Annotated in this window: 48 protein-coding genes and 1 other annotated feature (2 of these 49 only partly in view); of the genes, 5 read left to right on the forward strand and 43 right to left on the reverse strand. The window is 45.8% G+C overall.

What is annotated here, in order from left to right:
• The 19 genes from minD to K3F53_RS14810 all read right to left on the reverse strand — a co-directional run.
• Positions 1–223: the start of a septum site-determining protein MinD gene (gene minD / locus K3F53_RS14720; protein ID WP_057897895.1), read on the reverse strand. It extends 575 nt beyond the left edge of the window; 223 of the gene's 798 nt are visible here — the first part of the coding sequence; its start codon is at positions 221–223; its stop codon lies beyond the left edge, outside the window.
• A gap of 11 nt (positions 224–234) precedes the next feature.
• Positions 235–909: a septum site-determining protein MinC gene (gene minC / locus K3F53_RS14725; protein WP_057897894.1), complete on the reverse strand. Its 675-nt coding sequence runs from the start codon at positions 907–909 to the stop codon at positions 235–237.
• A 63-nt stretch (positions 910–972) separates the two neighbouring features.
• The gene (gene mreD / locus K3F53_RS14730) at positions 973–1,488 is read right to left on the reverse strand and encodes a rod shape-determining protein MreD (RefSeq protein WP_057897893.1); all 516 of its coding nucleotides are present in this window, start codon (positions 1,486–1,488) and stop codon (positions 973–975) included.
• 30 nt (positions 1,489–1,518) lie between these two features.
• Positions 1,519–2,424: a rod shape-determining protein MreC gene (gene mreC, locus K3F53_RS14735; RefSeq protein WP_057897892.1), complete on the reverse strand. Its 906-nt coding sequence runs from the start codon at positions 2,422–2,424 to the stop codon at positions 1,519–1,521.
• 14 nt (positions 2,425–2,438) lie between these two features.
• On the reverse strand, positions 2,439–3,476 hold the full coding sequence (locus K3F53_RS14740; protein ID WP_057897891.1) for a rod shape-determining protein: 1,038 nt from the start codon (positions 3,474–3,476) through the stop codon (positions 2,439–2,441).
• A gap of 104 nt (positions 3,477–3,580) precedes the next feature.
• A complete protein-coding gene (gene radC, locus K3F53_RS14745; RefSeq protein WP_091260401.1) occupies positions 3,581–4,294 on the reverse strand; it encodes a RadC family protein in 714 nt (237 codons plus the stop codon).
• A gap of 90 nt (positions 4,295–4,384) precedes the next feature.
• A complete protein-coding gene (locus K3F53_RS14750; protein ID WP_220559077.1) occupies positions 4,385–4,990 on the reverse strand; it encodes a Maf family protein in 606 nt (201 codons plus the stop codon).
• Between the two features lie 167 nt (positions 4,991–5,157).
• The gene (locus tag K3F53_RS14755) at positions 5,158–6,357 is read right to left on the reverse strand and encodes a hypothetical protein (RefSeq protein WP_220559078.1); all 1,200 of its coding nucleotides are present in this window, start codon (positions 6,355–6,357) and stop codon (positions 5,158–5,160) included.
• A 63-nt stretch (positions 6,358–6,420) separates the two neighbouring features.
• Positions 6,421–7,191 carry a type 4a pilus biogenesis protein PilO gene (gene pilO / locus K3F53_RS14760; RefSeq protein ID WP_220559079.1) on the reverse strand — a complete coding sequence of 257 codons (771 nt, stop codon included), beginning with the start codon at positions 7,189–7,191 and terminating at the stop codon, positions 6,421–6,423.
• A 3-nt stretch (positions 7,192–7,194) separates the two neighbouring features.
• Positions 7,195–7,857, reverse strand: a complete 663-nt coding sequence (locus K3F53_RS14765; RefSeq protein WP_057897887.1) for a PilN domain-containing protein — start codon at positions 7,855–7,857, stop codon at positions 7,195–7,197.
• A 5-nt stretch (positions 7,858–7,862) separates the two neighbouring features.
• Positions 7,863–8,930 carry a type IV pilus biogenesis protein PilM gene (gene pilM / locus K3F53_RS14770; protein WP_091260402.1) on the reverse strand — a complete coding sequence of 356 codons (1,068 nt, stop codon included), beginning with the start codon at positions 8,928–8,930 and terminating at the stop codon, positions 7,863–7,865.
• Positions 8,931–8,964: 34 nt separating this feature from the next.
• Complete coding sequence (locus K3F53_RS14775) at positions 8,965–9,723, reverse strand: prepilin peptidase (protein WP_057897885.1); 759 nt, start codon at positions 9,721–9,723, stop codon at positions 8,965–8,967.
• 92 nt (positions 9,724–9,815) lie between these two features.
• Entirely contained in the window at positions 9,816–10,262 is a 447-nt protein-coding gene (locus K3F53_RS14780; protein WP_057897884.1) for a type II secretion system protein, read from the reverse strand.
• 24 nt (positions 10,263–10,286) lie between these two features.
• A complete protein-coding gene (locus K3F53_RS14785; RefSeq protein WP_091260408.1) occupies positions 10,287–11,495 on the reverse strand; it encodes a type II secretion system F family protein in 1,209 nt (402 codons plus the stop codon).
• Positions 11,496–12,539 (reverse strand): type IV pilus twitching motility protein PilT, encoded by a 1,044-nt coding sequence (locus K3F53_RS14790; protein ID WP_057897882.1) that lies wholly within the window; start codon positions 12,537–12,539, stop codon positions 11,496–11,498. It lies immediately after the preceding gene.
• A gap of 25 nt (positions 12,540–12,564) precedes the next feature.
• Positions 12,565–14,187 (reverse strand): type II secretion system ATPase GspE, encoded by a 1,623-nt coding sequence (gspE, locus tag K3F53_RS14795; RefSeq protein WP_057900237.1) that lies wholly within the window; start codon positions 14,185–14,187, stop codon positions 12,565–12,567.
• 53 nt (positions 14,188–14,240) lie between these two features.
• The gene (locus K3F53_RS14800) at positions 14,241–15,764 is read right to left on the reverse strand and encodes a VanW family protein (RefSeq protein ID WP_139184946.1); all 1,524 of its coding nucleotides are present in this window, start codon (positions 15,762–15,764) and stop codon (positions 14,241–14,243) included.
• 37 nt (positions 15,765–15,801) lie between these two features.
• A complete protein-coding gene (locus K3F53_RS14805; protein ID WP_057897880.1) occupies positions 15,802–16,665 on the reverse strand; it encodes a PRC-barrel domain-containing protein in 864 nt (287 codons plus the stop codon).
• A gap of 71 nt (positions 16,666–16,736) precedes the next feature.
• The gene (locus tag K3F53_RS14810; protein WP_220559080.1) at positions 16,737–17,900 is read right to left on the reverse strand and encodes a Yip1 family protein; all 1,164 of its coding nucleotides are present in this window, start codon (positions 17,898–17,900) and stop codon (positions 16,737–16,739) included.
• A 197-nt stretch (positions 17,901–18,097) separates the two neighbouring features.
• On the opposite strand from K3F53_RS14810, the gene K3F53_RS14815 reads away from it, so the two are divergent.
• Genes K3F53_RS14815 through K3F53_RS14825 form a run of 3 tightly spaced genes read left to right on the forward strand, consistent with a single transcriptional unit; the run spans position 18,098 to position 21,350 of the window.
• Positions 18,098–18,565, forward strand: a complete 468-nt coding sequence (locus K3F53_RS14815; protein ID WP_057897878.1) for a type IV pilus modification PilV family protein — start codon at positions 18,098–18,100, stop codon at positions 18,563–18,565.
• A 3-nt stretch (positions 18,566–18,568) separates the two neighbouring features.
• The gene (locus K3F53_RS14820) at positions 18,569–19,354 is read left to right on the forward strand and encodes a PilW family protein (protein WP_091260412.1); all 786 of its coding nucleotides are present in this window, start codon (positions 18,569–18,571) and stop codon (positions 19,352–19,354) included.
• A gap of 7 nt (positions 19,355–19,361) precedes the next feature.
• Positions 19,362–21,350 (forward strand): hypothetical protein, encoded by a 1,989-nt coding sequence (locus K3F53_RS14825; protein ID WP_057897876.1) that lies wholly within the window; start codon positions 19,362–19,364, stop codon positions 21,348–21,350.
• 10 nt (positions 21,351–21,360) lie between these two features.
• Here K3F53_RS14825 and K3F53_RS14830 read toward each other — a convergent pair whose 3' ends face one another.
• The 10 genes from K3F53_RS14830 to K3F53_RS14875 all read right to left on the reverse strand — a co-directional run bounded on the left by K3F53_RS14830 (position 21,361) and on the right by K3F53_RS14875 (position 37,008).
• Positions 21,361–24,255, reverse strand: coding sequence for an Ig-like domain-containing protein (locus K3F53_RS14830; RefSeq protein WP_057897875.1), 2,895 nt, complete (start codon positions 24,253–24,255; stop codon positions 21,361–21,363).
• 202 nt (positions 24,256–24,457) lie between these two features.
• Positions 24,458–26,410, reverse strand: a complete 1,953-nt coding sequence (locus K3F53_RS14835) for a methyl-accepting chemotaxis protein (RefSeq protein ID WP_220559081.1) — start codon at positions 26,408–26,410, stop codon at positions 24,458–24,460.
• Positions 26,411–26,586: 176 nt separating this feature from the next.
• On the reverse strand, positions 26,587–28,002 hold the full coding sequence (gene murC / locus K3F53_RS14840; RefSeq protein ID WP_236781961.1) for a UDP-N-acetylmuramate--L-alanine ligase: 1,416 nt from the start codon (positions 28,000–28,002) through the stop codon (positions 26,587–26,589).
• A complete protein-coding gene (locus tag K3F53_RS14845) occupies positions 27,995–29,323 on the reverse strand; it encodes a bifunctional folylpolyglutamate synthase/dihydrofolate synthase (protein WP_082705883.1) in 1,329 nt (442 codons plus the stop codon). Before K3F53_RS14845 ends, murC begins: the two co-directional genes overlap by 8 nt.
• Positions 29,324–29,330: 7 nt before the next feature.
• The gene (locus tag K3F53_RS14850) at positions 29,331–31,991 is read right to left on the reverse strand and encodes a valine--tRNA ligase (RefSeq protein ID WP_057897872.1); all 2,661 of its coding nucleotides are present in this window, start codon (positions 31,989–31,991) and stop codon (positions 29,331–29,333) included.
• 89 nt (positions 31,992–32,080) lie between these two features.
• Positions 32,081–32,310 (reverse strand) — a binding site (T-box leader).
• A 155-nt stretch (positions 32,311–32,465) separates the two neighbouring features.
• The gene (locus K3F53_RS14855; protein ID WP_057897871.1) at positions 32,466–33,137 is read right to left on the reverse strand and encodes an ABC transporter ATP-binding protein; all 672 of its coding nucleotides are present in this window, start codon (positions 33,135–33,137) and stop codon (positions 32,466–32,468) included.
• Complete coding sequence (locus K3F53_RS14860) at positions 33,137–34,345, reverse strand: ABC transporter permease (protein WP_057897870.1); 1,209 nt, start codon at positions 34,343–34,345, stop codon at positions 33,137–33,139. The genes K3F53_RS14855 and K3F53_RS14860 overlap by 1 nt, the downstream gene beginning before the upstream one ends.
• Before the next feature lie 320 nt (positions 34,346–34,665).
• Complete coding sequence (locus K3F53_RS14865; RefSeq protein WP_057897868.1) at positions 34,666–35,088, reverse strand: c-type cytochrome; 423 nt, start codon at positions 35,086–35,088, stop codon at positions 34,666–34,668.
• A gap of 22 nt (positions 35,089–35,110) precedes the next feature.
• On the reverse strand, positions 35,111–35,605 hold the full coding sequence (locus tag K3F53_RS14870) for a cbb3-type cytochrome c oxidase subunit II (RefSeq protein ID WP_057897867.1): 495 nt from the start codon (positions 35,603–35,605) through the stop codon (positions 35,111–35,113).
• A gap of 20 nt (positions 35,606–35,625) precedes the next feature.
• Entirely contained in the window at positions 35,626–37,008 is a 1,383-nt protein-coding gene (locus K3F53_RS14875) for a cbb3-type cytochrome c oxidase subunit I (RefSeq protein WP_057897866.1), read from the reverse strand.
• 420 nt (positions 37,009–37,428) lie between these two features.
• On the opposite strand from K3F53_RS14875, the gene K3F53_RS14880 reads away from it, so the two are divergent.
• A complete protein-coding gene (locus K3F53_RS14880; RefSeq protein ID WP_057897865.1) occupies positions 37,429–37,611 on the forward strand; it encodes a hypothetical protein in 183 nt (60 codons plus the stop codon).
• Positions 37,612–37,636: 25 nt separating this feature from the next.
• On the opposite strand, the gene K3F53_RS14885 is transcribed toward K3F53_RS14880, so the two are convergent.
• From K3F53_RS14885 to ppx, 11 genes are all read right to left on the reverse strand, one after another.
• Entirely contained in the window at positions 37,637–38,644 is a 1,008-nt protein-coding gene (locus K3F53_RS14885) for a phosphotransferase (protein ID WP_057897864.1), read from the reverse strand.
• A complete protein-coding gene (locus K3F53_RS14890) occupies positions 38,644–39,630 on the reverse strand; it encodes a hypothetical protein (protein WP_057897863.1) in 987 nt (328 codons plus the stop codon). Before K3F53_RS14890 ends, K3F53_RS14885 begins: the two co-directional genes overlap by 1 nt.
• Before the next feature lie 18 nt (positions 39,631–39,648).
• Positions 39,649–41,355 (reverse strand): LysM peptidoglycan-binding domain-containing protein, encoded by a 1,707-nt coding sequence (locus K3F53_RS14895; RefSeq protein WP_220559082.1) that lies wholly within the window; start codon positions 41,353–41,355, stop codon positions 39,649–39,651.
• Between the two features lie 196 nt (positions 41,356–41,551).
• Positions 41,552–42,841: a glutamate-1-semialdehyde 2,1-aminomutase gene (gene hemL, locus K3F53_RS14900; protein WP_057897861.1), complete on the reverse strand. Its 1,290-nt coding sequence runs from the start codon at positions 42,839–42,841 to the stop codon at positions 41,552–41,554.
• Positions 42,842–42,859: 18 nt separating this feature from the next.
• Positions 42,860–43,843: a porphobilinogen synthase gene (hemB, locus tag K3F53_RS14905; protein ID WP_220561054.1), complete on the reverse strand. Its 984-nt coding sequence runs from the start codon at positions 43,841–43,843 to the stop codon at positions 42,860–42,862.
• A gap of 19 nt (positions 43,844–43,862) precedes the next feature.
• Positions 43,863–44,645 carry a uroporphyrinogen-III synthase gene (locus tag K3F53_RS14910; protein WP_057897859.1) on the reverse strand — a complete coding sequence of 261 codons (783 nt, stop codon included), beginning with the start codon at positions 44,643–44,645 and terminating at the stop codon, positions 43,863–43,865.
• Positions 44,642–45,568, reverse strand: a complete 927-nt coding sequence (gene hemC / locus K3F53_RS14915) for a hydroxymethylbilane synthase (protein WP_057897858.1) — start codon at positions 45,566–45,568, stop codon at positions 44,642–44,644. The genes K3F53_RS14910 and hemC overlap by 4 nt, the downstream gene beginning before the upstream one ends.
• A 17-nt stretch (positions 45,569–45,585) precedes the next feature.
• Positions 45,586–46,407 (reverse strand): cytochrome C assembly family protein, encoded by an 822-nt coding sequence (locus K3F53_RS14920; RefSeq protein ID WP_057897857.1) that lies wholly within the window; start codon positions 46,405–46,407, stop codon positions 45,586–45,588.
• A 30-nt stretch (positions 46,408–46,437) separates the two neighbouring features.
• A complete protein-coding gene (gene hemA, locus K3F53_RS14925; protein WP_057897856.1) occupies positions 46,438–47,787 on the reverse strand; it encodes a glutamyl-tRNA reductase in 1,350 nt (449 codons plus the stop codon).
• 261 nt (positions 47,788–48,048) lie between these two features.
• The gene (locus K3F53_RS14930; protein WP_220559083.1) at positions 48,049–50,223 is read right to left on the reverse strand and encodes an RNA degradosome polyphosphate kinase; all 2,175 of its coding nucleotides are present in this window, start codon (positions 50,221–50,223) and stop codon (positions 48,049–48,051) included.
• 34 nt (positions 50,224–50,257) lie between these two features.
• On the reverse strand, positions 50,258–51,787 hold the full coding sequence (gene ppx / locus K3F53_RS14935) for an exopolyphosphatase (protein WP_220559084.1): 1,530 nt from the start codon (positions 51,785–51,787) through the stop codon (positions 50,258–50,260).
• A 237-nt stretch (positions 51,788–52,024) separates the two neighbouring features.
• Between ppx and K3F53_RS14940 the strand changes: the two genes are divergently transcribed.
• Positions 52,025–52,945, forward strand: a complete 921-nt coding sequence (locus K3F53_RS14940) for a DMT family transporter (RefSeq protein WP_057900235.1) — start codon at positions 52,025–52,027, stop codon at positions 52,943–52,945.
• Positions 52,946–52,991: 46 nt separating this feature from the next.
• Here K3F53_RS14940 and yihA read toward each other — a convergent pair whose 3' ends face one another.
• The 3 genes from yihA to lonB all read right to left on the reverse strand — a co-directional run.
• The gene (gene yihA, locus K3F53_RS14945) at positions 52,992–53,606 is read right to left on the reverse strand and encodes a ribosome biogenesis GTP-binding protein YihA/YsxC (RefSeq protein ID WP_220559085.1); all 615 of its coding nucleotides are present in this window, start codon (positions 53,604–53,606) and stop codon (positions 52,992–52,994) included.
• Complete coding sequence (lon, locus tag K3F53_RS14950; RefSeq protein ID WP_057897852.1) at positions 53,603–55,933, reverse strand: endopeptidase La; 2,331 nt, start codon at positions 55,931–55,933, stop codon at positions 53,603–53,605. The genes yihA and lon overlap by 4 nt, the downstream gene beginning before the upstream one ends.
• A gap of 120 nt (positions 55,934–56,053) precedes the next feature.
• Positions 56,054–57,671, reverse strand: the 3' portion of a protein-coding gene (gene lonB / locus K3F53_RS14955; RefSeq protein WP_057897851.1) for an ATP-dependent protease LonB. It continues 77 nt past the right edge of the window; only the last 1,618 of its 1,695 coding nucleotides appear in the window; the start codon falls outside the window, past its right edge; its stop codon occupies positions 56,054–56,056.

Below are 57,671 nucleotides of genomic sequence, written 5' to 3' on the forward strand. Positions count from 1 at the left end.
TCATCGCCTGATGAAGCTTACAATTTCCTTCCACAACATCCACCAGATCAAAAATGATACGGTTCTCCAGTCCCATCACAAGATCAAGGTTACGCAATCCGATATCAGTATCCACCAGACAAACGCGTTTGCCCAGCTGCGCCAAAGCCGTGCCAATATTGGCCGTTGTCGTCGTTTTGCCGACCCCGCCTTTTCCCGATGTAATCACAATGGCTTCACCCATAAGGATCCCCCCTATATGACAAACCGACCCAATTCAGGCCGGATTTTATGCAATTGATTCATTTTTTCGATCACCAGACGCTCCTCGGCAACATACGCAAATTCCATCCAAGTCAGCTCTTCAGGCTCCCTTCCATCCGAATTACGGTTCACGATCCCGGCGATACGGATTTGTGCGGGAAACATTTCAAACGCGGCAATTACGGATTCCTTGTTGCCGTTGCATCCGGCATGCGCCGTTCCGCGCAACGACCCAAGTACAAAAATATTTCCTGTACACATGACAAGCGCTCCGGGGTTGACATCACCAATCAGCAATAAATCGCCTTCATGACGTATTACCTGTCCAGAACGTACCGTACGCGTATAAATTCGTACCTGGGAGGCCAATTTGTCGCGCAATGCCTCTTCCTTTGTAATTACATCGGATTCAATCGCCTTCACAACTAGATTGCCGCGCATTCTGAGAATGTCCCGAATCTGCTGCTCCTGTTCTTCCGACACATAGCGCATCCCCAACTTAACCGTAATCCCAACGGTAGGGCCGGTCAAAATCCGCTGATGGCTGTTCTCGACTTTCTCTCGTAATTCTTGAAGCAGACTGTCAAACGAACAGGTGTCATCCATGTGAAACACGAGGCCCTCTTTGGTTCCTTTGATCATCACTTTTTGTTTTATTTTCGTCATAGCCAAAGATCCACCCCATATCCTTATTATTCGCTACGAAAGCGAAGGTCTCCTGCACAATGCTTACGTAAGCTCCTCGATCCGCGATTGCTTAAGCAGCTTGCTCATCGGTCGGAAAATGAGTACAGCATACAGCGCATTAACAATAACGGTGGGGATTATCTCTTTCGTGAATAAATGAATCCAGCTCATGTAGACTATATTAAATAAATGATAAATCTCATATACAAGCAACTCGTTTACAAAAATAACGAGCAGCACAGTAAAGAACACAAGCAACCAATTCTGGTGAAAATACCGGGTCGCAAGTCCAGCCAGATATCCCAAAAGCGCTGTTGAAAACGCGTACACACCAATAACCTGAGCATAAACAATATCATAAAGGAGTCCGAAACACAGGCCGAAAAAAAATCCCCTTCTTCTGCCTCCATATAACCCGATAAACACGACCCCCACCAAAACGAAACGAGGGACGATAAGCCAAGGAAGATCCCATACTTCCGAAGCGAACACCTGGGCAATCGTACCTTCAATTAAAAACAGAAAAAACATGACAACGGATATTGCGCCAATTCTCACTTGCCAAGCCCTGCCTTTCTAAAGGTTCCGTTACTTGTTAGCCTTCTTCGCACGTTGTTCTTTTTCCTGCTCTATCGATTCCGGCTTGGCGACAAAATCGCGCTTAACCACGAACACCTGTTCAATCTGATAGAAATTCGCCAACGGAGTGATGCGCGCGGTCTGTGTTAATCCGTAATCTCCCTCCTCGACGGAACTTACACGTCCGATAACTAAGCCCGGTGGCATCACGCCTCCCATACCGGAAGTGGTCACGTATTGACCCGGCACAATCTTCAAATCTTTTGTTTTTGGAATTTTACGCATGATAAGTTCATGCTTTTCTAAGTCATAGCTCTCGATGACTCCGTAAATCGCCTGACTCCCTTGAATCACTGCTGAAATGTGATTTGCCTGTTCGATATCCATCAACAATTCAACCTGCGAAGAAAAATGGGAGACGTTCTTGATGCGCCCGATAAGCGCGCCCTGTGACGATATGACGGCCATATCCGGTTCGATACCATCGTTTTTTCCTTTGCTGATAATCAGCGTGTTGTTCCAGCGATCTGGTGTACGTGCGATGACATCGGCCGCATACCACTTATACCCTCTCAGTTTGTCATCTTTAATATTAATCATGGAACGCAAGCGGGCATTTTCGCGGCGAAGTTCTTCCACTTCCCCCTTCAGCTTCGCGTGCTTATCCAGTTCCGCTTTCAATGCCTTGTTCTCTTCGTATACGTTATAAATGTCCCTAACATCTTGAAAAAAACCGGAAACAAGCATGGTCGGCTTGTAAAAGAGTCCCTGAACAAATGAAACGGAGTCTTTCACCAACCGTTCCGGCCATGTGGGAAAAGGGCGCTCCTTTAACGTAGCACCCATCACCACAATCAGCACAATCAACCCCATGAGTATCGCAATTAACCGCTTATTGCCAAAGAAACTGGACACTCCTCAACACCTGCTTACTTGCGGCTGGAACGCATCGTGATGCCAGATTTTGATTTAAATAAATGAAGATTTTCAAGCGCACGGCCTGTACCAATTGCCACGCAATCAAGAGCATTTTCCGCTACAAGCACAGGCATACCTGTCTCTTCCGCCAGAAGTTTATCCAGATTGCGCAACAGCGCGCCACCGCCAGTCAGTACAATACCGCGATCCATAATATCGGCCGCCAGCTCCGGCGGGCTTTTCTCCAGGGTAATTTTCACCGCGTCCACAATGCTTGTCACGGTCTCACTCAGCGCTTCAGCAATTTCCTCAGCTGTAATTTCGATTGTCTTCGGCAAACCAGAAATCAAATCGCGGCCACGAATATCCATTTTTTCCGGCTGCTCTGGCGGAATGGCGGAACCGATTTCCATCTTCAGCGTTTCCGCTGTCCGCTCCCCGATCATCAAATTATATTTCTTCTTAATATATTGGATAATTGCTTCATCCATTTCATCGCCAGCAACACGGATGGATTTGCTTGTCACAATTCCGCCCAGCGAAATGATCGCTACTTCTGTCGTACCGCCGCCGATATCAACAACCATGCTTCCGGTCGGTTCCCATACAGGAAGATCTGCGCCAATAGCCGCAGCAAACGGCTCCTCAATCGTAAACGCTTCACGCGCACCTGCAAGCTTTGTCGCGTCTTCTACTGCGCGTTTTTCTACCGCAGTAATACCGGAAGGAACGCATACCATCACATTCGGCTTGCGCGAAAACAGGCCACGGTTTTTCTGCGCCTGCTCAATAAAGTAGCGCAACATCGTAGCCGTCGTTTCAAAATCGGCAATAACACCGTCTTTCATAGGACGAACCGCCACAATATTGCCCGGCGTTCTACCGATCATGCTTTTGGCTGAATTCCCTACCGCTTCAATACTCCCGGTATCTGTGCGCAGCGCGACAACAGATGGTTCACGAACAACAATTCCTTTCGACTTCGCATATACAAGCGTATTGGCCGTACCAAGGTCAATACCCATATCTCTATTAAAGCTACCAAACATCGGTGTAATTTCTCCCTTCATGTTAAGCGCATATGTAATCTTGCGACAACAACTATAAAATTATACTGAAACCCTATACTTTTTCAATAAGGAAAAGGATAGCATTATGCTAAATGCCCCTTCTCTTTCATACTGTAAAATCGTCCATCACCAATAATAACGTGATCAAGCAATTCAATGCCAAGAATACGCCCCGCTTCTTGAAGACGACGCGTTACGTCAATATCTTCCCGGCTCGGTGCGGGATCACCACTTGGATGATTATGAAGACAAATCACGGAGGCACTGCTGCGGCGAATCGCTTCTTTGTAGACTTCACGTGGGTGAACAATGGATGAATTCAAGCTTCCAATAAAAATTGTTTCTCTGCCGATAATGTGATTCTTTGTATTGAGGTACAAGCAGACAAAATGTTCTTGTGTGTGATAACGCAACTCTTCCATCATAACATCGGCGACGTCTTTCGGCGAACGAATGGCAAAACGGTCGGACGGAAGGGCAGTGCTCATGCGTTTTCCCAGCTCAAGACCAGCCATAATCAGCAAAGCTTTTGCCGGACCGATTCCCTTCATCGCGATCAGTTCTTCGAACGAAGCCGATTTTAAACCACGCACCCCTTCAAACCGGTTTAATACCCGGCAGGCAAGCGACATCACCGACTCTTCCGCAGACCCGGTGCGCAAGAGCAGGGCCAGCAATTCCGCGTCAGAAAGCGCACCTGGCCCTACCCGCATCATCCGTTCCCGCGGCCTGTCTGATTCCGGCATATTTTTCAGCATAGGATAATAGTCTTGAGACAGCATGTCCCTCTGTTGCATATGGACTCCCCCATTCGTAAAAATACGGGGCCATTCCTGCTGCCTTCCTAATGGTGCATCCCCATAGGCATATCCGGCATAGGCGGACGCCTATAGTAATTTTACACCAAATTCTTCCAGAAAGTCACTAACCAATGCGACTGGAAGTCCGACTACAGAAAAATAATCTCCCTCAAGATGGGATACAAGCATCGCTCCATACCCTTGAATACCGTACGCGCCCGCTTTATCCATCGGCTCGCCGGTAGCGATGTAGCGGCGAATCTTATCCGGTGTTAGCTTCCGCATGGTAACTTTCGTAGCCCGGTATCCGCTTTTCTCTCTGCCTGTCGCCGTTTCGACAATACAGACGCCAGTATAAACCGTATGCGTCCTTCCCTGCAGGCTTGACAGCATACGGAACGCTTCTTCTTCATGTCCGGGCTTACCCAGAATGGTATCGTCCAATACCACTATGGTGTCGGAACCGATGACGAGAAACGATTCATTCTCATTGTCCGCAAGCGAAAATGCCACATCTCTAGCCTTGCGCTGTGCAAGAATGGTCACGTACTCCTCAGGGGATACTTCTTCCTCCACCACTTCGCTCGCCACGCTCGGCTGCACGATAAACGTAAGGCCCAATCCGGCCAGCAATTCTTTGCGCCGAGCAGACGCCGACGCGAGAACAATGGAAGGCTGGTTTGTTTTTGCCAAAGTGATTCACCTGCTCCTACTTGGGTACTGTAAAGATATGCTTCTTCTTCCTTATCGACTTATATCATATTAAGTTTAGCAAAGACCTTTAAGCAGCACAATAACGAAAAGCGAAACGTTTAGTCATGTAAAAACAAACAGAACAGGAAATAAAATCCTGTTCTTTTCTAAAAGGGAGAAGAAGATGCGGCCGGTGTTGCCATCGCTTCCTGCCATTGCTTATAAAAAGCGATAAACCGTAATATTTTTTCCTCTGCCTGCCATAAATATGTCCTGTTCGGCTGGGATGAGAACTGCTGCAATGTGGTGACGGCGGTCGTCATTTCATTTAAAGCACTTTGCAATAATGTTTTCTGTTGCTCAGCAAGTACGGTTGTCAAGCTTCTTCCCTGCTGCAACAACTCCCGGTGTTTGGCCATCATTTTTTGAATGGCGGCCTGCTCGATTTTTCCTGTCTTAAATCCTTCTCCGGTAAGGAGCGACACATTCTGAAACAAATCCGCCTGTGTCTGACCAAAACGCTTGATTTCTTCCATCGTTGAGGATGTTAGCTCCTCCGGTACCGCAACCGTTATTGTTCCCGCAGGCAGACTCTTCTCTTTAATATAAACCTCCTGCTTGTCCGCGCGATACACTTGGGCAAGCGCAAGCGCATCATCCCGCAAAGCGCTAACTCCGAGAAACAGCATTTGTTTGCCCGCTTCTTCCACCATATGCACCGGCCAACCTTTCTCCCGCAAAGCGGCGGCTTCCTGTTCCGCTCCCGCCCTGGTGCTAAACACGCCCCCCTGCACCATATACAAGGACATAACCGGAAGTGTGAGCGTTAAGGATTTTCTCTTGGGCACGGCCGACTGCCCTTGCACGGAAGCTTGCGTGCCTATTTCTGTGCTTGTCCGCCCTGCTGCTCTGTTTTCCCCTTTCTGTGTCAAAGCTACAGACGGCTTTGTCATATCTTCTACGGTTGGCGTCGACCCGGTCGTAAATGTGTGCAAGATAACATAGCCGAACAAAAGCCCGACGGATACAGCGCCTCCGACAACTGCGGACAGTTGAAAAAAATTCCGCGGCGGCTTGAAAGAACGACCTGAGCGCTTTTTGTGTCCGAATAACGGTGTAATGGGCGCACGAAAACCTATACTTTCTACTTCTTCTATTTCCTTATGATTCATCATGCTCTCTGTTACTGCGGCAGCTACAGGCGGAGATAACGGTTCGTTCTGCTCCTCCGCTTTCGCTGGAATAACAGAAACAGGCGAACAATTTAGCTTGATTTTCGGGCGCGACGCAGCAGACGCCTTCACCTCCGATCGGGACAGCTCTTCCCGTGGCCTTATGCGAATCGTATAGTCCGGTCTTTTCTTCATGTGAAGCCTCTCCCTCTCTTGGATAAGTATCGTTACTTTATCCATATGAGGCAGGCTCTTACATTATGAATGGGGTTGTACATCTTCTTTTTCAATAACTGGATATTGTGTCGGGTCCCATTTACCCGACGGCGGGTCTGTATGAACAGAAGGAAGTTTGTCCAGAAGCGATGCATACTGCGGCGCGTAATATCCAGTTAGCTCTAAGTTAGCTTCAATCCCCTTTTCTTTTGGAATTTTGAAATCATCCTCTTGTTTCTGTTTAAACATAAGCTTATCTACACGCAAATACCTGGACATCTGCTGAATCTCAGTAACAAACCTGTAAACGTCTTTATATTCCCCTTTTATGCTCAGCTTAATTTTCATATTCCGAATCGAAGAATGGGGCAAATACTTCTCAAGCTCCGCACGCGTAACTTTTGGCGCTTGTTCTTTCGGTATATCAGCCGTCTTCTCTTCGACTTCTTCAGAGACAATTTCTTTTGCCAGATCCGCCGCGTTTATCTCTTTATTTTCCTCAAACGACGCATCCTCTATCGCTATCTTGCTAATAGACTGCAACTTTCCAAACTCTTTAACCAGCTGCTCATCGTAAGATTTTACCGGAAACAGTTCAGCGATCTGCCGCAATTTCTCCTGCGGTGGGCGCGTATCTGCTTCTTTCTTTTGCTTTGTGGCCAGTTCAAGCTCTGCTTTCTTCTGTTGCAGCTGTATCTCCGCCTCCCGCTTTTGATTTAGTACCGGCATAACATACAAATAATAGAACACAGCTAGCATCAAAAATAATAGAGCCAATCCAAGCAAAACATATTGACGCTGCTTTTCCTCCATTTTCTACTCCCTCTCTCCTGCCTGTTTAGTCGCTCCGCTTTGCTTGTTAGGCGAAGTGTTTTTGCGGAAATTTTTTTCATCTATCGTCTGAGTAATGAATTCAAATCGGGCCTGATAATAAGGGAGAATTTTGCCGCCCATAAGTCGCAGCGAGAGGGAAAGCGGGTTGCCTTTCTCATCTCTAGGTCCAATCCATTCCGTCTTAACTATTGTAATCCTTTTAACATCCGCCTTCATAACGCGCGGTAACTGTTGCACATTATATAAATACGCCGCGATATCCTCATACTGTTCAAAACGGCCTTCTACTTCGATTTTTCCGTCCATATTATAGGAAAGAGACATTACTTTTCCTTGTTCAGGCAATTGGGAAGCCAGTTCATCGAGCAGCAGAGTTGTCGGATAGAATACATGTTGCAGCTTATTAGACAAATCCAGATAATCGTCAACCGTCACAGCTTGTCCCTGCCGTTGTTGCATAGCGCTCAATTGCTTTTCAATCCTTTCTATCTCCGCCTGCATGCTGGCCGTTTCTTTCTTGCCTGTCACATATAACATCCCTAAATATCCGGCTGCTAACAGCCAAAAAACACCGATTATGCTAAACACAACAACCATGCGAGAAACGCTCGTTTTTTTTCGGGGAAGAAGATTAATATCTACCATTTCCGCTACCCTCTCATCGCTAAACCAATCGGAGCCATATACGCTTGAACTTCATCCTGCCCGGTAAAAGGATGGAAAATATGCTCGGCAGGAAACCGCGTAACCTCCGCATGCTTAATATTTTCCTGTAAAATAGAAATTATTTTTTCGATATTTGGAAAATCACCGGTAAGATACATCTTGCTAATGCGTGTACCATCTTTTTTCATATTAAATTCATAAAACGTAAGCACACGTTCCAGTTCTCGTATTAAATCCCTCGCAAATCCGTCAAACATCCCTCTATCTTCCATATATTGAATGAGAGAATAAGACTGCATGCCTCTTTCATCTAATGTAATGTTATAGTTTGTTAAGTCAATCGGGATGTTGCGAACAAACTCCGGAATGTCACCTTTGAAAAAGAAAACATTGACCGAGTGAAGCCCAAGCTGTACAATGATAAATTCTTCTTCCTCAGCCCGGTATTTAGCAAGGACACGATATAGCGCCAGCGGCTCGATTTCTGCCGCAACGAGTTCGATACGCAATACGGAAAACAGTTCAATATATTGATCGACTAAATCTCCCGGTGCAGCAACAACCCAATACTGTTCCTGCTCTTCTTCCGCTTCACCGTTTGGCGCTTGTTCCAATTTGTAATAATCAAAGTACGGGCGCTGGAACGGAACATGAACCGTGGACTCCAGCTCCACTTCCAACAACATCCGCACTTCTTTTTCCGGAACGGGTGGCAAGAGAACTTTCCGGATAAAAACAGAAGAGCTTGGAAGCGAAATGATTGCTTTTTTTCCTTTTAGTCCTTCTTCCTGTACCTTTGTGCTCAATTCACTTTCGATGCGCGCACAGTCAATCAGCTTGCCCCGTTCAATTAAACCGCTATCCAGTTCAAAAAAGCCGGCTTTTTTAATATGAATCGTCTGGGCATCATGGTGTACTTCCGCATACCGCAATCCTCTATCTTCCAGCACCATCCCGATATGGCCGGACTTTTTCCGCAATAAATAAGAAGGGACTTTGAAATCTTTGAGCGAAAATCTGGGGAATGTTATCCTCGGTAACGTTCGTTTCACAGCAATCCCTCTTCCGTCTTTTTGTATCCATGCATTAGTAAAAAAAACTGAAATACCACGCAATCAGATCATAGCCTTTGAACAAAGCAAGCAACGCGCCCAGCGCAATGAACGGCCCGAACGGCACTTTCGTCTTTCGCCCGGCTCCCCGAAATATCATCAGCAATACCCCATAGAACGCCCCGAAAAAGGTAGAAAGAAGAATCGTCAACAGAAGCAAAGGGTAGCCGAGGAAAAGGCCAACAACAGCAAACAACTTAATATCCCCGCCTCCGATGCCGTTTCCTGAAACAATCGCAATTATATAGAAAATGGTAAACCCGAGCACCATGCCGATCAAATGCGAAAGATACGTTTCGTCCGGATGAATAAAGAAACGAAGCACAAGAAACACGAGAAAAAATGGCAGCAGTACTTTATCCGGAATGATCCGGTATGCCAGGTCTGAAACTGTAATGATCACCAGCAAAGAGATAAATAACAAATAGAGCCACGCTACTGGAGTAAAATCATATACAGCGTACACCGCAGCGAATAAAATTCCGGTTGCCAGCTCGATCAGCGGGTATACCGAAGAAATCGGGGCGCGGCAATACCTGCATTTTCCGCGCGCAATCAAATAAGAGAGAATCGGAATTAGATCGATCGGTTTGAGCTGTTTTTTACATGTCGGGCAATGTGACGGCGGAGCAAGCAGCGATTGTTCTTGCGGCACCCGCAACCCGACGACATTGAAAAATGAACCGAAAAGAAGACCGAAAAGAAAAACGAGCAAAAGAATAGCGAAATCCATAGTGCTCCTTTCTTCATGATCCACGTATTTTGGAAAAAACAAGGCTCCGCGCTTTTGTGCGTGCGGAAGCCTTGGAAATTCATGATATATGCCTATTTATTACCGTCCTTTAATATGTCTTGTCGAGTCATGTCTTTAATCTCTTTTTTATCTTTTCCTAATTTAGCTCCTTCTAACGTTATCATAAGATCACCGTTATTATACTTAATTGTACCATTAGTATAAGGTTGGTTCGTTTCTGGATTTATAGGTATAGCATCAAGATATTTTTTACCATTATTTGCATTAGCTTCAGCTAATGTTTTCAAATCCACATCTTTGCTTACTTCCTCAGGATTATCCAAATAATATAATTTTGCTGCATCAAGTACCATAATCGCATTCGCCTTATGCGTCTTTAATTTCTGATTTTCAATAATGTTTCCAATCGCTGGTACGGCAATGGCCGCAATAATACCAAGAATAACAACAACTGCGAGCAATTCAATCAATGTTAAACCGCGTTGCTCTTTCCACACTTTTTTCATTTGATTCAGCATGTGTTTTCCTCTCCCTCTTTTCTTTTACTTAATATGTGAATACATTTCAAACATTGGAACCATAATCGATATGACAATGGTTCCGATGAGTACGGCAAGGACAACAATCATAATCGGTTCAATCAACGCCTTCACTTTGTCCACCGTATTTTCCACTTCGGCCTCGTAAAAGTCCGCGACCTTGTCAAGCATCGTCTCCAGCGCCCCCGTCTCTTCACCGATGGCGATCATCCGCGTAACGAGCGGTGGAAACACCCACGACTCTTTCAGCGGTTCGGACAAAGGCCGTCCCTGCCGCAAACTCTCTTTCGCGTCTGCTAACGCCTTGCCTATGATTTGATTATGCATCACCTCCTCCACGATTGTTAAAGCTTGCAAAATGGGCACCGAACTAGAAAAAAGCGTACTCAACGTACGGCTCATTCGGGCCAGCAACCCCTTCTGGTATAATGAACCAAAAATAGGGACTTTCAACTTGAGATAACTTGTGACTTTCTGCCCATATTCCATTTTTACTAAAATAAGAGAAAAAATGGATAATAAAAGCATGGTAATAGTATAAATGTACCAATAATGCACTAAACTATTGCTTACTGCCAGCACGAACTTCGTAATCGCAGGCAACTCAGCATTCAAGCTTTGAAACATCCCAACAAAAGTAGGAACGACGCTTGTAAGCAAATAAACGGTAACCCCTATCGCCAGCACAAGCAGGACGAGCGGGTATGTCATCGCTGATTTTACTTTTTCCTTCGTATAATGAGACTTCTCATAAAACAGCGCCAAACGCTCCAGAATGACTTCCATATTTCCGGAGGCTTCACCGGCTTTTACCATGCTCAAAAACAATGGCTCAAAAATTTTTGAGTGTTTCGCCGCCGCCTCGGACAATTGAATCCCATTGCGAATATCCGATTTAATGTCTTCTAATGCTTTCCGAAATTGCTTATTTTCCGTTTGGGCAGCCAGCGTATGCAGCGAATCCACCAATCCGACGCCAGCGCGGATGAGGGTCGCAAATTGCCGCAAAAACACGACAAAATCACGATTTTTTACAGGACGGCCAAACGTAATCTCTTTATGCAAAATCGTTTTTTTCTCTTCTTTCACAGCCAGCACAATCAGGCCACGCTTTTTGAGTTCGGCAATGGCCGCACTTTGGGTCGCCGCAGTAATCGTCCCCTTTTTCTTTTTGCCACCACGTTCCCTTGCTTCATAAGCGAACGTTGTCATCTACTCCAGCACCTTTTCATTCATATAGTTCTGTGCCGACTCTTTCATAATAATGCCCCTTGTGATCAAATCTTTAATAGACATCTCCAGCGTATGCATACCAAAATCGCGTCCCGTCTGCATCATGCTGCGAATCTGATGCACTTTTTCCATCCGAATTAAATTGCTGACTGCGGGTGTATTAATCAAAATTTCCGTTGCCGCGATACGTCCGCCGCCAATCTTGGCAAACAGCCTCTGTGAAATTACGCTAAGCAAAACGGAAGACAACTGAATGCGCATCTGCGTCTGCTGGTTGCCAGGAAACACGTCAATAATGCGATCGATCGTCTGCGGTGCGTCCGGTGTATGCAGTGTAGCAAACACCAGGTGCCCGGTTTCAGCTGCGGTGATCGCCGTACTGATCGTTTCCAGATCGCGCATCTCGCCCACCAGAATAACATCCGGGTCTTGACGGAGCGAGGCGCGAAGACCTGTGGCAAAATCAGCAGTATCAAAGCCGATCTCCCGCTGATTAATAATCGAGAGCTTATGCCGGTGTAAATATTCAATAGGGTCTTCCAATGTAATAATATGTTTGCGCATCGTGCGGTTGATATAATCGATCATCGCCGCCAGCGTCGTCGATTTCCCGCTGCCTGTCGGCCCGGTTACAATAATCAGCCCCTGCGGTTTATGACAAAGCTTTTCTAAAACTTTCGGCATGTTTAGCGATTCTAGCGTTGGAATTTGCGTCGGAATGACCCGGAAGACAAGACCGACGCTTTTCCGCTGATGGTACGCATTCACGCGAAACCGGGAAACTCCCGGTAAACCATAAGAAAAGTCAGCTTCTCCCTTTTCCTTAAACCGGGTAAAAAGCTCCTCGCCCATTACCTCTCTAGCGATCGCTTCCGTAGCCGACGGCATTAATGGCTCCATATCAAGTCTGTACAATTCGCCATCCATGCGAAAGATCGGAGCGGATCCGGCAGTAATATGTAAATCGGAGGCTCTTTTTTCAAAGGCGTATCGCAATAACTTCGCAATATCAATTGCGGACATCCCTATCACCCCTTATACCATCTTGCTATTCCCGCGTCGTAATGCGATACAGCTCTTCAAGCGTCGTTAATCCCTGCTTGACTTTCAGCAGCCCGTCATCAAACAGCAAAATCATGCCATGCTGCAACGCGTATTTTTTGTATTCTGACGCCGGCATTTGCCGCACGATCATCCGGCGCAACGTATCATCCATTCGGAAAACTTCATGAATGGCGAGCCGTCCCCGGTACCCGCTGGAATTACAGCTGCCGCAACCTGTTCCACGCCACAGCTGTTCGATGGTTAACCCCCGTCTAGCAAACACCTCTTTTTCATCTTCCCGCGGCGTATAGCTTTGTTTGCAATGCGGACACACCCGGCGTACAAGCCGCTGCGCAAGGATACCATTTATAGAAGAAGCAATAAGAAATGGAGGAATTCCCATATCAACCAAACGGGTAATGCTGCTAACCGCATCATTCGTGTGAAGCGTACTGAGTACAAGATGCCCGGTCAACGCCGCCCTGATAGCAATTTCAGCTGTTTCCGTATCGCGAATCTCACCAACCATAATGATGTCAGGGTCTTGACGAAGAATCGACCGCAAAGCGGAGGCAAACGTCATACCGATACTCGTATTTACTTGTACCTGATTAATTCCTTCCAACTGGTACTCAACCGGATCTTCAACGGTAATAATATTAACCGTATCATTATTCAAGTGATTAAGCGCCGCATAAAGGGTGGATGATTTTCCGCTGCCCGTCGGTCCGGTTACAAGCAAGATCCCATTTGGGCGGCTGATCAGATCGCGAAAAACAGCCAAATTACGCTTCGTAAGTCCAAGCTTATCCAGTTCAAGCAACGCGGTTGTCGTATCCAACAAACGCATCACAATTTTCTCCCCGTACACCGTCGGAAGCGTGGATACCCGTACATCAATCGCCTTAAGCCCTACGTGCATTTCGATTCTGCCATCCTGAGGCAAGCGGCGCTCCGCAATATTAAGGTTGGACATAATTTTAATTCGCGCAGTCAAAATGCCCATCATATGACGTGGGAGCATGCGCTCCGTCCGCATCACGCCATCAATCCGGTAGCGGATTTTGATCCCCTCCTCCTGAGGATCAATATGGATGTCGCTCGCCCGTAACTGTATCGCCTGTTCAAACATCTGAGTAACGAGTCTGACGATCGGAGAATCTTCGGCCGATAATTCTTCTTCTTCTACCGTCATATGGCCGCTTATATCATCCATCAGCTCTTTTACCGAATCCTGCATGCCATATATTCGGCTGATGGCACGCTGTACCTCTTCTTTTGTGGCAATGACAGGAACAATCATGCAGCCGGTGCTGATCCGCATTTCGTCAATCGCAAAATAGTCGAGCGGATCAACCATAGCCACGGTCAGTTGATCTCCGTCGCGTTTTAAAGGAACGACCTGATAACGCCTTGCGATTTCTTCAGATAATAGGCCTGATAAGGCCGGTTCTAACTTATAACGATAAAGACTCACATGGGGAATACCAAGTTGAAACTCAAGAATTTCGATAAGCTGCTGCTCATTTATGAATCCCTTTTTTAGAAGAACATCGCCTAATTTCATCTTTGTATTTTTCTGTTCTTCTAGCGCCTCTTGCAACTGCGCTTCGGAAATGATCCGCATTTCAATCAAAATATCGCCCAGCCGCTTTTTCTCCAAGTTCCTCCCTCCTGCATTTAATCCAAAATATAAACGTTCCCCTGCTGTTCCGACTGCTCTTTATTCTGACCATTCGGCTTTTCAGTTTTATTCTTTTGCTCGCCTGCTGAAGAACTGGCGGTATCCTGCCTTTCCGCTGTGTTCTTCTTGTCTGCTTGCTCCGTTTCAAGCGCCATTCCCTCATAAACCGGGCCAAATGCTACGATGTTGTGCAACGGCCTATAATAATCATCCGACAATAGCTCAGTCTTTAGGCTTCCATCCTCTTTATAACAGGAAACAAACACTTTAACCCTGAGCCCTGCTTTACCGCGTCGAATGATTTTTTCTGCTCTTGGAGGTAGCGTATTATCGCTGCGAACAATCGTTTCCGGAGCGATCTGCTCCTCTTCTTTTGCCTCAATGGTAACAGGAGGAACCGGCTTGGCTCCAAAAATAGCAATCCTAAGCTGCCGGTTTTTAATTTCTGCATGAATGTAAATCGGTTGCTTCATCCGATTCACAAAGCGCAAATCAAATTCTTTCCCTCTGACAAAAGCATCATATCCTGCCGGAATAAACTCAACCGGGCGCACATTATTGTGTCGTTCGATGATCGGCAGACCGCTCTTGACCGCTGCAATATATAAAGTAGACGCAACTTGCACCGCTCCTCCCGCAACACCGTCTTGCACGTTTTCATCCTTAAGAATGGGAACAGATAAATACCCTTTTCCTTCTGTATAAGGACCTGCTGTTTGGTAAAAAGAGAAGGTTTGATCCGGCAACAGTACGGTTCCATTAATGAGCCGAACAGCCTGCTCCGCATTCAAAAGACGATTAGGTACGGAAGGGGAAATGGTGGTGCTATACTCAGCCAGCATTACTTTAATATCTTTTACAGTTTCTTTTGTTATCTTGGGTATATCTTTTTCTACGACAAGCGGAACGCGCAAATGCCGGCTTTGCCTTTGCAATTCATCATCAATCGCAGAAACCGTCTGCGGCACATCCACTTTATATCCCTCTACTTCCGGGACAATCGTAATTTTTGTTTCGGACACTTTCGCCGTAGCAGGTACGGCCGGTCGGTCTACATTTTTCGCAATCTCCGTGATCATGTCCGTCAATTTTTCCCGATTAAACGTTACGCGCAAAGGCAATTCAGGTGAAGGCGCTGTCCCGCGCCATCGCTTCCACATGCCCCATATGCCTGACCGTTCCTCAGATGCTTTGCGGGCTTCCAAAAGCGAGCCAGGCACATCATACTTGACGTTGATATCCTTTAATAAAACAGGAAAGGATTTTCCGTCTATCGTTACCTGAAGCGATCCCCCTGCCCTTGTTTGCAAGAAGCTATTCAGCTTTGCCTCAGCTTCCGTAAACGTAAGACCGCTAATATCAACTCCCGCGATCGTGATTCCTGGGGAAAATGTTTCCGCCTTCGGCTTACTTTTCCATCCCCCTGATAAATAAAAGGCTCCTCCGCTAAACAAGAGAGCAGGTGTCGCTATCAGCAAAAAAGCAAACAAAAATCGTAAGTTATGTATTCGCTGGAGCATTTCCGCTCCATCCTCCTCCCTCACTCCTTCGCCTCTTTTACTCAGCAAGTTTCAACGTTAATTCAAAAAGCTTGTTTCTGCCAAGCTGCTTTACTTGCTCCATAACTTCGGCTGTAATAACGTCCCCTTTCGCAAGCAGGAGTTTCCCTTGTTCATCATATAAATCTGTTGTCAGCCTCTTGCCTGTTAAATTGGGCAAATTTTTGAAAAGAGGAAGCGGCTGCTCCTTTGCCATCCATTCCTTTTCAAACGGTATTTCTTTCTTGATCGTACCTTCTTCCTGTGTCACAGTGTCCCCTGCCACTTGTTGTTCTTCCTTCACAAATGATTGTTCGTCACTTATTAAGGTTTTTTCTTCCCTTCCAAATGGATGTTCTTCACTGATTAAGGGTTGTTCTTCACCTGCAAACTGTTGCTCATCCAACAGATTGGCGTTGCTTTCTTCTTTCACAACCAGAATTTCTTTTCCAATCGTAATAATAAACGCTGAAGCTAATACGCCCGGTTCATTCCCTTCTTTTTCAACAACATATCCTTCAATCTTTCCGTTCTCCTTATTTACGTAATACTCCGTCACCGTTCCTAAAAGCTGGCCTGCTGTTGTAATGACTTTGCTATCAATAATCTGGATGCCTTTCGCTTTTAATTCGTTGGCCAACGTATCTTCGGATAGGTCGATTACAGACGATTCGTTCTCCGTCATCACGGCGTAATCGCCCAATCCTCCCACATGAGCGAACGGAAGCACCTTGATCCCCAGCGTCCAACGTTCATTATGAACAGTCAAAAAGTCAACAACCCCGGACGCCGGATTCACTAGAAGATTCTTCACCTTTCCAATTTCTTTACCATCCATAATGCTAATAATAGGCATCCCGATTAATTCCTGGCTTCGTTTCATTGGCTTTGCACTCCTTTTCATACGTTTATCTATTTGTTTATCCCAACATGAATGGCAGCAGGGATGAACGTTTAAAACTGATACTTGTTCTCCTCTGTTTCCAGCGAACGAAGCTTCGTTTCAAAGTAATGAATTTGTTGCATAATGTCAGCTTCGTACTTGCTGCGCTGTTCCTCTTCCAGCTCCGCCTTTTCCAGTTCAAGCAACAAACTTTGTAGTTCCTGAATGCTCTGTCCATACAGCCCCATTTCATGCAATACTTTGATGTAATCTTCCATAATCATCAACCTGGCGGCAAAAGGTATCTTGTAAGCCAATGCCTTTTTTAAGCTCTGCAAAGCATTTTCATGCTTTCCTTCTGCCAGCTCCGTATGTGCTGCAAGAAAATGCCGTTCCACTTCTTCCATCTCTTGCGCTTTTTGCTCCACATGTTCCGCCGAAAAAGCTGCAAGGACATCATCTGCCAGTTGGCAATCTCCCTCTTCGCCATCATGTTCTTCGTTTCTCTCGGACACCTCTAACGCATCACTTGCTGTTTCTTCCTTATTGGTCTCCTCCAAAGGAAGCTCTAACAAGAAATCATTTTGTTGTTGCTGTTCACTCTCCTCTTCAGCCGCCTCTCTTAAAACAGAATAGTATAGCTCTTCTTCGCGCGAAGCGTCCGGGCGAGCGTCTTCGAGCCCTGTCGGCTCGCTATCCGCCATTTCTGTCTCATTCTCAGCAAAATGGTAAAGAGGATTATCCTCATTCGCTACCTGAAAAGAGTGTGCCTCTTCTTTCCCTGTTTCCTCCATGTTTCGCATATTGTTCATCTCCCTCTCCTCCTTCTTTTCAACTGTAGCCAAATCATTCTCCCCTTCCTTTTCTTTTGCTCTATCTTCTGCTCTATCTTCATCCTGAAATATGGATTCTACCATAAGAGGCGTTTCATCCGTCTCCTTAACACTGTGATGCTCACTAACACTTTCCTCTATCAATGAATCATGCTGCTCTTTTTCTTTGTAAATCTGAAAGAAAAACGAAAGAATCAAAGCGCCTGCTGTCAAAACGAGAAAACCTATCACAAACCCAAACAGGAAAACGATGAAAGGCGCAATCATACCAAGTGCAATCGCACCGTAAAATAAACCTGCCGGTTTTCCCGCGAGATAAACCTTTCTCTTTATGAAAACATAAAACAAAAAAGCAAAAAAAACATAGATAAGATAATATCCCCATACCCAAGATAATTCCATGAAATCACCAAAATGATCGTTTTTTACTATTTACTTCTACAAACTATTATCAATATAGTACAATATTCCAGAGAAGAAAAGTATTTTTATGAACAAATTTACAAATTTATCATAATTTCCATTTGAAACCAGCATATGTTCTTGCTATGCAGAGGGATTCACCAAAATTATCATCGTATATCGGGGGATAAAGAAAGATGGAGCGATTTTCGGATGAGAAAGGAATAACTTTGCTTGAAGTGCTCGCCGCGATTGTCATATTTTCTATTTGTCTATTGCTCTTTAACGTATATTTTGTCAATAGTTTTTCCACCGTTAAAAGACAAGACTCGCAGCTCGTTGCCATGAATATCGCAAGACAGGTGGCAGAACAATGGAAGACGGGAAACGGCTCGCTTGAGCTCGGAACAGACACGCTTCGCTCTACATATAAAGACATCCATGCACACAAGAATGATTGGCTTGATGACAAAGGAATGCCTGTTGAACGCCAGCTATCTACCGTTACACTGAATGGCATTACGTATCAGCCATCCATAACGATTGAACCTTTCGAGGAAAACGATCAGCTTTATATCATTAAAGTTACGATCAAAAAACAAAATGATGACAAGGTATTAGCGACGCTGCACACTGCTATTGCCAATCCGCAGAAAGGAGAATAATCAATGTCTCTGTTTCGCAAGTTTGTCCATCAGAAAATTTTCAATGAACGTGGCGTAACTCTTGTAGAGCTGCTAGTGGCGGTTGGCATTTTTCTTGCTATCATTCTTCCACTGTCCTCCATATATATATCTGGTATTTCACTTTATGACCGTACACGCATTGAAACGGATTTACAAAATGAAACAGATTTTATTCTTTCAAACATTTTAAATACAGTGCAGGATGCTTCTTATTTCGAATTACCTAATGACTCGTTCGATCCAACAAGGCACAACACATTGGTCGCTATTTTTAAAAATTCATTGGCTGGTAAAAGCTTGCTTCCGCCTGAAGATGAAGGCAAGAGCCGGGATGGATTGATTACGTATGATTTGAAGCTTGCCTACGATACCGAAACAAAAAAGCAACAATCGATGCTAAAACGAACGTTCTATCAATTCCCACAACTCTCAAGCGGCGATTCACAAAGTAACCCAAACATAACAAACGATTCAAATAACGTCTGGAAAACATTTAAACATGATGAAGGGTATGTTGTTGGCGGATTGTTTACAGTGACCGAACATAATGACAAGCTGACCATTTATCTTGTCGTCGCACCGAAAGGAAAGAGTGGAACGATTCGCAATGGGCAAAAAGCTGAATTTACCGATCTGAATGATGTATTGCATGAATTAAACCGGTTACAAACGGAGCGGAAGTCACTCGCTTCAAGCGATAACGAACCTTTGCATTTCATCCGTTTCGTGAAAACCGAGTTTGCTGTCAACAATATGAAGAATGGGTGAGGCTGTAATGAAAAAAGTTAAGGAGGAACAAGGGGGCGCCCTGTTAACAGTTTTTTTTATTTTAATTTGTTTCGCCATACTTGGTTTATCAATTATGAGCGTTACGCTTCAATCGAGCAAAGTTCGCACATTTACTGACAACGAAATCAAGGGGAAAATGCTGGCGGAAATCGGACTGCTCTATTTTCGGGAAACGCTGGAAAAAGAGCTGGCTCAAGCGCAAAAGGAAGGCGCTTTTGAAAAAAACACAAGCCATCCTGTAAGACAGGCGCTCGAGAACCCGCGTGATGATGATAAGATAATAGAGATCATAAACAAAATAGCTAAGAAAAATGATTTGCTAGATTCTAACAAACCAGAAGAATCTATTAAAAAATATGTATATATCCCGCTACCACAGCAAGAAGAAGGCGGGTTTGCCATCGGATATACCGCTTATGCTGCTATACCGTACAAAGATAAATTCGCCGAACCGAGTCAACCATACTCGCGAAAAATTACTGTCTCTATTATTGGCATTCCGCCGGGGAGCGCTGTTATGCAAAAGGATGGAACGGTTCAACCGAACGGCCAAAAGCTAGAAAACATAACAGCCACGTTTTATATTAATACCGTTCCCGGCCCATTCCATTATGCGATCAGCACGCCGGGAGAGGTACGCTTTTTCGGAGGAAGCAACATTATCGGAAACGTACGGGCGAACAAAGTACTCACTAGCCAGCAATACCGATATAAAAAAGAAAACAATTGGTACAGCGGAGGGGACGAGACAAACAAAACGTACATCGAGGGAAAAGTATTCCTTACCGATCAGGACGATGCAGGTGTCTATGATGTAACCAATTACCCGAAAGAAACGGATTCACCTGAAAAAGAAAACATTCCACCGGTGGATAAAGCGGAACGAAAAACGACCAAAAACGAGCTAAAAGCCAAGCAAATCTTTATGCCACAGGGGGACATTCCTTCTCATATCGTTGATTTGCAAGCTAAGCAGCCTTTTCTGCCCGGTTGGGAGCCGCCTGTCATCGAAATCGTAGAGGATGAGTCTTTGTCTCTATTTCATAATGAGACAGTTGGTGAATATATAAACAGGAAACTAGCAGAACGAAAAGAGGGCGCACCGGAGCCTGATGAAGTGGTAGATGAAACATCATTGTCTTCCGAAGAAGAAGGGGACGGTTTACGCAAAATAGATGAAAAGAAGCTAAAGGAGCGGATGTTCATTGAATCAAGACAGCCTAAGCCCAATGATCCGGAAATCGAGGCTCCTTCCTTAACCGTCCGGCTTACGGGAAAAACCCTTTACGACTATAACGTTTCAGAATTATTCATTGTTCCGCAAAATCCTTCCGAACATAAAGTCACAGTCGAAATGGGAAAAAAAGGGCAATTTTCAGATGAGCCAACAAAAGAAGGGGAACCTTTCACATATAAAGGCACGATTTACATTCAGGGAGATCTGGATATTGTTAATGATATTGATATGACAGGTACGATTTATGTTGACGGCAATGTCACAATTCGTGAAGCGACAAATCAGAAGAAGACAAATCAGGGAACACAAAATTTGGCCATTATCGCTTCCGGAAAAGTTATCCTGACAAACCGTTATGAGGGAAAACCGATAGCAACACCTGACATTGACCTGTCCGCCTTTTTATATTCGGATTTTTCCTTACCTGAAACCGATGCCACAGATAGCAACAAAGCAGAAAAAGGAATGGAAATTTACTCTGTGGAATCGGTAAACCGTATTAAAGGCGGAATCGGAACAAGCGGAGGCTATATTGAATTAAATACAAAACGGGAAGGAGAGGCAGAAGAGCTCGCTTCTCACTTGAGCATTCAATTTAACCGGGGAATTTTTGAACAGGAAACACCTGGATTGCCTGCGGGAGACACTTTCTTTATCGACATATATGACACACAATATAAACAAATTGCAGGAAATGAGCACATCGACATAATGAGCAAAAACGGAGGCAGCCGATAACGGCTGCCTCTTATTGCAGAGTTTCTGTTCCTTTTATCGTTAATTTTCCTGCATCTTTACTCGCTGTAAATTGTTTCAATCCCTCTTCTTTTACCGCATCAATTTTATCGACATTAAAATCTTCGGTAGACTGTAATGTTATGATTAATTTTATTTTCACATCATACGTTGCTGTTTTGCCGTTTGGTGCTTTCAAAAGCTTCGGCACAGCCCACCCCTTATCGCCTTTACTTAGTTCTTTAGGTGGTGTAAATTCCGGTCGCACCGATTGGGTGTTTTTCGTCTTTGTATTTTCCAGGATAATGCTCATATCTACAATTCGCAAATGTACTAATTGGGGCAGTTTCTTTACCTTATACCCTGCTTTCACGCTGGCAGCGCGGTTGTCCTTCGGTGACTTTGCTATCTCCGCTAGCGGCTCTATATAATCTTCAATTTTATTTCCTTCTGGATCTAACACATTTCTTATTTTTCGTTCACCATGTCGTTTGTCTTCAGGTATTTTGCTACCATCCGGGTTGCTGTCATCCTGCACGGTTTTATCTAATGTAACCGCCCAAATGTCCAAATCGGTCTTGACCGGCTGACCGTCTTTTTTATCCAGAACAACGACCATCTGTTTCTTCTCAAAATATCCGTTTTTTGCAGTAAGCTTTTTCCACTTGCCTTTTTCCTTAACATACCATGCCGTTGTCGGAAGGATTGTATCTTTTTGTGGCTGAATCACCACATATGCGTTGTCTCCGATTACATCAGATTTTACTTTAAATAAAGGCGTCAACCGTACATGAACGTTACAGCGCGCTTCTTTGCCACCGTCCTCCGTTCTGGCAACAATTTGCGCGGTTCCAACTCCTTTGGCTGTTACCTTTCCATTTTCATCAACCGTAGCAACCGATTCATCGGTCGAACTCCATATCACCTTTTTATTCGTAGCATTTGACGGTTTTACTTCAGCAGTTAATTGTTCTGTCCAATGCGTTTCCGGAACGGTGTTTGGGTCAGGATCGATATCCATATCCAATTTTGTCTTGTTAAGGACAATGCCGCTAACCGGAATCCGTTGCGGAACGACCGTAATCGTAAACGCCTCTAACGGTTTCGTTACCACATTGCCATTGAACGTTTTATATGACAGAGAAACACCTGTAAAAGAGTACGTTCCTTCTTTTAAAAATTTCAATTTCAGCGCTTTTTTCAATTCGTTCGCATCTATCGCAGGGCCATTCTCTGTATAGGGCACATCTGGGAAACGTATCGTAACATAGCCGGATTCATCAACAACTGCGTCCGTATCCGGCGCAAGCTGTACATCAGAAGAAGGCAGCTTCACTTTCACCTTGACTTCCCCCAGGGAAATCTGCTTAATTTTATTTGTAATTTGGGCGAAAAGGGACTTTAAATTGTCCATCGTTCCTTCGTAAGCAGCGCCGCCAGTAAGAGAAGAAAGCCGTTCTAGATTCTTCATGCGCACATCTCTGCCAAAACCTATCGAATACAATTTAATCGAGTTGTCTGCCAGTTCACGTGCTGCTTCCTCTGCATCCCGCAGCGCTTTTTCAATTTGCCATTCTTCTGTTCCCCCATCTTTTCCCTTTCCGTGTGTCGGAACACCATCGGTTAAAAAGATAATATACTTACGGTTCGTACTATTTGCAAACATAGACTTGGCCATATGTAGGGCAGCCCAGTAATTCGTCCATCCTACAGCATGAACCCATTCCACTCTCTTTTTTACGGTGTCAAAATGAGTAGTTAAATCACTTAGCTTTTCAGCCTCTGTACTAAACGAAACAAGCCCAATTCTATCATCTGCGCTTTTGCTGCCTGAGTGATCGGCCAGCAAATCAATGGCGTGCTTGGTTGCTTCTTTCGCCTTCGCCATCTTGTTTTCATTTCTTACCATAGAACCGGAGCGGTCGAGCACAAATACAATATCGACAGGTTCACGAACCAAATCAGAGGCGGTCGGCTTACCGTACGGCGTAAGTTGAACGTTCACGGCTCCTACAGCCGTCCCATCCTGCGTCTCGATTGTCTGCTGCTTCGGATCTATGGTGCCATTCAGTCCGATGTGTGATTGCTCCTCCGCCGGCCCTACCTCTACAGTAATCGCTGCAGATAGAGTCTTCGTTTGAGCCATCGGTTCAATGTTTTTGGCACATGTAACATTAGGTTTTGTTTTCTTATAATATACGGTTCCCCGCACACAAATTTTTGGAAGACCGCTTACTACAACATCATCCAAAAAATAAGCATCACCTTCGATTGTAAGCTCCGCATTCCCGCTAATCGTAAGATTTTTAAAGAAAAAAGCATCTGCTCCAACAGTAGTAGTAGAGTTATCACTAATTTTCACCGTTTCAAAATAAGAATCTTTCCCGATGTTCACCTTAGGGTTGCCGCTTATAGCGGTGTTTCCTCTAAAATACCCATTATCGTTTACAGTGAAATCAGCATTACCGCTAATTTCTGTCGTTTCTTCCACATACAAGGAAGAATACTGATGCGAACGATTCCCGGATTCTTTTAAATGTTTCTCTTTCTTTACATTCGATGGAGGCTCAGGAAATGAAAGATCCCCTCTACTTCCCTTTTCATAGTATACAGTAATCGTCGCCTTCCCTTCTTGCAGCGCAGTCACTTCAACAGAATTCCCCCTGTCATGACTTAACTGCAAAACGTTCGGATCGGAAACCGACCAGCGCACGGCGTCGGCCTTGCTCGGGTCAACATTGACGGTAAACGTTTCCTTGTGCCCTTTCTGCATTTTCGTTTTATACTGCATGAACGCTACATCGTTATCCGCAATATTTTCTGCACGTACGGAAACATTCCCAATGCTTGTAAAAAAAAGCATAAACATCATACAAAACAACAGTCCCATAGATAATGCTTTTCTCATCTTCTTCCTCCCCTCTCTTGTTATATTTTTACTATATAACAGGGAAAATTTTACCACAATACATATCACTGTCAACTTTGTTTTCCCGTGTATACATTTATATTATCTTTCATATTTATGAAATAATGGAACAACAATGAAGCGCGAAAGTTTGAATAAAAAACGCCTTCTCTTGTCGTAAAGGCAAGAGAAGGCCGGTTTTTCACATTTTAAACCTATCTACATTATCTCTTAATTCTTCAGCGATCGTTGACAACGCAGCGGCCGATGAATAAATCTCTTCCATGGAAGCAAGCTGTTCTTCCATTGCGCTCGAAATGCTGCTCATTTTCTCCATGTTTTGTTCCTGAGAATACTTGGCATTTTTCGTGATTTGCATAACTTCTTCCGCTCCGGCTGAAATTTGCTGCACCGCCGCTGATACTTCCTGAACTTGTGTGGTTACTTCCGTAATGGACTGCAAAATCGAACGAAATGCTTCGTCTGCCTCGCGGACATTTTGCATTCCCTTATGTACGACATCTGTACTATCCGTCATCGATTGAACCGCATATTTCATTTCCTGCTGAATGGTAGCAATGAGCGCTTTGATTTTTTCTGCCGAATTTGATGACTGCTCAGCCAAACTCCGCACTTCATCGGCGACGACCGCAAAACCTTTTCCTTGCTCCCCAGCTCTTGCCGCCTCAATGGCCGCATTTAGCGACAACAAGTTTGTCTGGTTAGCGATTTCCGTAATCACTTCAACAATTTTGCCAATTTGGTTAGAACGTTCACTAAGGCGTTCGATAACTTTGCTCAATTCTCCTACTTTATCGGTAATCATGCTCATATTTTCATTGATCGTTTGCAATGCCTGTTTTCCTTTTTCCGTCCGCTCCAACGCTTCAGAAGAGGCAAGAGAAACCGTTTGGGAATTTCCGGCGATTTGTTGAATCCCCCTCGACATTTCATCAACAGATAAAGAAGCTTTCTCGATGCTCTTCGTCTGCTGTATCGTTTCTTCCGTTATATCTTGCGTCATCGCCGCCACATGTTCGGATGCCTGACTTGATTGCTCTGCGCTTGCAGCTAATTGTTCCGAAGAAGAAGCCAGCAGATGAGATTTCTCGCTAATCGTTTGCAAAACAGAATGCAAAGAATCGATCATATGATTAAAACTGGTTCCCACTACGCTTAGCTCATCCCGGCCCTTGCTTTGAACTTTGGACGTTAAGTCTCCCTCTTTGACTTTTTCGGCGACATTCCTCAAATCTTGCAAAGGCTGAGTAATGGAACGGATGACAATATACGCAAGCAATAAACTAAACACGAAAAACACAAGCACTACTACAAGTGTGGTGTAAAAAATAGGTGCCACTTCCTGCTCGGCTTCCGACTCGGGCATTACACTTGCAATTTTCCAGCCAGTCAAAGGATTGACGGAAAATACGGCGTTCATCTGTTCCTCGCCTTCCATGTATGTAAGTTCCCCTGAATTTTGTTTCATGATCTCTTCATATTGTACACCCGAGACTTTAGACCCATACTTTTCATGCGGATGAACAATCACCTCACCTTGCTCATCCAGAATAAAGGCATAGCCTTCTTTCCCGATTCTTACCTTTTTCACTTCATCTGTTAAATGGTTTAAATTTAAATCAATGCCTACGACTCCCTTGCCGTCCTTCGTTGTTTTAGCAATTGTTACCACTACAGCATCTACGGAAACGGCTTGATAAGGATTTGTAATAATAACTTCCCCTTTATTTTCCATCGCTTGCTTATACCAGGGTCGCTTACGCGGATCATACCCATCCGGCATTTTTACATTAGGCGCATTTACATAAGAGCCATTCTCGTTTCCTACAAATGCATTGATAAGCTCGGAATGAGCAGATTGAAAATCGTTCAATCGTTGTCTTAAACCTTCTGTTCCAACTTCAGCAGAGTTGATGTTTTGTGCCAGAAACTCAATGTTTTTTACCTGTGGATATATGACTCCGTTAACAAACGTATTCAATGTTTTATTGCTCTCTTGGCCACTATATAAAATTTGCTCCATAACCTCTTTCTTCGCTACGTTATACGATACAAATCCTAAACAACTAGTAGAAATAAATACGATTAGTAAAAAAGAAATGATCAACCTCACTTTTACAGAGACATTTCTCATGTATTGAACCCTCTTTCTTTGTTACTTTTTTATGATATGACAGAGAAGATTTTACTAAAAAATTCCCTCTTGTCAACTTTTCTATCCACAGAAAAAGCCTTTTTTCAGCTCGTAAAAGTGAAAAAAGGCTCTTTATCGTTTTTAAGAAATTGTATTTTTTACAAAACGGAAAATATCTATGCTTCTTTTAAATGCTTTACTAGCTGTTCCGCAACTTTCCAAATATCTCCTGCACCCATAGTAAGGACAAGATCGCCTGGCTTCACGGCTTGCTTCAACCGCTCCACTACTTTTTCCTTTGTCGGAATATAAGCGGCGTTTGGGTTGCTGTTCTCCCTAATCCGTTCTACTAACCTTGCAGCACTTACACCTTCAATTTCCGGATCATTTGCTGGAGAATAAATATCAACGATAATGACTTCGTCCGCATCGCCAAACGCTTGGCTGAACGCATCCAGCAGGAAGAATGTGCGTGTATACCGTTGTGGCTGGAATATCGCTATAATGCGACGATTCGTTGAACGGGCCGCTTCCAGCGTTGCCTCAATTTCAGTCGGATGATGTGCATAATCGTCTACTACGAGAATATCGTTAACTTCTCCGATGACTTGGAAACGCCGTTTCGCCCCACGAAACAATATAATCGCTTCCGCAATTTGCTCAAACGTTAATCCGGCCTGCATGCACACCGCTGTCGTCGCTAACGCATTATATACGTTGTGAAGCCCTGGTACTGAGAGTTTCATCCTGCCTAGCAATTTTCCATGATGGAACACATCGAACGAAATCGTACGGTCGCCTGGCTCAATATTGCTTGCAGTATAATCGGCTTCTTTGTTAATCGCGTACGTAACAAACGATACATTTTCCTTCTTTTCCGAAATCATCTCCGTCACATATTGATCGTCAATGCATACAACCGCTGCCCCGTTCTCTTTCACTTGAGAAAGAAATTGACGATACGCTTTTTTTAAATTTTCAAAGTCTCCATCGTAATTTTCAAGATGATCCGGCTCAATATTGGTAACAACCGCAATATACGGGAAGTACTCGAGGAACGTGCCGTCGCTTTCATCCGCTTCCGCCACGACAAACTCGCCTCTGCCCGCTTTCGCGTTGCTTCCTATGTCCATGATTTCACCGCCGATAATATACGTCGGATCGATTTCAGCCTTCTCCATGACCAGTGCAATCATGGACGAGGTTGTTGTCTTTCCGTGCGCACCTGCCACCGCAATGCCTTTTTTCTCATTCAACAACCGCGCCAGCATTTTTGAACGATGAATGAGCGGAATCGCCTGTTCTTTCGCAGCCATTAATTCCACATTCTCCTGCGGAATATCCGTCGAATAGATAACCAAATCCGCGCCCGTGATATTTTCCGCCTGATGACCGATGAACACACGAGCTCCTTTTTGCTGCAGTTTATCTGTCAGCTCTTTGCGAGCTACATCCGAGCCCGTGACATGACATCCCATATCCAGCATGACACGGGCAATAGCGCTCATTCCATACCCGCCAATGCCAATAAAATGAACATGTTCTCGCTTGTGTTCCTGCTGTTTTTCCACCTGAGTGTCCATCTTATTCATCACCAGCTTTCCTGTTTTCTTTCCACTCGTTTCGTATATCCGAAATAAAATATAAAGATCCGGCCACAAGCAGCACATCCTGCTCATGAACCGTATGTAGTGCCCGTCTCCAGGCTTCCTGCCATTCTGTTATAGCATAAATGGGCAGATCAGGCCCGGCGGTTCGGAACGCGTTAGCGAGCGCCTCCGGTTCAGCTGCTCGCGGATGGTCAGTTTTCGTCACCCACACCTGTTTGCACAGAGGGGCAAGCAGTTCTGCCATCTCTGTGTAATTTTTATCGACGAGCGCGGAAAAAACAAGAGAAACTTTTTGACCCGGATAATAGTCCTGCAACGTTTTTGTAAGCGCTTTTACTCCATCTACATTATGCGCACCATCTAAAATTACATCCGGATTTTCGGCAAGCTTTTCAAAACGGCCGGGCCATTTTGCTTCACGCAAACCGGTTCTAATGTGCTCCTCCTCTACATAGAGAGCAAAATAATTGGAAAGTACCTGCAAGGCCATTACAGCTACAGCGGCGTTATGCATCTGGTGCTCGCCGACCAATCCGAGTTCGCACCTATTATAAATGCCAAACGTGCCGCTAAAATCAAGAATTTCTTTGTCTCCCTTTCGGATTCTCACCGCTTCGTATTCTTTGCCTTCCCGATACAGCGAAGCTTTTCGCTCACGGGCCACGCTTTCGATTACTTCCAGCGCTTCCTCGGACATTTTCCCGGTAATAACCGGGACACCATTTTTGATAATCCCGGCCTTTTCCCGGGCAATAGCGTGAAGATCCCCTCCCAGTATATTCATATGATCAAAACCGACATTAGTGATGATGCAAGCGAGCGGATGGACAATATTTGTCGAATCCAGCCTTCCTCCTAGGCCGGTTTCCCAAACTACGATATCCGGGTACGACACTGTAGCGAAATATAGGAGCGCCAGCGCAGTAACGACTTCAAATTCCGTTGGCGCGCCGCATGCTGCATCTTTCATCTCTTCCACGATCGGGCGAATTCTTTCAATAAGCGCAAGCAGATCTTCCGGCGCAATCGGTTCTCCATTGTGCTGAATTCTCTCGTGGAAAGAAACAACATAAGGCGATACAAAAAGTCCGACTTCATGCCCGGCTTTTCGCAGGATCGATTGTAAAAAAGCAGCAGTCGAACCTTTTCCGTTCGTGCCGGCAATATGAATAAACTTTAAGCGACGCTCGGGATGCCCGAGGCGCTCCATCATATATTCCATCCTCTCAAGGCCAGGCCGGACGGAGAAGCGCTCCAGTCCGGCCAGCCAGGAAAGGGCCTGTTCTAACGACTTAGCAGTCAACGTACCATCACCCTCTGAGCTCTTGGATTCTTGCTTTTACTTTGGCTTGCTTTTCAAGATAGTCCGCTTCTTTCGCCCGCTCTTGTTCGATAATATGGGCCGGCGCTTTTTCTACGAAGCCTTTGTTGGATAGTTTCTTCTGCACGCGTTCCACTTCGGCGTCCAATACCTTCAATTCTTTTTCGAGGCGAGCGATTTCCTGTTCAATATCAATCAAGCCTGCGAGCGGCAGGTACAATTCTGCCCCGCTTACGACGGCTGACATCGCTTTTTCCGGCGCCGGAATATCCGTTCCGATTTTCAGCACATCCGGATTGCAGAAGCGCTCAATATACGCTTTACCATCCTCAAGATAGCTGAGCGTTTCTTCGTCGTTTGCTTTGATAAACAGTTCAATTTTCTTGCTAAGCGGTACATTTACTTCCGCGCGAATATTGCGTACGTTGCGGATGACATCCATCAAAAGTTCCATCTGCTTCACAGACGCCGGATTTTCTAGCTCAGGCTTGTATTCTGGCCAGGAGGCTACAATTAAGCTGTCACCTTTATGCGGCAAATGCTGCCAAATTTCTTCCGTAATAAATGGCATGAACGGATGCAAAAGACGCATCGTTTGATCAAGCACATATGCGAGTACCGAACGCGTCGTTTTCTTCGCCGCTTCGTCATCGCCGTACAGCGGAAGCTTCGCCACTTCGATATACCAATCGCACAATTCATCCCAGATAAAATTGTACAGCACGCGGCCCACTTCACCGTATTCAAAACTATCAAGCAAACGGGTCGTATCTTTAATCGTTTCATTCAAACGGTGCAGAATCCATTTATCTGCTATCCCAAGATTCCGGGTCACATCAATATCTTCATACGTAAAGCCTTCCATGTTCATCAACGCAAAGCGGGACGCATTCCAAATCTTATTCGCGAAGTTTCGCGCCGCTTCCACACGTTCCCATCGGAAGCGCTGATCATTCCCCGGTGTGCAACCTGTCGCCAGCATAAAGCGCATCGCGTCCGCGCCGTACTTGTCGATAACTTCCATCGGGTCAACCCCGTTGCCAAGCGACTTAGACATCTTCCGCCCTTCTGCGTCGCGCACAAGACCGGTGATTAATACATACTTAAACGGATTTTTATCCGTAAATTCAAGCGCGGTGAAAATCATACGTGCAACCCAGAAATAAATAATATCATAACCGGTTACAAGTACATCGTTCGGATAGAAATGCTTCATGTCTTCCGTTTCATCCGGCCAACCAAGCGTCGAGAACGGCCACAGCGCCGAGCTAAACCATGTATCCAGCACATCCGGATCTTGTTTAATGTTTTGACTACCGCACTTCGGACACTTGTGAATATCTTCGCGCGATACCGTCATTTCGCCGCAATCATCACAATACCAGGCCGGAATGCGGTGTCCCCACCACAACTGGCGGGAAATACACCAGTCACGCACGTTTTCGATCCAGTGCAAATAAATTTTTTCGAAGCGTTCTGGCACGAATGTTACGCCCTCTTTTACCTTTTGTGCCTCGATGGCGCGCTCCGCCAGCGGCCTCATTTTCACAAACCATTGTGTAGACAAATACGGCTCGATAACTGCGCCGCTGCGCTCACTGTGCCCCACAGAGTGGGTGTGTTCTTCAATTTTGAACAGTACGCCCTGTTCTTGCAGGTCACGCACGATATTTTTGCGGCATTCAAAACGGTCCTGTCCCTGATAAGCTCCCGCGTTTTCATTCATTTTGCCCGCTTCGTCCATGACAAGGATTTGCGGCAGGTTATGACGCTGTCCGATTTCAAAGTCATTCGGATCGTGAGCCGGCGTAATTTTCACGGCACCGCTTCCAAATTCGCGGTCCACATAGTCGTCCGCTACAATCGGAATTTCTCGTCCAACGATAGGAAGAATAACCGTCTTGCCGATTAGATGCTTATAGCGCTCATCTTCCGGATGTACAGCGACTGCGGTGTCGCCAAGCATCGTTTCCGGGCGAGTCGTTGCTACCTCGATATAACCTGTGCCATCTTTAAGCGGATAGCGCATATGATAGAGCGCGCCCTGCACATCCTTGTACTCCACTTCAATATCGGAAAGTGCTGTACGGGTCATCGGATCCCAGTTAATAATATATTTACCGCGATAGATAAGGCCCTTTTCATACAAGCGTACAAACACTTCGCGCACCGCGCGGGAAAGCCCTTCGTCAAGCGTAAAGCGCTCGCGGCTGTAGTCGAGGGAAAGTCCCATTTTTGTCCACTGTTCCCGAATCACATTCGCATAGTGTTCTTTCCATTCCCACACTTTTTCCACAAACTTTTCGCGGCCCAATTCATGACGTGTTACACCTTCTTCGCGCAGTTTGCCTTCCACGCGTGCCTGCGTCGCGATACCGGCGTGGTCCATGCCAGGCAACCAGAGCGCATTATAGCCCTGCATTCTTTTAAAACGAATCATAATATCCTGTAACGTATTGTTCAGCGCGTGGCCGATATGCAGATTCCCGGTTACGTTCGGCGGCGGAATCACAATCGTGAACGGCTGTTTCTTCGGATTGCACTCCGCTTTAAAATAGCCATTGTCGCGCCAGAACGGATACCATTTCGCTTCCGTCTGTTTCGGTTCATATTTCGTCGGCATTTCAGTTTGATTGTGCTGATTCGACATACGTAATACCTCCATCAAAAATTCCAAATAAATAGTATAGAAAGCTTACCTAAAATCTTCTGCTACATGAAAAAAAACTCCCTGCCCAGCCAAAGGACGAAGGAGTTTGTTCGCGGTACCACCTTTGTTAGCCTGCACGTGCTTTTTACATGCCGGCTCGCTTTCTCATGATAACGGGATATCCCGGTCTACCCTACTTATCTGTTCAGGCAGACAGCTCCAAGGCTACCTTCTATTAGTACTTCCATGCAGACCTTCCACCGCTGGCCCACTCTCTGGTATGGCATCCTAATATACTCTTCCTCTTCATCGCTGATTCTATCGCTATAAACTTATTATTCATTGTACCCAGTTTGTGAGAAAATAGTCAATACGAAGCTGTCACCGTCTTTTTTTCGTGCTTGTTGCCTTTTTTACATGAAGCCGTTTTTTGTTGACAAGGAAAGCAAAATGACAGAGCTTCTGCTATTCATTTCATATAGAGATTTTTAATCGTCCTTGCTCTAATTGGATAATACGACCGGCTTCAGCAGCTAATTTCATATCGTGTGTCACCATAATGACCGTTCTGCCCTGAGCGTTCCATTCTTTGAAAAGTTCGATGATGATAATAGCATTATATTCATCAACCGCCCCTGTTGGTTCATCCGCAAAAATCACGTCAGGCTTATTTATGAGCGCGCGGGCAAGTGCAACCCTTCGTTGTTCGCCCCCGCTCAATTGATAAGGTAAATTGTCCAGCTTATCGTCCAGCCCTACCCGTGCAAGCAAATTCCGTCCCCATTCTTCATCGCTTTTTTTGTATGTGCGGCACAATGTTTTCGGCAGAAGTACATTTTCCAGCGTATTCAATGTCGGGATAAGGCTTGGAAACTGAAACACAAAGCCACATTGTTCTGCCCGGATGCGCGTCCGTTCCTTGTCGCTCAAACCGGTAACGTCTTTGCCATCGAAACGCACCGTCCCTTCTGTCGGACGCTCCAGAAGTCCTGCTATCGCAAGAAACGTCGATTTCCCGCTACCGGAAGGTCCGACAACCGCGACAAATTCGCCGGCATGAATCGTTTCGCTTATGCCCTTAAGGGCATGAACTTTCCGCTCGCGCCCGATGCGGTATGTTTTATGAATATTCTCAAGCGAAATCATTATTGCTCCCCCTCCCGAATCGCTTCATATGGCTGTAGCTTTAACGTAGAGCGCACGGGGAAGAACGCAGCCAGCACCGCAATCAGCGCCGTTGCCGCCGTTGTGCCCGCGCCGATAAAAAAGCCGGTCACCCAATCAGGAAACAGCATCGGTAACTGTAACAGTTGCAAAAGTAAAATCCGATTATCGTACAAAGCCGCGCCAGCCAGTAAAGAGCCAATGGCCGCTCCGATCACGGAGGCAAAACCTGCTTCCATCAACAGTAAGCGGAACGTAACAGCGCGGGAAGCACCCATGGCACGCAGCATGCCGATTTCTTTCCGACGCTCGCTAATAAGCGCGGTAAACATGGTCATTACTTGCAGTGCGCTCATAATAAGCACAAGCCCAATCATCATATAGCTCATCATTTTCACGGGAAAAATCTGTTTGTTTACCGTTTCTTGCAATCCGCTCCCTTTAACCACATCAACTTCCAAGTTCATCCGCTCAATTTGACGCTTTACAAATTCCTCCATTCCTGGTTTTGTTTTTACAAGGATAATAGAAATAGAGTTTTCCGGAAAATCAAGCTTGCTGTCTTTATGATTTAGTTCGCGCGCCGCATCCAGCGTAATAAACAGCGTCCTGTCCGTTCCCATACCCGTAGGGAAAATCATGTTTTTTAATATAAAATCCTTACCAAAAAGCGTAATCCATTCCTGCATGTATTCATTGTCAAAGTGGTAAATGTAATTTTTGCCGCCCGCCTCCGCGCCTGCAATTAGATCATATTTCCCTACTTTTTTGTCTGCGGCTGTCCAATTTTTCAGCGTAAAATCAGTTTCTGGGTCATAGGCGACTACCGGAAAATTCCCTGCCGTCTGACAGCATACCGTCGAAACGGTTTCCAGATAAAGCTGAGGAGAAGCAATTTCCACTTCGCTGATGGTACGCACTTTATCAAGTATGCTTTCCGGCATATAAAATTTGGTCGGTGTTCCGGAAATAATCATATCGCCTGCCTGACCGCCGAACCCCTTGGGCACGACCATTAAGCTGGCGCCCAAGCGGCTGGAACTCGCTTCGATGCTTCGCTCCATAGAAAGAACAAAAAAATAGCTTGCAAACAAAATAAAAGCGGTAATGGCAGCGCTTCCCGAAAGCAGTACGGTGCGCGATATTTTTCGCTTAAGACTACGCCAGGCTACCGTGGAAAGTTTCTTCATTGCTGTTCGCACCTCTTATATGCATCACATTCGGCGCTCGATATTCATGCGGTAATACGACCCGCTTTGAACCGCCGTTATCAAGCCAAACGTATAATATGAAATTCACTCAAATTGTTATGTTAATCGCGCGACGATAGGATTTTAACCATCATGAAGAGCAGACCTCCAATGACCGTAAACCAGAGAATATAGTAAACAATCTGTACGCTGTTCAGCATGCTTGCCCACCACTCTTTTTCATATTTTCCATTTATTATATCACTGAGATTATGAAAAACAAAAAAGACCAGAAAAAGGCCTATCTGGTCTTTTTTCATTTATTTCAACGTTTTCAGGAATTCAACCATGGAATCCTTCTGCTCTTCCGTCCAGGAAGCTCCCAACGCTGGCATACTGCCCCGTCCTTTGGTTAGAACATCCTTCACGCCTTCAGGCTTTAGCTTATCTACTATGCCATAAAGAGACGGCCCCATGCCGCCTTTCAGATCGGCACCATGACAAGCTACACACTGTCCGGAAAGTCCTTTTCCTTTTTCCACGCTTACGCCCTGTGCCGCTTCTCCACCGGCCGGACGTTCATCAATCCCTTTGGCGGTCAGCGCATACCCGACAGCCCAAACGGCTAACACGGCATACGTAATAATTAGGAAACGAGGTACTTTTCCGTGTCCTTGCTTCATTCCCATGACTTCATCATAATGCTCTTCGTGCTGTTCATGATTTTTGTGCTTATCAGACATATTATCGCCTCCTCCTCCCCGGTTACTTCGCCGGAGCCGGCTTCAAACTCATCAAGTACGCAACAAGATTATTCATATCCTCATCACTCAAATAATCATACTTAGGCATAATGGAACCTTGGACTATTTTTTGCGGATTTTTCAAATGTTCGATATGCCACTCTTTGCTTGTGCGTGCGCCCACCCACATCAAATCCGGGCCTGTGCGGTTAGAACCGAATAAATGTGGGCGGTCATTTGCGTAATCACCAGGTACAGTTACAGGTCCAATATTCATCGCCAAATCGGCCTTCACCGGACGGACCACCTGTGTATGACAGGTATTACATCCATTCTCAATATATACTTGGCGCCCTTTCGCCTCTGGAGAATCCGGCGCGTAATCGCGCGCTTCCGCATTCGCTGTTGGCATCATCATCTCTTTATCGAAAAACGGCAAGATAATCGTCGCAAACGTCCCCATCATAAAAAGCACAATCGCAGCAAGATAAATAGCTAATGCATTTCTTTCCACCATCGTCCCCTCCCTGTCGTAAATTAAGCAACGACACGTTCTTTCCCCGTCGCAAATTTCGTACCGGACTTCACGGTTTTCCAAATGTTAAATACGAAGAAGAACTGACCGATAATCATCATCGTGCCGCCAATCGCCCGCCAGATGATAAGCGAACGCACGGACTGAACCGTTTCCATGAATGGTTTTCCCTCCATCCACGCAAAACCCTGAATAACGCCCGCAATCCAGAGCGTGAAAGCAAACATCAAAAAGCCGATAACAGAAAAATAATAATGAAGATTCATTAATCTTTTGCTATAAATGTTGCGGCCCGTCAGGCGGGGGATGGCATAATAAATCGTCACAAAGCAAACAAATGAGAAAGCAGCAAATGGAGCCATATGCGCGTGACCGACAACCCAGTGCGTAAATTTAACGACTGCGCTTACCTGCATCAATGATTGAAAAGGCCCCTGCAAACACGCCATCAAATAGAAAATGGAAGCCGTAATAAGAAACTTCATGTTTACGTCTTCGGATACTTTGTACCACATGCCACGCATTGTACCAAATACGTTGGCAAGCACTGTCCAAACCGGAATAATTAAAAGAACGGAAGGAATAATGCCCGCTTTCATCAACCATACCGGGATTGGACCGTTTACCAGATGATGGGGGCCGTTCCACACATAAATCGTGGCAATTGTCCAAAAACCGATAAGTGAAAGCTTATGGCTGTATAACGGTTTACCTGTTAATTTCGGCAGTAAGTAGTAGATTTGACCTATCCCCACTGTTGTAAACCATAAACCAAGAACGTTATGTCCATAGAACCAGTTCATGTTGGCTTGCGCGGCGCCGCCAATAAGGGAAGATGGGATATTGCCGACCGTATAAACGAGCGGCAACCAGATCAAAGAGCCGATAAAATACCAAATCGAAACGTATAACTGTTTCTCCTGGCGTTTCGCAATCGTCATAAACAGGTTAACCGATATCAGCACACACAAGAGAACAACGCCCACATCAAGGAATAACGGCAGCTCCGCATATTCCACGCCGGTAGAATATCCCATACAGATAACGACAACAGCTGTAGCGATCGCCAGGTTCCAAATCAGACACGTTATGTTGCCCAATTTTTCACTCCACAGCTGCGTGCGCGTAAGCTTCGGAATAATGTAAAACATAGCGCCGACCATCGCCATGGACAACCATGCGAGCAAAACCCCGTTCGTATGGATGATGCGGATGTGTGCGTAAGTTAACGCGAAATTAAGAGCATCCGCCCCTGGGAAGTACAGAAAGTCAGGGTAAATTTGCTTGATCGCCACAACAAGCCCGGCGATCATTGAAATGATGAGCCAGAACATCGCACTGTACCAGAAATTCTTCGCGCTACTGAATGGAGCATTACTTAACATGTTATCAACCTCCCCCTCTACTGTTTAAGAAATTACCTTGTGCTTAAAAAATACCTCTTCCTTCACAACATACTAAAACCCCCACAAAATATAAATAATGGAATTTAACAATATAAGGATAGTTTTAACTTGACATACAAGTTAAACAATGAGATAATGTTGTTAAAGTATATCTTAGTGACTACTCCCTGCTACGATTTTAGGATATATCGCCTACTTCTCGGGATCAACGATCATTTATCAAAAAAATTTGTCAACTTCGTTACAAAAATTTGAATTATATATACTATAAAAAGAGGAGCCTTATTTGCTCCTCTTTTTTCTTTGTAGTATTAGGAAAGTAACGGTAGACGCGCACCTATTATTAGAAAGAGACGTATACTGGAAGCAGGAAAAAGCATGGAAAGGAGCCTAGCAAAAATGAAAGGACGCTGGCGTTACCACCCGTTCTATCTAAAAATTCGCTTCGGTGCTTTGCAGCTCATTATTCCTTTTATCGTGTTCCAATTCATTCGCACGATCCTGTTTCCAACTTCATTTGATGTGGTGCTGCTGTCGCTACTTATTCTGATATACGCCGCCATTTTACTTGATTATATATGAGCCGCAACCGTCGCTTGTTTGCGGCTCAATTTTGTTCGATTCCCAAAGCGAACTCATGCATCTTTGGCAAAAGCCGGAGATGCTTCTTCCATGCTAGGACTTGTTGTTGTTCCATTTGCTCTCGCCGTTCCTTTGAAGCGCGCACATATTTGCGCGCAAGTTCCATCAGCCGCTCCGGATACATAAGATAACACGCTAGAAGTCTTCGCTCTCCCTTCGTAAGACATCTCTCCGATTCGTAGGCGTACAGCCACTCCCTCCCCTTTCCTTTCCGCCATTCCCAAGCAGGTCCATAACGGCGGAAAAATAGCGTTACATCCCGCACCGGCGTATCGAAATTAGCACGCTCAAAATTGATAAAATAGATCTGTCGCCCGGCTCCGACAAGAATATTCCTGCTATGGACGCGTCCGTGACACAGGGCGCGGGATAAATGTAAAACATCGCTACTCACGGCCACCTTCTCCAGTTCCTGTATGCCCCACTCGGCAAATTGCCGAACCTGCTCCGCGCTATTTCTTACTGCTCTTTCAAACGCGGAAGCAGTCTTTCTTTTTCCTCCGGCTTCTGCTATCTCTTCGATTCTCGCGATTCCTTCTTCCCATCGCTGCCGAACTTGTCTAAGCGAAACCGGAGCATATCCCCGCCATTGTTCCCCGGCCTCCGCACTTATTTTATGAATGCGTGCCATCTCTTTTAATACTTTTATATCCCAATCCGGCAAATCTTTGATCATAGCTATCTGTTCAATCCAGGGAAGCAGCAAATACGTTCCTTCATACGTAACCACGCAGGGCTCTCCGTATTTCGTAAGACAAAAAGGAATCACGCTTCGCACACCGCGCGCCGAAAGATAGCGAAGCCAAGAAGCGACAAAGTTCAGCTGCAATGGGTGTTCATGCGTTACCTCAAGCCAAAAACTCCCGCAGTCTGTTTCCGCTTTCCAGCGGTTTTGCCCCTCCTGGACAAGATTATGCAGGCGTAAATCATATTCATGTAATACATGCTTTGTCCGCTGCTCTATGTTTTCCATCAGTCGCTTCCCTCCCCGCATAACCCGTGCATTTCCATTACACATGCAAGCAATTGTTCCCTTTGATATTGCAGCCGAAAGCCGGTAGCAATGCTTTCTTGTTCATCTTTCAGGGAGGTTGCGCTTTTTATTCGCAATAAAACAGGTAATGGATAAGCCAGCAGTGAAAGCAAATAATTTCTTTCTTCTACTGTCAACCTACGCTCATCCGCGTATGCGGAAAGAAACGCCTGCACACCGTCCGCCCCGCCTGCACGCCAGATTTGCTCAAGCAATGAAAGCGTATCTTCATGTCGCCGCGCAAGCACGGGTGCATGCAGTCCGGTAATGTACCATACTCCTTCCCAGCGCACAAGAGAAGCCAGCTCCATATACGCAAACGAAAGCGGGGTTGCATCATGTTCCACCCCGCTTGCTACGTATAATGCCTCCGCCATCCTCACCCTTTCCACTGTGCGGGAGAGATTGTAAAATAGCCATTTTTCCTCAGCGCTTTTCCTGTTATAAAGATTTTGCATTATAGTATCCAGATAACGATAACTATTCCTTAAGGCTGCTTCAGTAAGTATTCCTTTTGTGCAATAGCGTCCGGGAACGATCCTGATTTTGTAGTCAGAGCAGGCATGAATACGGGCAAGAAGCATACCAAGCACAGAATATCCTTCCATCTGCCAGAACGGATGCCTTACCCACGAATCGTCCTTTTCCCAGTAATCGGACAACGCATAGCAACCAGTATCATCAGAAATCCAATGCGTGCCGCTCCTTGTCGCTATATAACGTTCCACATACCGGAATCCACTGGCAGCCAAACACTCGCGCCAATGATGCGACCAACGTAGCAAGTTTTCATCTGTGCAATAAGTGATACGCTTTTTGCCTCTGTCGGATAGCACATACCAATCGTTCTTTTCCTGCTTCACTTCAATAACAGCAAAAGGGTATTCTTCCAGATGACTGCGTAATGTCTCATGTTGCAGTTTCATCTTTCTCCCCCTCTGCCGCTAAGCTTTAACAGGAATGTAAAGAACTTGCCCTTTCGCTACGGTTGCGCTTGAATGCAATCCGTTCGCTTGAGCGATATCTATCACACTTACATTGTATTTTTCCGCAATCTCCTCTAACGTTTCATCCTGTTGTGCAATGCACATTTTTAAACGAGTAAACTTCTCTTCCTTTTGCTTCATGAACGACATCAAATAAAACGCGCTGCCTTTTTTGTCCTCTTCTAGTGTTTCTTCTTCTTCCCCTGGCGCTTCTTCTTCGTCCCTTACTTCTTCAACCGCTTCTTCCTCTTCGGCACTTCTCTCTATTGCTTCATTTTCTCCACGCTGTCCATAAGAAGACAAAAATGGCGTCGTAACGGTAACCGGGTCACGTTTTGTACCTTTCAACGTAATGGATACTTTTGCTTCTTCTCTTTCTTCGGCGCGGTTCTCTTTTTCTTCATTACATTCGTCGTGCGCCTTGCTTTGAACATCGGGCACAGTCACGGATGCAGACTCTTCGGTAAGCTCTGCCTCTGTTTCTGTACTTTGTACATCCGTTTCTTGTTGTTTCGTTTCCGGCGTGTGTGACCTTGCTTCTTCTTCCGTTCCATTCGCTTGTATAGTCTTTTCTACCGCCTCTGCCTGAACCGACTGTTCTTCCGTTTTCGCCGCCTCTGCCTGAACCGGCTGTTCTTCTGCTTTCACCGCCTCTGCCTGAATCGGCTGTTCTTCCGCTTTCACCGCCTCTGCTTGAACCGGCTGCTCTTCCGCTTTCACCGCCTCTGCTTGAACCGGCTGCTCTTCCGCTTTCACCGCCTCTGCCTGAACCGGCTGCTCTTCCGCTTTCACCGCCTCTGCCTGAACCGGCTGCTCTTCCGCTTTCACCGCCTCTGCCTGAACCGGCTGTTCTTTCATCATCTTGGCTTCGACTGATGGTTCAGTTATCTCCTCGTCTTTTCTTCCTTCTTCCATCTTTACTGATTGGATAGTCGGTTGGGGAGGAGCCGCGGCATCTGTTTCCTGTACAACATCATCTTCCTTATCCGTTTCTGCTATAGCTTGTTCTTCTTTTGGAATGAATATCGCAGGGGTGGCCTCAGATTGCGTGGAATCTTCTTCTCCTTTGTCATCAGCTGGACGGGATGATGCCTCGCTTTCTTGCGTCTCTTCGGCTTCTTGATGGGAAGCAACATACTCAAATTTCGTTTGCAACAGTTTTGTTTCTTCAGTGGCAGAGCTTGCGAAACCTGCGTTTTTTACCCCGTTCAATGCCAATTCGGCGATAATAGATAATTTGCGTGTGGATTGGATTTCATAGTCAAAGGACAAAATCGAAGCATACATTTGCTCTATGTCTTCGATTTTGCTGCGCGCAATGCAAATGTGAACCGGAATTTTTTCTATAAATGTGGTTCGTTCACTCTCCTCTTCAAAATCGTCCGGGTTCATAGCAAATGGATTAAATACAACAGAATCCACGTAACCAGTTACAGGCATTTCCTTTTCATTCGATGGAATATCTGGAAATTTGGGCGGTTTTCCGACATATTTCCCTTCTAATTTCAGATAACCTGAAACGATAACCTCATCCACCGTTTCCTGAATTTGAATGTGAGGTGTCAATTCTATCTCATCAATTTGTTCAATTTCACTCTGATCAGGAGAAATAAAAACCGAATGTTGCACCGGAAACGTCAAAATGGCGGCTCGATTGTTTTGCATGTTGATGAAATCCTCCCTCCTCTAAATTGCTTTCCTTAAAATATATAGAAAAAAAAAGAGGGATATGCTCATTTCCTACGGAAACTTTTACACGACAAAATACTGTTTTCGCACAGCATCATAAAACGAAAGAAAGCCATAAACATATAAAAAAATACCCGAAACCGAAAAGGTCTCAGGTATTTAGCACATCGAATTATAGTTGCTTCAACGCATTGTAGTTCGCTGCAATCGTCCGTTCAATATCTTCGTCCGTGTGGGCCGTAGATACAAACATCCCTTCAAACTGTGACGGCGGTAGCGAAATGCCTTCTTCTAGCATCAGACGGAAGTATTTGGCGAAACGATCCAGGTCAGACGTTTTTGCCGTTTCATAGTTGATTACTTTCTGATCGGTAAAGAAGACGCCTATCATAGAGCCAACGCGGTTGATATGGATTGGAATACCCAGTTCTTTCGCGTTAGCGGCAATGCCTTCTTCCAGACGGGCGCTCTTACGTTCTAACTCTTCATACACACCTGGCTTGCTGAGTTCTTTCAATGTCGCGTAACCGGCTGCCATTGCCAACGGATTTCCCGACAATGTACCTGCCTGATACACGGGACCATCCGGTGCAATTTGGCGCATGATTTCTTCCTTGCCGCCGTACGCACCGACCGGAAGACCCCCGCCGATTACTTTTCCCATCGTCGTTAAGTCAGGCGTAATGCCGAAACGACCCTGGCCGCAGTTGTACGCCACGCGGAATCCGGTCATAACCTCATCAAAAATTAATATCGTTCCATATTCTTTTGTCAGTTTACGCAGCCCCTCCAAAAAGCCCGGCAGCGCCGGAACGACACCCATGTTGCCCGCTACTGGCTCGACGATAACAGCCGCCAATTCATGTCCAAAACGCTCAAATGCTAATTTTACGCTTTCCAAATCATTATACGGCACCGTAATGGTGTTGGCTGCCAGGGAAGCAGGTACACCCGGACTGTCCGGTAATCCTAGCGTTGCTACACCGGAACCGGCTTTGATAAGCAGACTGTCGCCATGTCCATGATAACATCCTTCAAACTTCATAATTTTATCACGCTTCGTGTACCCGCGCGCCAAGCGAAGCGCGCTCATCGTCGCTTCCGTTCCAGAATTAACCATACGCACAACTTCCACGGAGGGCACGATTTCGCATACAAGCTTGGCCATCTCCGTCTCAAGCACAGTCGGTGCACCGAAACTTGTGCCTTTTTCCAGCGTTTCTTTGAGTGCTTCCTGCACTGCTGGATGGCAATGCCCCAGAATCAATGGACCCCAAGAACATACATAGTCAATGTATTCATTTCCATCCACATCATAAATTTTTGAACCGACACCACGCTCCATATACACCGGGTTCATGCCAACCGATTTGAAAGCGCGTACAGGGCTATTTACTCCGCCCGGCATATATTTTTTTGCTTCGGCGAAACTTTCGATTGATTTGTTGTACACTTTATGCATTGTCATGCCCCCCTGTTATTATTTATCTATTTCCTTCAACCAGCGGGCCGCATCTTTCGCTGAATACGTTAAAATCATATCAGCACCAGCACGCTTCAGTCCGGTGAGCAGTTCAAGCGTAATAGCCTTCTCATCAACCCAGCCTCGCAAAGCCGCCGCTTTAATCATAGAATACTCACCGCTTACATTGTAAGCTGCCACAGGAAGGTCAAAGCTGTCTTTTACTTCACGGATAATATCCATGTAAGCCATCGCCGGTTTCACCATTAGCATATCCGCTCCTTCTGCCACGTCGGAAGCCGCCTCACGCAGCGCTTCGCGACGGTTGGCCGGATCCATCTGGTACGTTTTACGATCGCCGAACTGCGGCGCGGAATGTGCGGCATCACGAAACGGTCCATAGAATTGGGAAGCATATTTGACGGCATACGACATAATCGGCGTATTGATAAAACCAGCTTCATCAAGTCCTTGCCGAATTGCTGCAACAAACCCGTCCATCATATTGGAAGGCGCGATCACATCAGCGCCAGCCGCCGCCTGGGAAACCGCCGTTTTTACAAGCAATTCCAAACTCGGGTCGTTATCCACATAACCATCGCGCACCACACCGCAATGGCCATGTTCAGTGTACTGACACAGGCAAGTGTCGGCCATCGTCACAAGTTGCGGTGCCCACTGTTTAATTTTTCGAATCGCCTGCTGCACGATACCATTTTCCGCATAAGCCTCTGACCCGCATTCATCTTTATGGTTCGGCACACCAAATACTATCACCGACTGAATTCCCAGCTCCACCACTTCAGCAACTTCTTCTTCAAGGCGGTCTAAGGAATAATGGAACACGCCCGGCATGGAAGAGATCTCATGTTTTATATTATCGCCTTCCACAACAAATAACGGATAAATAAAGTCATTCGTATGCAAATACGTCTCGCGGACAAGATTCCTCATCGCGGCTGTTGTACGCAGACGGCGATGGCGTTGAAAATGTAAAGACATCATTCCATCCTCCTTCGGGTTACCACCCGGTATAATTCAAAATGGCCCGCAGCAGACCGTCAATGCTGTATTCGTCGCCCATCACATGGACAGAAAGTCCGGCATCCTGCACCGCCTTCGCAGTAACAGGACCGATAACTCCGATATGTACTCCCGCCAGATACTCCTGCCTCTCTTGTTCGCTAAAACCAGCTAAAAAATGGCGTACCGTAGACGGACTGGTGAACGTGACCATGTCGACTTTCTTCTGCTTTAATTGCCTCTTCATTTGAGCAATATTTTCCTCTGCCCTTACCGTATCATAAGCGGGCGCATCTGTCACTTCCAATCCAAGCGCCCTAAGTCCTTCCGGAAGTACTTCACGGCCGATGTTTGCCCGGGGCAGCAGCGCTTTTTGCCCCGGCTCTAGCTTATCCTTCATTATCTCTACCAGATGTTCGGCAGTAAATTTACCGGGAATATGCGGCACGAAAAATCCTCTATCTGCAAGAGCGGCAGCTGTCTTTTTCCCTACGGCGGCAATCTGTCCATTAAAATCGTCCATGCTATACCCGAGTTCCGCAAGGCGCCGAAAGAAAAAAGCAACCCCATTTACACTGGTGAAAAACAGCCAGTCAAATGAGGGCAGAGCGCGCAAGGCGCGATCAAGAGGAGCAGGATCAGAAGGCGGCACAAACCGAATAACCGGACAGGCGATGGCCTCGCCACCCAGCCGCTCGATTTTGCGGATAAACTCTTCCGCTTGTTCCCGTGCTCTCGTCACGACAATACGCTTGCCTTCAAGTGGACGGACAGCGTTCATGCTTGGTTTTCCTTACTCACTTTTTCCAGAATGGTATCGGCGCCTTTTTCTTTTAACTTCCTGGCAAGCTGCACCCCAAGCTGCTCAGGATCGGTACCTTTGATACTTTCTTTGAGTACATTCTCTCCATCCGGGTCAGCCACAAGGCCGGTCAGGGAAATGGCTCCATCCGTAACAATAGCATGAGCGGCAATCGGTACCTGGCAACCGCCTTCCAATGTGCGTAAAAAGGCGCGCTCCGCCCGGACGGCAAGCGCTGTTTCTTCATGATGAAGCTTACTTAACAATTCCAGCAGTTCTGTGTCGTCTTCGCGGCACTCAATCGCAAGCGCTCCCTGCCCAACTGCGGGCAGACTCACTTCAACCGGGAAAAATTCGGTAATTTCCCCGTTCCACTGCATCCGCTCCAGACCAGCTGCCGCCAGAACAATAGCCGAAAAGCTTTCTTCTTTCAGCTTACGCATGCGGGTATCAATATTGCCCCGAATCGGTTCAATAACAAGATCCGGACGGAGCGCTTTCAATTGGGCCGCACGCCGGAGGCTGCTTGTTCCTACAACGGAACCCGCCGGAAGCTTATCCAGCGGAGTGCCGTGTTCGCTAATGAGCACATCCCGCACGTCTACGCGTTGCGGCACGCAGCCGATAGTAAGACCTTTCGGCAATACGGCCGGCATATCTTTCATGCTGTGAACCGCCATATCGATCTCTCCATCAAGTAGCGCCTGTTCAATTTCTTTGACAAACAATCCTTTGCCGCCTACTTTGGACAGGGTCACATCAAGAATACGGTCCCCTTTTGTCACAATTTTTTTAATCTCGAATTCAAAAGGAAGACCAAAGCTTTTTAGCCGGTCAACCACCCAGTTTGTCTGTGTTAACGCCAGCGCGCTTTGCCTGGAACCTACAACAATTTTTCTCATTATTCATATCTCCCTTCCTACAGCCACTGATGAAAAGATAAGACAGACCCGGAAATGAAATAGTTCAGCAAAATCAGCATAAACGCTCCCGCATTCCATAACGCCAGCTTGCGACCCATCCAGCCGTAAGTCACGCGCTGATACAAATAAAGGGAATAAGCGATAAACACAGCAACGGATACGAGCACTTTAGGGTCAAGCCAAATGCTAGCATTCACTTTTAGATGAGCCCAAATCGCTCCCAAAATTAGCGCCAGAAGTAAAAGCGGAACCCCTATCATGTTCAGTCGATATGAATACAAATCAAGAAGTCCAAGTCCTGGTAGCCTTTGCAACCATTTATTCCACATTTTTTGCTTCAGCATCCTGTCCTCGACAAGATACATAAGCGAAAAAATAAACGAAAGCGAGAACGCCCCGTATGAGACGAGCGCTAGACTGATGTGAATGAAGAGCAGTTCCGATGTAAGGCGCTCAGCCACCATCGGCGACGCTTCTTTGTTGGCAAAGAAGTTGAGCGCCAGCACGGAAAATCCGAGAACATTCGTGAAGAATACCAGCAGATCCACCCTAAACAAATAATTGATGACAAGGGAGAAAGTGACCAATATCCATGAATAAAAAAAGAGCGTTTCAAATAGTGTGAGTACCGGGAAATACTCTTTCTCAACCATGCTAAGGACAAAAAAGACGCTTTGCAGCGCCCAAACAATAGCAAGCAGCCAGAAGGCGATACGATTTACCTTCCGGCTGCGGTTTAGAAAATCAGCAAAATACAGCAGGATGCTGCAAGCATAAATATAGATAATGACATCATAAATTAAGCTTTCATGAAACAATGGACATAACTCCTCTCCTCAGGAGCAAAACTAGAAAGCTTGCTGCGCTCTGCGTTGTCGAAGCGGAATGTACGATTCTTCTGTTTCTTCCTCCGCTTGTGTCATCTCTTCAAACAAACCTTCAAGAGCAAACAGCTTCACAAACATATTCAACGCCTCATCCGCCCCCGGCTGTCCTGCCATTTCCTTGAGACGGACGATCGGGTCGTGCATGATTTGGTTAATCAGACTACGGGTCTGCTTATTGATCATCCGAATTTCTTTCTCGGTTAACTCTGGACATTTGTTCTGAATATTACGCAGCGCTTCCTGCTGGTAAGCAAGCAGCTTTTCGCGCAGCGCCCCGATAAGCGGACCCACGCCAAGCGTATTTAGCCATGATTTGAAAGCGAGCCATTCCTCGTTGATCATTATGCAAATTTTCTCAGCTTCACGCGCACGCTCACGCAGGTTGGCCGCAACAATTCCTTCCAAATCATCGATATCGTACAGATAAACCCCATCCAAATCATTAATCTCCGGATCCAAATCGCGCGGCACAGCAATATCTATCATAAACAGCGGACGGTTACGGCGTTTTCGCATAATCGCTTCCACGTTCCGCCTCGTTACCACATAAGCGTCAGCACCCGTCGAACTGATCACAATATCAGCAAGTACAAGCGCCTCGTCCAGCCGTTCCATCGGTAAGGCAACCCCGCGAAATTTATCGGCCAGCGCCAGCGCACGCTCGTACGTGCGGTTTACCACAAGCACGCGTGCGGCACCATTTGCATGCAGATGCTTCGCAGTTAATTCGCTCATCTTTCCCGCGCCAAGCACAAGAACGGTCTTGTCATTAAAATAACCAAACACTTTTTTGCCCAATTCAATCGCCGCATAGCTCGTCGAGACAGCATTTTTATTAATGTCCGTCTCCGAATGGGCACGCTTGGCCAATGTAATCGCCTGCTGAAACAGCTTGTTGAACACAATTCCCGTTGCGCCGTTTGTTTGCGCCAACTGGAATGCATCCTTTACCTGTCCAAGAATTTGTGTCTCACCCAATACCATAGAATCCAAACCACAGGCGACACGAAACAGATGCTGCACAGCGTCATCATTTTCTTTTATATAAATATGGTCAATAAATTCTTCACGCGGTACACCAAACCATTCAGAAAGGTAATTCTTCATGAAATGGCGTCCCGTATGCAACTGGTCAACGACCCCATAAATCTCCGTACGGTTACAGGTGCCAATAATTACACACTCTAATATGCTTTTCGTATTTTTTAGTTTCGTCAGCGCCTTCAGCCTGTCTTGTTCCGCAAACGCAAACCGCTCGCGGATTTCGACTGGCGCTGTGCGATAATTCAACCCGATTGTTAGAATGTGCATAATTGACACCCCTACCTCTTTATATTTCCCGTTCCATCAAATTCATTTATTATTCTGTTCCCTTATCCGTCCGCAATATGCGCCTATTTTCACATGTTATTAATTATATCACTTTCTTTATCAAAAACTGAATCAAAATGTGAAAAATTTATGGAGACACATTAAATTCCATGCATCATATTCCCAACATTTATTATATCAGAAAAGCGCACACAAACAAACAGGCGTCCCGTGTCAATCTACGGAACACCTGTTTATCCATCATTCTTCTTCCACATGGGTTTTTGGCTTCAATTGCTTCATATAGGGAGTCTGCCGAATTTTTTTCGTGTTTTTTACCGCCAGTTCGTGAAAATACAACTGGGCATGCACATGCGGCTCCCCTTCTCTTGGCTGTACTCTCGTATATGTGCCGTCCGGCTTCAGCGTCCTTGCCTTGACATTATCACTAAGTAATATATGTAAAATATCTTTTACACGTTCTTTGAGCGATTTCACCTCAATCGGAAACATAATTTCCACACGCCGCTCCATATTGCGTGTCATCCAATCTGCGCTTGATAGATACACCAGTTCATCGCCGCCATTTTGGAAATAGAAAACCCGTGAATGTTCCAGGAACCGATCCACAATGCTGCGCACGCGTATATTCTCGCTTATGCCCGGCATGCCAGGGCGCAGACAACAAATGCCCCGTACAATCATATCAATCTGCACACCTGCAATCGACGCTTTGAATAAAGCTTTAATTAACTTTTTATCGGTCAGGGAATTCATTTTTAAAATAATGCGTCCTGGCTTTTCCAGTGTGCTTTTTGCAATTTCGTTGTCAATCAACTGCAAAATCCGGTTGCGCAAACCATTCGGAGCAACCTCTATTTTTTTCCACTTGGGTGGCTTGGAATAACCGGACAAATGATTGAAAATATAGGACGCATCAATACCAAACTGTTCGTTGCATGTAAACATCCCCAAATCGGTGTAAAGCCGCGCGGTGGAATCATTATAATTGCCTGTGCCAAGGTGAACGTACCGAATAAGCTTCTGCCCTTCCTGACGCACAATAAGCGTAATTTTACAGTGAGTTTTTAACCCGACCAATCCATAAATCACATGGCATCCCGCTTTTTCCAACTTCTTCGCCCAGACGATGTTGTTTTCCTCGTCAAACCGCGCTTTGAGTTCAACAAGAACCGTAACCTGCTTGCCGTTCTCTGCCGCTTTCGCGAGCGCATTTACGATGGGAGAGTCCCCGCTGACCCTGTACAGCGTTTGCTTGATTGCTAACACATTTGGATCATCCGCCGCCTGTTTAACAAAGTGGACGACCGGATCGAATGATTCATACGGATGGTGCACGAGAATATCCTTATGGGCAATGGCTTCGAAGATGTTATTTTCCCCGATAAAATCGGCCGGCGGCTGCGGCGGTAAACTGCGGTAGCGCAATTCGTTGTAGCCAGGTAACGACAGAACAAACTTCATTAGAAACGTTAAATCCAGCGGCCCTTCAACTTCATAAATATCGCACGCTTCGATTTCTAACGACTCTTGCAAAATTGCCTTCATGTACTCATCCATTTCACATGTTACTTCAAGCCGCACAGCAGAACTCCATCTGCGCTTTTTTAATTCTTTCTGGATTTCTTTCAATAAATCCTCCGTACCTTCTTCATCAAGCGTCAAATCGGCGTTACGCGTAATACGAAACGGTTTGACTGAAAGAATACGATTGCCCTTAAACAGGAAATCCACATAGTGGCAAATGACATCTTCAAGCAGAATAAACTGCGCGATTCCTTCCGGACTGGGCAGCTGAATATAGCGCGGCAATACCGAAGGCACCTGCACCACAGCAAACAGCAACTTGCTTTTTCCATCTCGTTCACTGTCCAATGTTACGGCTAGATTAACACTTCTGTTCAAAAGCATTGGGAACGGACGGCTTGCATCAACCGCCATCGGGGTCAAAACCGGATAAATGCGGTCATAAAAGTAGGTCCTCACAAATCTGTGCTGCTCTTCTGTCAACTCCTCAGGCTTTACAAACGAAATGCCGTAAGAGGCAAGCAACGGAATAAACGTTTCGTGCAATAGTCTATACTGCTTTTCCACCATTTTGTGCGCCTCCCGTGAAACGGCTTCCAGTTGCTGGCGGGGGGTCATGCCAGATTTGTTATCCGGGGTCGTAATTCCGTGCTTTTCCTGGTCTTTCATTGAGCCGACCCGGATCATAAAAAATTCATCCAGATTTGAGCTTGTAATCGCCAGAAACTTAAGACGCTCCAGCAACGGATTTTTTTCATCTTCCGCTTCTTCCAGCACGCGATGATTAAAGGCGAGCCAGCTTAGTTCACGGTTAATATAGTATTCCGTGCAATCAAAATCGATCGTATCACCTCTTTTATTTTCAAGACTTTTTCTTCCTTGCCCCATAATCTGATACCTCTTCTTTAATTAATGATTTTTCTCATGGTGTTTTTGCCCACTTCACATGAAGCGGAATTCCAAATTGCTTTTTAAATTTCTTCCTATGTTCTTCAAGTGTTTGCGCTTCCAGCGAACGTTCATCCACCCCTTGACATCGCAGTATCACACACTTTCCTTCCCGCGTAAGCTTAACATTGGATACCTGCTGGCTTTCCGTACGGTCGAGCGCACGGGCCATAAGCAAAAGCAGTCCAAGTTGTTCCACCATTTGCAAATCAGCTTCAGAAACGAGCGATTCATAAGGTGCGACAAGTCTCTGTAGCCGTTTTGCCCCTTTATAAGAAGCAATGAGCGCAGTGAGAAGCTGTTCTCTGTGGGTCAGACCCGGCAGCAATACATGCATAAGTAAGTAAAAGGTATGTTGCTGCCATTCACCAAGATTAATCATACGACCGATATCATGCAATCGGGCAGCAACACTCAACAGCCGCCGCTCTTCCTCGCCGTAGATATGAAGTCCCTGGCGGGCAAGCTGGTCAAACATTGTGCGACACACACTGTCCACATGCCGGGCATGTAAGACGTTAACGTTGTAATTAGCCATAAACATGGCTACCCCTTCTTCAACCACATCTTCAATTAAAGGCAAGTTCCTTGCTTGAAGACGCGCTTCCATATAAACGCCGTCTCTAAGACCTTTATTACTGATAATAAACTTACTCGTACCTATATATTCCAACAAAATTTTAATAATAGAGATACCAGCGACAATAATGTCGGCTCTTTCCTTCGACAATCCCTCTACATTCTGCATCTGCGCTGGAGAAAGTTCTCTTAGATAATGGTAGACTGAATCAACCTGGTACTTCTTCATCTGGTAATAATGAAGACCGGGAAACGGATAACGTGTCATTTTTTGATGCACTTTTCCAAGGTTTCGTACTGTACCTCCTATACCGATGAGAGGATATTTTTTTTCCTTTATCCATGAGTAAGCGGAAAATTCTTTCCGCAAATACTCCTCCATCGCTGCTATTTCCGCCTCAGTTGGGGAAAAATGACCAAAAAAGCGCCTCGTTAACGTAACCGCTCCAAACGGAAAGCTATGGCTTTCCGCGAGCTTCCGACCGGAGATTTTAACCAATTCCGAACTTGCACCACCGATATCCACTGTCAACGCTTCGGTGATGTTCATTGTATTAACCACCGCCAAATATCCGTAATACGCTTCTTCTTCCCCTGAAAGCACGCGCAATGTAAAACCTGTTTCTTGATAAATTTGCTCAAGAAACGCTTCACAGTTCCGCGCATTGCGTACGGCTGCGGTAGCGACGCCTGTTACCGCAGATACCTCACGTGCCTGACAAAGTTGACGATATTGTCGAAGAACGCGAATCGCTTCTTGAATCCCCTGTTCAGTAATATCGTTATTTTCATCCAAAAAAGCGCCTAAACGAATCGTATTCTTAATATTATCAACTTCATAGACCGCGCCTCCAGCGGCTTCGTAATAAATAACAAGCCTCACAGAGTTAGAGCCCATGTCGATAACGGCACTATATTTTCCCATCCGCACACAACCTTATCGCTTCTTTTCATGTTCTACTGGTTATTGTAATAAAAAAATGTTGAAGTTTTGTAAATGTTTTGTGAAGACTCGCATTACCTTCCCAATTAAACGAACCGACACGATGCATATTTACAGAAAGTTCTCCTTATTTATTCTATACATAATTCAGGTATAATAAAGATTATTTGTATATATCTAGAAAGAGCTGTATCATAGGGGATGAAGGATGTGAGCGTGTTGAAAAAGTCTATAATTGCGGATGGAATTTTATTGCTTGTCGCCCTTGTTTGGGGAGCGACCTTTGTTGTCGTGCAAAACGCAATAGCCAAGTTGCCACCTCTTACATTTAACGGCATACGCTTTTTTCTTGCTTCAATCTTTTTGCTTTTATTTTTGTTGCTTTTTTATCGGCCCCAGTTGCGCCAGATAAACGGCAAGTTAATACGGGCTGGCGTAATTCTTGGCGCTTGGCTGTTCTCAGGATATGCCTTTCAAACGATCGGCCTGTTATATACGACCTCTTCTAAAGCTGGTTTTATAACAGGTTTGTCCGTTGTACTTGTACCTGTATTTGCGCTTCTGATCTTAAAACAACGGCCAAGAATGCCTGCTATCATCGGGGCGCTCCTAGCCACAGCTGGCCTTTATCTTTTAACATTGGGCGATACATTTTCCATTAACCAGGGAGACCTGCTCGTATTTATGTGTGCCATTTGCTTCGCGTTGCAAATTATTTTCACCGGCCGCTACGCGCCGCATTTTCCTTCCTTGGCGCTTGCGTTCGTGCAAATTCTTACTGTAGCTGTATTAAGCGGAGGAGCGGCTTTCTTTTTCGAAGACTGGCAAAGCTCGCTAACATGGGAAACGCTAACGCTCCCTTCCATATACTGGGCACTGCTTATTACAGCCATTCCAGCCACCGCGCTGGCGTTTCTGGCACAAACAGAATGTCAGCGATTTACGACTACAACCCGCGTCGCACTCATTTATGCAATGGAGCCCGTATTTGCTGCTATAACCGCCTACTTATTCAATGGCGAAATTCTCGGCGGACGAGCGCTTATTGGCTGTCTTTTCATCTTTACTGGCATGATTCTTTCGGAACTGCAAACCGAACAATTAACCAGTTGGATAAAAAAACGAAACACTTCATATTAAGAATAAGAAAAACTCGCGGAGCGCACCCGCGAGTTTTTCACTGCTTTTATATTCCCTCTTCTTTTTCGCTTGAACCGTCACGAATTTTTTTCCAAATGGCCGTCCATGCTTCCTCTTTGCCCTGTCCGGTTTCAGCAGAGAAAAGAATAAGCGTGTCTTCTTTCTCCATTCCAAGTATCACACGAATCTCTTTCGCATGCTTCTGCCACTTGCCACGCGGAATTTTGTCGGTTTTAGTTGCGACAACGATAACCGGAATCTCATAATGTTTCAGATAGGAAAACATTTCTTGATCATCCTTCGTCGGCTTGTGCCGGATGTCGACAACGTGAATAACAGCCTTTAACTGCTGTCTTGTTTGAAAGTATTCCTCCATCATCCGTCCCCATTTTGCTTTTTCTGCTTTGGAGACTTTCGCATAGCCATACCCTGGCAAATCAACAAAATACAACGCTTTATTAATCAAGTAATAGTTCAATGTTTGTGTTTTTCCCGGTTTAGAAGATGTTCGAGCCAGATTTTTTCTGTTTGCCATTTTGTTAATAAACGAAGATTTTCCCACATTAGAACGCCCTGCCAGAGCGAGTTCCGGCAGGGAACCTTGGGGATATTGCTTGGGAGAAACCGCGCTGATCACGAATTCAACCTGTGTCACTTTCATGCTTTCGCCGCCTTCAGAAGCGCCACATCGAGCACTTGGTCAAGATGTTCAACCGGAATAAATTTTAAATCCTGACGAACACTCTCCGGAATTTCTTCAATATCCTTCTCATTATCTTTGGGCAAAATCACTTTTTTTAATCCCGCGCGATGGGCAGCTAACGCTTTCTCTTTTAGTCCTCCGATTGGCAACACACGACCTCTCAGCGTAATCTCCCCCGTCATGCCAACCTCACGGGAAACCGGCACACCGCTGAGCGCAGACACAAGCGCTGTCGCTATCGTGATTCCGGCGGACGGACCGTCCTTTGGAATCGCACCTTCTGGAACGTGAATGTGAATATCAGACTTTTCATGGAAATCAGGATCAATATTTAATTCGCCGGATCGGGAACGAATATAACTGAACGCTGCCTGTGCCGACTCTTTCATCACATCACCTAACTGGCCGGTTAACATCAGCTTCCCCTTACCGGGCACGACCGAAACTTCAATAGTGAGCGTATCGCCACCGGCCTCCGTCCAGGCCAACCCGGTAACCGCTCCTACTTGATCTTCTGTCTCGGCAAGGCCGTAGCGGAACCTCGGTTTGCCCAGCATATCCTCCAACGTTTTCACGGTTACAACGACACGCTTTTTCACGCCTGAGACGATCATGCGGGCCGCTTTACGACAAATCGTTTCCATCATCCGATTCAAATTACGTACGCCCGCTTCCCGCGTATACTGGCGGATGACTTTAAGCAGCGCTTCTTCCTGCACCTGTAGACGATCACGCCCAAGCCCATGCTCTTTCATCTGTTTCGGCAACAAATAGTTCTGGCAAATTTTCAGTTTCTCGACTTCCGTATACCCTGGAATGTACAGAACCTCCATACGGTCAAGCAACGGGCGCGGAATTGTATGTACCGCGTTTGCCGTCGTGATGAACATAACGGACGACAGATCATATGGCTCTTCAATATAGTGATCACTAAACGTGTCATTCTGGTTTGGATCAAGCACCTCCAGCAACGCTGCCCCCGGATCGCCACGAAAGTCTATGGACATCTTATCGATTTCATCAAGCAAAAATACAGGATTCATCGTGCCTGCTGTCTTCATTCCTTGAATAATGCGGCCTGGCATTGCGCCTACGTACGTACGGCGATGGCCACGAATTTCCGCTTCGTCGCGAACTCCACCAAGGGAAATACGGACAAACTTGCGGTTAAGTGCCCGGGCTACGGAGCGAGCCAGCGACGTTTTACCAACACCCGGCGGCCCAACCAAGCACAAAATGGGACCTTTCAGCTTGTTTACAAGCTTTTGCACAGCTAGATATTCAAGTACGCGTTCTTTCGCTTTCTCCAACCCAAAATGGTCTTCATCCAATACCTTTTCTGCATGCTGCAAGTCGAGGTTATCTTCCGTCCGTTTAGTCCACGGTAGAGAAATCAACCATTCGATATATGTGCGAATTACGTTGCCTTCGGCGCTTGTCGGCGGGGTTTTCTCTAGGCGTTCCAGTTCGCGTTCCACCTTCTCAACAATATTAGCAGGCGGATTCGCTTCTGCTAATTTCTTGCGCAGTTCCTCCACTTCGCCAGCGCGCCCTTCTTTTTCACCCAGTTCTTTTTGAATGGCCTTCATTTGCTCACGCAGATAGTATTCTTTCTGCGTTCTTTCCATCTGTTTTTTCACGCGTTGCCCGATTTTCCGCTCCAGTTCCAGCACTTCACGTTCATTATTCAGGATAGTAAGCAGCTTTTCTAAGCGCTCCTTCACCGACACGGTTTCCAGTATATCCTGCTTGTCACGAATTTTAAGCGGAAGGTGGGATATAATGATATCCGCTAAACGGCCGGGTTCGTTAATATCAGCAACAGAAGCGAATGTCTCCGGAATAATCTTCTTCGATAAGTTGACATACTGCTCAAAGTTGGCAAGCACGGTTCGCATTAATGCTTCAATTTCGGGGGTAATTGTCTGATCTTCTTCCAGATATGAAATCTGAACTTCAAAATACTCATCTTCTTGAACATAATTCTCTATTTTTGCGCGGCTGACCCCTTCCACAAGCACGCGAATGGTTCCATTTGGCAATTTGAGCATTTGCTTTACTCGTACTACAGTTCCGATGGTAAAGATCTGCTCTTTTTCAGGTTCCTCAATGTGCACTTCTTCCTGTGTAGAAAGAAGAACAAGATTATCGTCGACCATTGCTTTTTCCAGCGCTTTCACAGACTTGGGACGGCCTACATCAAGGTGTAGAACCATGCCGGGAAACACCAGCAATCCTCGCAACGGGAGAAGAGGGATTCGTCTCTCTTTTTCGTTTGTTCCCATCTTTTCTACCTCCAAATCCCTGTACCTTCGGCATGAAATGAGTACCAATACAAGGTTTTCTTCACTTCATTTTAGCTTAACTGCTATTGGTTGTCTAACCCTAGAGCAACATAAACTACGTCAAATGGAGGTAGGAGATGGATTGAGCATTTCACCCGTATGGCGCAGAACGGTTTCAAGTGTCTGGGACGCCGTCTCGTTTTGTGGTACAATTGCATAGCGCAGCACTTCATCCAGCTTTTCTACTGCTACAACCTCGATACCTTCCATCTGTGCAAAAATATCCTGCCAGTTCTCTTTCGGCACCAGCACTTTTTTGACGCCAGCCAGGCGGGCTGCTTCCACTTTAGCAACCACGCCCCCAATCGGCTTGACTGTACCATGAATGCTTAACTCCCCTGTCATAGCGACGTAGTTATCCACCGGCTGTTTTGTGATCGCAGAATAAATAGCGGTTGCCATCGCAATTCCAGCTGAAGGGCCATCAATCGGAACGCCGCCTGGAAAGTTAACGTGCAACGTATAACCCAATGTATCTATTCCCTGCAACCGAAGAACGGTCAGCACATTTTCAAGCGAACTGCGCGCCATTGACTTACGACGCAGCGTTCTTCCTCTACCTCCTACCTCTTCTTCATCGACAACCCCCGTAATTGTGATCGTGCCCATTCCAGGGGCCGTAGCTTTCGCGGCCGTTACTTCAATTTCTAATAAAGCGCCCATGTTCGGTCCGTAGACGGCTAAACCGTTCACAAGTCCGACGTACGCTCCTCCCAACACTTTCTTGTCTGGACGTGGGGATTTTTGACTGCTGTTGACAACCCATTCGATATCCGCTTTCGTAATTTTTTGTCGCTGTTCCGTAATAGCGATTCCAGCAGCGATTTGCATCATATTGACCGCCTCGCGGCCGTTCGTAGCATAGCGGGTCAAAAACTCAATCGCTCCTTCTTCCGCTTCCATTTTCATTTTTTCCACCGCATTTTTTGCGATTGTATAAATTTCTGAAGGAACAAGCGGACGGAAGAAAATCTCCAAGCAACGCGAACGAAGCGCAGGGGGAAGTTCATCCGGCGTGCGCGTTGTCGCTCCTACAAGCCGGAAATCAGCAGGAAGGCCATTCTGAAAAATATCATGAATATGTTTAGGGATTTGCTGATTTTCTTCGCTATAATAGGCGCTCTCAAGAAACACTTTGCGATCCTCGAGCACTTTCAACAATTTATTAAGTTGCACAGGATGAAGTTCCCCAATTTCGTCTATGAATAAAATCCCACCATGCGCCTTCGTAACCGCGCCCGGCTTCGGTTGCGGAATGCCTGCCTGTCCCATGGCGCCCGCGCCTTGGTAAATCGGGTCATGCACCGAACCGATGAGCGGATCAGCAATCCCCCTCTCGTCAAAGCGCGCAGTTGTAGCATCAATTTCCGTAAACTGTGCATCTTCTTTAAACGGAGAAGAAGACTGTTTTTTTGCCTCTTCTAAGATGACGCGGGCTGCCGCCGTTTTGCCGACCCCAGGAGGACCATAGATGATAACGTGTTGCGGATTCGGGCCGCATAGCGCAGCACGTAAAGCACGAAGACCATCCTCCTGACCAATGATGTCGCTTAGCGTAGCCGGACGCGTCTTTTCAGCAAGCGGTTCAGAAAGAGAAATGGAACGCATCCTGCGAAGCTGCTCCATTTCTTTTCTCGATTCCCGATCTACATAGGTTCGGCTACTGCGCTGATTTTTG

Origin of the sequence: Aneurinibacillus thermoaerophilus, assembly GCF_019603355.1 — a bacterium.
Lineage (GTDB): Bacteria > Bacillota > Bacilli > Aneurinibacillales > Aneurinibacillaceae > Aneurinibacillus > Aneurinibacillus thermoaerophilus.

Coding starts and splice junctions, on each gene's coding strand:
- K3F53_RS14850 (WP_057897872.1), bottom strand. CDS start 31,991: ATGTCGAATCAGCACAATCAAACTGAAATGCCGACGAAATATGAACCG.
- K3F53_RS14895 (WP_220559082.1), bottom strand. CDS start 41,355: ATGCAAAACAATCGAGCCGCCATTTTGACGTTTCCGGTGCAACATTCG.
- K3F53_RS14740 (WP_057897891.1), bottom strand. CDS start 3,476: ATGTTTGGTAGCTTTAATAGAGATATGGGTATTGACCTTGGTACGGCC.
- K3F53_RS14885 (WP_057897864.1), bottom strand. CDS start 38,644: ATGGAAAACATAGAGCAGCGGACAAAGCATGTATTACATGAATATGAT.
- hemL (WP_057897861.1), bottom strand. CDS start 42,841: ATGCATAAAGTGTACAACAAATCAATCGAAAGTTTCGCCGAAGCAAAA.
- K3F53_RS14910 (WP_057897859.1), bottom strand. CDS start 44,645: ATGAACGCTGTCCGTCCACTTGAAGGCAAGCGTATTGTCGTGACGAGA.
- pilO (WP_220559079.1), bottom strand. CDS start 7,191: ATGGAGGAAAAGCAGCGTCAATATGTTTTGCTTGGATTGGCTCTATTA.
- K3F53_RS14815 (WP_057897878.1), top strand. CDS start 18,098: ATGGAGCGATTTTCGGATGAGAAAGGAATAACTTTGCTTGAAGTGCTC.
- yihA (WP_220559085.1), bottom strand. CDS start 53,606: ATGAAAGTGACACAGGTTGAATTCGTGATCAGCGCGGTTTCTCCCAAG.
- K3F53_RS14800 (WP_139184946.1), bottom strand. CDS start 15,764: ATGCTCCAGCGAATACATAACTTACGATTTTTGTTTGCTTTTTTGCTG.
- K3F53_RS14830 (WP_057897875.1), bottom strand. CDS start 24,255: ATGAGAAAAGCATTATCTATGGGACTGTTGTTTTGTATGATGTTTATG.
- hemB (WP_220561054.1), bottom strand. CDS start 43,843: ATGTCTTTACATTTTCAACGCCATCGCCGTCTGCGTACAACAGCCGCG.
- K3F53_RS14780 (WP_057897884.1), bottom strand. CDS start 10,262: ATGCTGAATCAAATGAAAAAAGTGTGGAAAGAGCAACGCGGTTTAACA.
- K3F53_RS14790 (WP_057897882.1), bottom strand. CDS start 12,539: ATGTCCGCAATTGATATTGCGAAGTTATTGCGATACGCCTTTGAAAAA.
- K3F53_RS14875 (WP_057897866.1), bottom strand. CDS start 37,008: ATGTTAAGTAATGCTCCATTCAGTAGCGCGAAGAATTTCTGGTACAGT.
- K3F53_RS14930 (WP_220559083.1), bottom strand. CDS start 50,223: ATGGGGCAAGGAAGAAAAAGTCTTGAAAATAAAAGAGGTGATACGATC.
- radC (WP_091260401.1), bottom strand. CDS start 4,294: ATGCAACAGAGGGACATGCTGTCTCAAGACTATTATCCTATGCTGAAA.
- K3F53_RS14890 (WP_057897863.1), bottom strand. CDS start 39,630: ATGAAACTGCAACATGAGACATTACGCAGTCATCTGGAAGAATACCCT.
- K3F53_RS14855 (WP_057897871.1), bottom strand. CDS start 33,137: ATGATTTCGCTTGAGAATATTCATAAAACATACCGCATCGGGCGCGAG.
- gspE (WP_057900237.1), bottom strand. CDS start 14,187: ATGCGGATCATTTCCGAAGCGCAGTTGCAAGAGGCGCTAGAAGAACAG.
- K3F53_RS14755 (WP_220559078.1), bottom strand. CDS start 6,357: ATGAAGAAAAGACCGGACTATACGATTCGCATAAGGCCACGGGAAGAG.
- K3F53_RS14805 (WP_057897880.1), bottom strand. CDS start 16,665: ATGAAACGAAGCCAGGAATTAATCGGGATGCCTATTATTAGCATTATG.
- murC (WP_236781961.1), bottom strand. CDS start 28,002: ATGAATAAGATGGACACTCAGGTGGAAAAACAGCAGGAACACAAGCGA.
- K3F53_RS14880 (WP_057897865.1), top strand. CDS start 37,429: ATGAAAGGACGCTGGCGTTACCACCCGTTCTATCTAAAAATTCGCTTC.
- minC (WP_057897894.1), bottom strand. CDS start 909: ATGACGAAAATAAAACAAAAAGTGATGATCAAAGGAACCAAAGAGGGC.
- K3F53_RS14785 (WP_091260408.1), bottom strand. CDS start 11,495: ATGACAACGTTCGCTTATGAAGCAAGGGAACGTGGTGGCAAAAAGAAA.
- K3F53_RS14865 (WP_057897868.1), bottom strand. CDS start 35,088: ATGTCTGATAAGCACAAAAATCATGAACAGCACGAAGAGCATTATGAT.
- hemA (WP_057897856.1), bottom strand. CDS start 47,787: ATGCACATTCTAACAATCGGGTTGAATTATCGCACAGCGCCAGTCGAA.
- ppx (WP_220559084.1), bottom strand. CDS start 51,787: ATGGGAAAATATAGTGCCGTTATCGACATGGGCTCTAACTCTGTGAGG.
- K3F53_RS14810 (WP_220559080.1), bottom strand. CDS start 17,900: ATGGAATTATCTTGGGTATGGGGATATTATCTTATCTATGTTTTTTTT.
- hemC (WP_057897858.1), bottom strand. CDS start 45,568: ATGAGAAAAATTGTTGTAGGTTCCAGGCAAAGCGCGCTGGCGTTAACA.
- K3F53_RS14860 (WP_057897870.1), bottom strand. CDS start 34,345: ATGAAGAAACTTTCCACGGTAGCCTGGCGTAGTCTTAAGCGAAAAATA.
- K3F53_RS14820 (WP_091260412.1), top strand. CDS start 18,569: ATGTCTCTGTTTCGCAAGTTTGTCCATCAGAAAATTTTCAATGAACGT.
- K3F53_RS14835 (WP_220559081.1), bottom strand. CDS start 26,410: ATGAGAAATGTCTCTGTAAAAGTGAGGTTGATCATTTCTTTTTTACTA.
- K3F53_RS14765 (WP_057897887.1), bottom strand. CDS start 7,857: ATGGTAGATATTAATCTTCTTCCCCGAAAAAAAACGAGCGTTTCTCGC.
- K3F53_RS14825 (WP_057897876.1), top strand. CDS start 19,362: ATGAAAAAAGTTAAGGAGGAACAAGGGGGCGCCCTGTTAACAGTTTTT.
- K3F53_RS14870 (WP_057897867.1), bottom strand. CDS start 35,605: ATGGTGGAAAGAAATGCATTAGCTATTTATCTTGCTGCGATTGTGCTT.
- lon (WP_057897852.1), bottom strand. CDS start 55,933: ATGGGAACAAACGAAAAAGAGAGACGAATCCCTCTTCTCCCGTTGCGA.
- K3F53_RS14775 (WP_057897885.1), bottom strand. CDS start 9,723: ATGGATTTCGCTATTCTTTTGCTCGTTTTTCTTTTCGGTCTTCTTTTC.